Raw genomic sequence first — 57,671 nt, 5'->3', positions numbered from 1 at the left:
TTTGAAGAACGCAAGGTGCGTACCATTTGGGACGACACTCACGAGAAATGGTATTTCTCAATTGTAGATGCAGTGGCTATATTAACTGATAGCACTAACCCTCAGACCTATTGGCGTGTATTAAAAAAACGACTAAAAGAAGAGGGAAATGAAACCGTTACAAACTGTAACGCTTTGAAATTAGAAGCAGCTGATGGCAAAATGCGGCTTACTGATGTCGCTGATACTGAACAACTTTTCCGTTTGATACAGTCTATACCTTCTCCTAAGGCAGAGCCTTTTAAACTATGGATGGCAGAAGTTGCTAGTACTCGTATTGACCAACTGCAAGACCCCGAACGCTCTATAGAACAAGCCGTAGCCGATTATCGTCGCTTGGGATATTCAGAAGCGTGGATAAACCAACGTATCAAATCTATTGAAGTACCAAAAGAACTAACTGATGAGTGGAAACGCACAGGAGTAAAAGAAGGGGTAGAGTATGCTACTCTCACTGATATTATCACCCAACAATGGAGTGGATTTACTACCAAAGAATACAAGCAGTATAAAGGACTCAAAAAAGAGAACTTACGTGATAATATGACTAACTTGGAAATGGCTTTTAACATATTAGCCGAAGCCTCAGCTACCGAGCTTTCCAAACAACGAGACCCACAAGGAGTAGAATAACAGAAAAAGGTAGCTAAAGAAGGTGGTAGTGTAGCCAAAGTAGCGCGCAAGCAATTAGAAGCACAATTGGGGCGCAGTGTCATATCACCTACAAAAGCTGAAGACCTCCTTAAAATTGAGCAGCTATAGCACAACACACAATAAATAAAACTCCCCGTAGTCCAAGCAACCTATGCAGCTCGCATCACCACGAGTTTTATTCTCTAGCAGATTCGTTAACTTATACCTAACTTTATTATGGAAACTCGTCATTAATAAAAGTTTTGAAGGGGGAATTTCAAAAACTACCAACTCCTCTATAACAATTATTTTACAAAAATTGCTTATCTTTACAAGGTCAAAAAACTAAAAATAAGAATTACAAATGCAAAACATCCAATTAAACAACGGGGTACAAATGCCCCTCTTGGGTTACGGTGTATACCAAGTAGACCCTAAAGAATGTGAGCGTTGCGTAAGCGATGCTATTTCGGTAGGCTACCGAATGATTGATACTGCCCAAATCTATCGCAATGAGGAGGGCGTAGGTAATGCTATTAAGAAAAGTGGTATCGACCGCAAAGAGTTCTTTATCGTAACCAAAGTGTGGATAAGCAATGCAGGTTATGAAAAGGCAAAAGCCTCTATCGAGACCTCTTTGCGCAAACTACAAACCGATTATATCGATTTGCTACTCGTTCACCAGCCTTTTGGCGACTATTACGGCTCTTATCGCGCTATGGAAGAAGCCTACAAAGAGGGCAAAGTACGCGCTATTGGCGTTAGCAACTTCTATGCCGATAGATACCTTGATTTGGCATACCACGCTGAGATAAAACCTGCTGTAAACCAAATGGAAACACACGTATTCTACCAACAGCAAGACCTCCAAGAACTAATGAAGAAATACGATACCAAGCTAATGTCGTGGGGTCCTTTTGCCGAAGGCAGAAACGATTTCTTTGCCAATCCTACGCTCAATGCTATTGGCGAAAAGTATCACAAAAGTGCTGCCCAAGTAGCTTTGCGCTATCTCTTGCAACGCGATATTATCTGCATTCCTAAGTCGGTGCGCAAAGAGCGTATGCAGCAAAACCTTAATGTATTTGACTTCCAACTCTCAGCAGAGGATATGAGCCTAATAGTCGCTCTAGATACCCAGCAAACGCTATTCTATTCTCACCGAGACCCTGCTTTTGTAGAGATGATACTACAATATGGTAATTAGCAAATTAGCAAATGTGCTAATTAGTAAAATTCCCGTGTGGTACTTGTACCACACGGGAATTTTTAATAAAACATCTAACTTGTATCTATTTGCTAAATTCTACTTCAGCATTTAGTTCAGTTATCTTTTCTTGCAATTTAGTGATGTCTTTTTGCAATTTCTCAATACGGCGATTACTTTTTGCTAATTGCTTATTAGCTTTACTAGCTTTGCGCAAAGCCTTTTCAGCTTTGTTCGCTTTTTTAGCACTTGCTGAAGCCGAACTCGCATCACTAAAAGCATCCGTGCGATCAGTAGCTTCTTCATTAGCCTGTGCAGCCTCAGTTTGCAACGACTGATTATTGGTTTGCTCTTGTGTGAGTTTCATTTGCAATTCGTTGAGCTCGGTATTGAGTTTCAAGGCTTGTTGTTGTTTTTCCAAGCGTTTCATCTCTGGTGATTTAGCTGTACCACAACCCGCTAACATAAAGGAAGCTAACACTCCCATTAAAAATACTTTTTTCATAATTATATTATTAATATTTTAATGCCACAAAAGTAATACATAATTGCCTAATATGCAAATTCGCTAATTTACTAATTTGCTAATTATCAAATTATCACTACCTTTGCATTTAGAATAACTTAAAAACAATACAATATTATGAGAAAAACTTTTATTATTTTATGCATTTGGAGCATCATTGTAGGTTGCTCTCAAGAACAAAAAGAAGATGACACCTCTTCCAAAGAAAAAGAGGAATGGAAATTAATTTGGCACGACGATTTCAACCACGATGATATTTTCGCTACTGGTATATGGTCTAAAATATGGGGATGCCCTACTTCCAAAGCCGACTGGCGCAAACTACAAACTGATTATATCGATTTGCTACTCATTCGCCAACCTTTTGGTGATTATTACGGCTCTTATCGCGCTATGGAAGAAGCCTACAAAGAGGGCAAAGTACGCGCTATTGGCGTGAGCAACTTCTATGCCGATAGATACCTCGATTTGGCATACCACGCTGAGATAAAACCTACTGTAAACCAAATGGAAACACACGTATTCTACCAACAGCAAGACCTCCAAGAACTAATGAAGAAATACGATACCAAGTTAATGTCGTGGGGTCCTTTTGCCGAAGGCAGAAACGATTTCTTTGCCAATCCTACGCTCAATGCTATTGGCGAAAAGTATCACAAAAGAGCTGCCCAAGTAGCTTTGCGTTATCTTCTGCAACGAGATATTATCTGCATTCCTAAGTCGGTGCGCAAAGAGCGTATGCAGCAGAACCTTAATATATTTGACTTCCAACTCTCAGCAGAGGATATGAGCCTAATAGTAGCTCTTGATACCCAGCAAACGCTCTTCTATTCTCACCGAGACCCTGCTTTTGTAGAGATGATATTACAATATGGTAATTAACTCATAGCACAATATGCAATAAAAAACTCTCCGTGCTGCAAGCATCCTATGCACCTCGCATCACGGCGAGTTTTATTGGAAAATCACCAAATTCAGTAATTTTTATAATGGTAAGCTACAGATCAAATAACATTATGTTTGATTCTCTAAAAAAACATTTTCAGCAAGCTCTTCCTTTTACCGAGGAAGAACTCAATGCAGTCGATCAGTATTTCACCGAACGTGTTTTTGGCAAAAAAGAAATGCTTTTACAGGCACCTCAGCCTTGTAAGCATCTCTTTTTTATTGTCAAAGGTTGCGTTCGCCATTTTCACACCAAAGATGACGGCAATGAAAAAACCTGTGATATTTCTCTAGAAAACCAATGGACTACCGCTTTTATGAGTTTTAATAATGGTTCTCCTTCCAATCTCTCGTTGCAAGCCTTAGAGGAAACTACCGTATATAGCATCACTAAAGAAAACCTTTTTGCTCTTTATACCAAGCATCATAACTTCGAAACTTTCGGACGCCTAATGGCAGAACAAATCCTCCAACGTGCGACCGATACCGCTATGTACCTCGCCGCCGATAAACCCGAAGAACGTTTTCAGCACTTGTTGCGCTCACGCCCAGAACTCTTTCAGCGGGTGCCTCAAAAGTACATTGCCAATCTTCTAGGTATCAGTCCCGAAAGCTTAAGCCGATTACAAAAACGTATGCACACCAAAAAATCTTAACTTAAGTCAACAACACGAAAGCTCATTACGCTGTACTTTTGCCCCGAATTTTAAAAAGAACACGTAATGACTACACTTAATGAGTATCAAATCGCCTTAGACGATGTAATGGAATTCATCGACAACAACCTCCTGCAATCCAAACTTCCCGAAGTTGAAACTGAGTATAAGGAAACTCCTTCCTTGCTTAACAAAGTACGCTTAGGAATTATCTATCACGAAGTAGCCCTTAATTTAGGTTTTTTCAATAAGCACTACAAAGGCTATGCACAAAAAAGCCTCACCGTTTTATCAGACTGCGAAGCTCATCCCCAAGCCTCAGAGGCTTTACAGCCTTTTATCCTCTCCTATAAGGCTTCAGCAATGGCTTTAGTAGCTGCCGAAACTTTTAAGCTTTCCCTCATTGGCAAAAGTTTCCAACTCTTTGAAATAACAATACAGAAGTATGGGGCAATACACTATCTCCCCGAGTTTATGCGCGGTAGCGTAGCCGAAAATCTACCTTGGTTTTACTTCCGCAAGCGTGCTTTAGCCAAAATCGATTTTGAAAATATCATACGCAAGCAAGCACAACACCCCGAGTACGCCTCTTGGAAAATAATGAGTTTTGTATATTGGGCGTGGGCAAAACAGCACCCTCAGCGCAAATACCGCTCCCAAGCCCTTGCCTATCTACAAAAAGCCATAGAGCTTGATCCTAACTATTTAGCAGGGCGCAAACGCTCAGAAGAGCTAATCGCAAAATTTGCTAATTAGCAAATTGAGACGAACAAGCAATTACATTTTATCAAAGTTTTTTATTTCCAGCTAAATCCAATTACAATATTTTTACTACATTTGCGCGTTAATTTATATAACAACTCAAAATCAGGAAGGACTAAAATTACTTATTCCCTCCTTTGAAATAATTAAAACTGAGATTGTTTTTTTGTTAATTATCAATTGTCAATAGTAGGATGTTAATAATAAAAAAAGATGACCCTTTGGCTATTACTCTTAGTGTAATAGCCTTAGTAATGGGAGTCGTTAGTTTTATGTTTGCTGTAGTCCCTTGTGTTGGTGTTTTATCACTTTTTATGGGGGCTGCAGCTTTAGTGTTTTCGGCTATAGCACTCTACCTTACCTATAAGCGCCAAACTAACAAAGCTATTGCAATAGCAGCCTTAATACTTTCAGCAGTAGCAACAGCCATAGGGGGCTCACAAGCTATCATCTACGTAACAGCACGCAAAATAATGCTTTATAAAGAACAACGGTTGCCGCCCTCACCACCCCAGCCTCACCCTAATGAATAATAAGCAATACCTCTTAGCCAATGTCCTATTGGTAATATTTCTCACAGCTATAGCAGCCTATTTCCGCTATAGTTCTCTGCCTTTGCACTGCAACTACCAAGTCTCTTATAATCTGCCCTGCCACACCTGTGGTATTTCTCGTGATTTATCACAGTTTCTCCACCTAAATTTCAGCACACCTATCAATCCTCATTCATATTGGCTTTTTGCTTTTGGAGTGCTGTTTTTCATAAGCCGAATCTTGCATAGTGCCATAGCCTATTATCATCCTCAACACCTCAAAAAACTTTTAATAACCGATGCCGTTCTTATCATAATTTACCCACTCGTTGTTATTTAAAAAAAAGTTTGTACCTTTGCCAAAGTTTTTAATGGCTCTTCGTACTACGACCTTTGGCAAAAATGATCAAAGGAACTATATACTAAAAGCTACCTCCTTATTGTTAACTATTAATTGTAAATTATTAATTGAAAAGATGGTTCTCTTCTTTAAAAACCCAAAAAACACTATCTATGTGGTAGCTACCGAAGCTACCCTCTCTGAGGCCAACCTCAACAAACTGAAATGGCTGTTTGGCAATGCCCAACAACTTAACCAGCCTACCCTTAGTGGCACTTTCATTGGGCCTCGTGCCGCAATGATTACCCCTTGGAGTACCAATGCTGTGGAAATTACCCAGAATATGGATATTCATGGAATTACCCGCATCGAAGAGTTCCACGAACTAACCAACCCCGATACCCCTTTCGACCCTATGCTCTTTGAGCAATACAACGGTCTTACTCAAGATAGCTTTACCATAGCTATCACCCCACAAACAACACTTGAAATTGATGATATCGAGGCGTATAACCAGCAAGAGGGGCTTGCACTAAGCGCTGAAGAAGTTGCCTACTTAGAAAATTTATCTAAACAACTGGGGCGCAAACTCACCGACTCAGAAGTGTTTGGTTTCTCACAAATCAACTCCGAACACTGCCGCCATAAAATCTTCAACGGTACTTTTGTTATCGATGGTGAGGAAAAGCCTTCTACCCTTTTCAAACTCATTAAAAAGACTTCACAAGAACATCCTAATAGCATTGTTTCCGCTTATAAGGACAATGTGGCTTTCATCCAAGGGGCTACCGTCGACCAATTCGCACCCAAAAGTGCCGATAAACCCGATTTCTACGAAGTAAAACCTTTTGAGGCAGTGCTCTCTCTCAAAGCCGAAACTCACAACTTCCCTACTACTGTAGAGCCTTTCAATGGCGCTGCTACAGGTTCGGGAGGTGAAATACGCGACCGTCTCGCTGGCGGACAAGGTTCTTTGCCTTTGGCAGGTACGGCGGTATATATGACGGCTTACCCCCGATTAGAAGAAGACCGCCCTTGGGAAAAAGGAATGGCTGAACGCCAATGGTTGTACCAAACGCCAATGGATATCCTCATCAAAGCCTCTAATGGGGCAAGCGATTTTGGTAATAAATTCGGGCAACCACTCATTACGGGCTCTCTCTTTACCTTTGAACACGAAGAAGGCGGACGCAAATTAGGCTTTGACAAAGTGATTATGCAAGCAGGAGGCGTGGGGTATGCTAAAGCCTCACAAGCCATAAAGCACACCCCTCAAGAAGGCGACAAGATAGTTATCTTAGGTGGTGAAAACTACCGCATCGGTATGGGAGGGGCAGCTGTATCATCTGCCAATACGGGGGCTTTTGGCGCAGGTATCGAGCTCAATGCCGTACAGCGTTCTAACCCCGAAATGCAAAAACGCGCTGCCAATGCGATTCGCGCAATGGTAGAATCGGACGAAAGTCCTATCGTTTCTATACACGATCACGGAGCTGGCGGACACCTCAACTGTCTATCGGAACTCATAGAAGAAACCGGCGGTAAAATCGACTTAGACAAACTACCCGTAGGCGACCCTACCCTATCGGACAAGGAAATTATAGGTAATGAATCTCAAGAGCGTATGGGATTGGTATTGCCCGAAAAGGCTATTGCTAAACTAAAAACTATTGCCGACCGTGAGCGTGCGCCTATGTACGAAGTGGGCGTGGTTACCAGCGACAAGCATTTTAGCATTGCTTCTGCAAAGAAAGGTACCCACCCAATGGATTTAGACCTCAGCGCGCTCTTTGGCAGTTCGCCAAAAACTGTAATGACCGATGAAACAGTAGTTACTAATTACGAAGAGTTACACTACTATGCAAGTCAGTTACAGAACTATTTGGTACAAGTACTGCAATTAGAAAGTGTGGCTTGTAAAGACTGGCTTACCAATAAGGTAGACCGTTGTGTAGGGGGCAAAGTTGCCAAACAGCAATGTGCAGGCGCACTACAATTGCCTTTGAACAACGTTGGAGTTATGGCTTTGGACTACAATGGCAAAGAAGGAATCGCTACTAGTATTGGTCATTCGCCTCTTACGGCACTCATCAGTCCTACCGCAGGCAGTCGCAATGCCATTGCCGAAGCACTGACTAACATTGTTTGGGCACCACTGAAAGACGGCTTGCAAAGTGTATCGCTTTCAGCCAACTGGATGTGGCCGTGCCGTAATAAAGGAGAAGACGCACGTTTGTACGAAGCTGTAGAAGCCGCTTCTAATTTCGCAATTGAATTGGGTATCAATATCCCTACCGGTAAAGATTCCCTATCAATGAAACAAAAATACCCCGACGGTGGTGATGTAATAGCCCCAGGTACAGTGATTATTTCGGCGGCTGCCCATTGTAATGAGGTACAAAAAGTGGTAGAACCCGTATTGAAACGCAATGGAGGCAACATTTATTATATCAACTTCTCGGGCGCTCATTTTGAATTAGGAGGTTCGGCTTTTGCCCAAGTGTTAAACAAAATAGGCGATAAAGCCCCTACCGTAACAGATGCCGAAGGCTTTAAAACAGCTTTCAACGTAGTACAATCACTCATAAAAGAAGGAAAAATACAAGCAGGACACGACATTGGTAGCGGCGGACTTATCACAACGCTTTTAGAGATGTGTTTTGCCGAAAACGACTTAGGAGCTACCATTGATTTGAGCGGACTCTCTGCCGATGAAGACCTTGTCAAAACCCTTTTTGCTGAAAATGCAGGGGTGGTAATACAAGCCGATAGCAGCATTGAAGCTACTTTGGAAGCACACTTCTTAGAATGGGCTAATATAGGTGAAGTAACTACTTCACAAGAACTTACCATTCACCATTTCGGAAAATCGTACCATTTCAATATCCCCGAATTGCGCGATGTGTGGTATCTCACTTCTTATCTGTTAGACAAACAACAAACTCAAAACAACAAGGCTACCGAGCGTTATCAAAACTACTCTGAGCAGCCTTTACAATACATTTTCCCAGCGCATTTCACGGGCGAAAAACCCGCACGCCCCGCAGGCAAACGCCCTATAGCGGCAGTGATACGCGAAAAGGGTAGCAACTCCGAGCGCGAAATGGCAAATGCCCTTTACTTAGCAGGCTTTGATGTGAAAGACGTACATACCACCGACCTTATCAGCGGACGTGAAACCTTAGAAGACGTACAATTTATAGGGGCTGTAGGTGGTTTCTCTAACTCGGATGTGTTAGGCAGTGCCAAAGGTTGGGCAGGTGCTTTGCTCTACAACGAGCAGGCTAAAAAAGCATTGGATAATTTCTTTGCCCGCCCCGATACCCTTTCAGTAGGTATCTGCAATGGCTGCCAGTTGTTTATGGAATTAGAAGTCATCAATCCTGAGCACGCAGAGCACGGCAAGATGTGGCATAATGATAGTGGCAAGCACGAAAGTGGCTTTGTATCGGTAAGCATTCCTGAGAACAACTCAGTGATGCTCTCCACCCTTGCAGGTAGTACTTTAGGGGTATGGATATCACACGGCGAAGGGAAATTCCACTTGCCATTGGCAGAAGCCGAATATAATATCGTAGGTAAATACGCTTATCAGGAGTACCCTGCCAATCCTAATGGTTCTGATTACAAAACTGCTATGTTATGTGACAAAACAGGGCGCCATTTGGTAACGATGCCCCATATAGAGCGTTCGGTTTTCCCTTGGCAATGGGCGTACTATCCGAGTGAAAAAACAGCGGTTAGTCCTTGGTTAGAGGCATTTATCAATGCCCGCAAGTGGATTGAAGCACGTAATGCTGAATAAAAATGGCAAACAAAATCTTAAAAAGAATTGTATTATAAAATTTAAAATTACGCTAAAAGGGGCTTATTTAGCCCCTTTTATATTAAACTTTTGTTAAACTTGAATTTTTGCTTGACAACTAACGAATTATTCGTACATTTGCATCGCAATGAGGGTGGTAGCTCATTGTAAACTTCAAATAATAGTTTTCATAATTTAAAGTTTTGGTTGGTTAATGAAGAAGTCCGATAATTCTTTTATCGGACTTTCTTTTTTTTATAGGTAATAGCTATAAGTAATTAGTGAGAGTGATGAATGATTTTGTACCCAATATTAAAGTACCTGAAAGTTTTAAAGCGTTTTTAAACACTATTGAAACTGAAATAGCTACTATTCCTGAAAAAGGGTCCCTTTCTTGGGGGTGCTGGATGTGTGAAGAACTATGGCAACAAAGCCAATTACAAATACACCAATTCTTTAAAGAAAATGAAATAAAACTCTTCAAAAATATACTTTCTTACCTTTGGCAGATAGTAGATGGAAAAGCTACTAAAACACTTCATTCCCTTTTAGATTATTACCAAACCCTACAAACGGTTGATACTTTACATTTAGATTTACCTGACCCTGATGAGAGGGTAGTTTATGAACTTGTAGCGTCTTTAAAAAGTATGCTGCAATATGCTATTGACCCAGAAAATAATTGTGCCTTACAACTCTCGAAAGCAGTTATTAGTGTTATTGATACGCGCTTACAGATAGAAGATAAAGATATTTATACCCCTGAGGGATTTGCTGATGCTGCTTTGCAAAACGAACTTAAAGCACAGCTTTATATGGTTTGGATGCTTCAAAAATATAAGCACATAAAAAGCTTTGATAAACATCTTTTTCGTAATGGTAATTTCCCTAAGTTAAATCGTGAAAAGGTAATTGCTATTGTGGAAGCTTATAGGCAAAATTATCCTTCTCTACAAAAAGATGCACTTACACACTTGCAGTTCACACCTTCTTGGGATATAGAAGGCTTGGTATGGATACTAACCAGTGAGTATGAACTATTTGGAGAACTTCGTGAATATTGGTATGTAGTAAGTGATAAAACTGCCCAAGTAGCCTACCTTTTCAATGAATATGGAGATAAAAATCTTCATATTATACCTCCTAAGCCAAAGAAGAAAAAAAGAATACACGGTGTGAGAACAATAGATTATTAGGCATCTTACCTAATTGTTGCTTTTTAGGTGTTGTAATACTTCTTCATAAGCTAATCTACTTATAGGAAAATATTGTTCCTTATTTATAAAAGCTATTTGCAAAAGCTCTGCCCAAGACGCACGAGGGTTGAGGTTGATTTCTTCAGAAGTAAAAAATATTATAGGTAGTTTTCTTCTTTTTCAAAATTACTACCTATCCAAAGATGTATTTGATTGTATCTGTCCATAAATTAATTTACTCTTCTTTTTTTAAAGGATAAGGATATGCCAGTACTGCTAAATAGGTTTCTTTCTCCTTATCTGTTAGGTTATTATAATATTCATCATCGGTAAGTCGTGCCTCTATCATTTCCATTATATAGCTATTGAGAGTGGTATAACGATACTCACGATAGGGAGCTATGGCTAATACTTTTCTAAAAACTTCGTTAATTAGTGGGCTGCCTCTGAATATATCGGCTTCAAAGTCATCGCACTCAAACTTAACAAAGTGTAGCAGTTTTAAGAGTGCATTAATTTCAGCCCAATTAAGGGTTATGGTTTCTGTAGGGGTGTTGTTGTTTTGGGGTGTTGTTGTCATATCTTACATATTTTATAAATTCCACCGATAATCGTCTAAAAATCCTTCGGCACAGCGGTATTTGGTATAGAATATTACTTCATTACCCTCAATTTTAAGATCAAATATTTTAGTGGCGTTTTCTTTAAGACATAATTGAAAGGCGGCAATTTTTTCTTCAGCTATATCGGCAAGAATAGGGCTAAAGGTTTCTATACATTGGTGGTATTCCTCACAAAGGCGGATAAGTTCTTGGCTTAACTTATTTTCGAGCATAATAGCGCGATAACAATAGGGGGCATTGGGTACTTTGCTAATATTTGTTATCAGGGCATAATCGGGGTGAGAGGGTGAGAAAATAGAATCGGGAGTGAGCATAGGGCTTTTTGTTGTTCTATATTGGATAAAAAATCAAGTGATTGGCAAATTTGATAAAACTGATTATAGTCCATTAGCCCTCATTATCTATTTCGTTATTAAATATTTCTTTGGGATCGATGAGGTCGAGTTCGTATAGCTGGGGAGAGGCTTGGTGTAACTCTATGTGAATATAGGCATTGAGGGCTTCGTAGGTTTCATTGCCTTCCATACGTCCTGATACGTAAAATTTCACTGAAAAGCCTTTATATTCTGCATTGTTAAAGGAGTTGCAAAGGGTAGGTTCTTCATAGATACACTCTAAAGATTCACCTGTTATGATAGCTTGTGTTTCATAGGGTTCGGAGAAAATTCCGTAGCCTATAGGTCCTACTTGCTTACCTATGGGGAAGGGGGAGAGGGAGGCTTGGGTAACAATGAGTCGGTAATAGGCAGGAATGAAGCCCCAGACGATATACATTAGTCCTTTATGGGCTAAAATTTCGGAGATATTGGTGGTTTCTATAGAGGGTGACAAATCACTGGGGAGAGATTGTAGTGAGAGGTATTGTGGTAGTTTTTCTTTGTTGATGATGACAAAGCCCATTTCGGTAAGGAAATTTAAGCTATGGGCTAATACTTTGAAATCTTGTTGCAAAATTTCACCTTGGGTTTCGATATATATAAATGTGGTGCGGATGGTATCTGAGAAGGAGCGTATATGGATTTTTTCTACTTGTATTGTGGAGGAGAAAAGAGTGTTATTGATTTTAGCTATGGGGTGTTTGACCTTAAAATGGGTGACTTTTTTGTGGATAGTGAGTGTTTTTTGATAGGTTTCCTCTCCAAAAGCACTTAGAAACTCATCATTAAAGGTAGTATTATGACATATTACTACTTGATTTTTTATGTTTTTGCTTTCTATATCGACTGTAAAGGGGGTATTGTCAAGTTCGAAGACTATTTTTTCACTGTCTTTGCCAAAATAGCTATAAGAAAAAGGGAAATTCATACTGTATAGTGTTATTTTCAAATATAGGGCAAAGGTAGTAAAAATTAGGAAATTAGCAAATTTGGGAATTAGCAAATTTGGGAATTAGAGTGTGGAAGGGGATGTTTTTGAGAAATATGCAATGTTTTGGGAGTTTTGTTGCGGATAATGCAAAGAGAGGGATTGGATGTGAAGTAACTGGAAATCAAGGAAGTAATGTTTGTTGTTGGTTTATAGTTCGTTTATCCTTCGTTTATAGTTCGTTATAGGTTCGTTCATCCTAAGGGATAGTTGGAAGGAGGTTGGTAGTAAAGCTATCTGATTATCAGGGGAAAGAGATTAGGTAATAGGAGGGAAGTATTAGGAATTAGGGGGGTGAGTGATTTTGAAAGATTGGCAATAAAAGTGAGAAATAGATGAGAATTGTTTAATATTAGGTTTGAAGGAGGTAGTTTTTGGGGGAAAGGTAGGGTAGGGGTGGGGGATGGTGGGATACTGGGGGGATGGATAGTTATACAAAAGAGGCTGCTTGTGGGCAGCCTCTTCGAGATTGAAAACTAACTTACTTAACTGTAAATGAGCAAATAACAACTATTAAAAACACTAAAAAAACAACTCATCTACAGTAAATATTAAAAACGAAATATAAAAACACTATTGTTATATTCCTTCAAACAACGGTGCAAAGGTATGCATTATTTTGAATGTATCCAAATAATATGAATAAAAAATTTTATTTCTTTGGTTATTGAAATTAATTTAGTACCTTTGCAACAGATAACACAATAACTAATGATTGCTAATAAGTGGATAAAAAAAGAGCTTAATTAGCAAATAAAAAAAGTAAAAATAATGGATATTATCATTGCAATTGATGGATACTCATCGACAGGGAAGAGTACCACTGCGAAAGCTGTAGCTAAGGCACTTGGCTATGTTTATATTGATACGGGGGCTATGTATAGAGCGGTGACCTATTTGGCACTTGAGAAAGGATATGCATCGACCTCGGGGATAGAGGTGAAGCCTTTGATGAAGGCGCTTCGGCAATCGGAGATTAAATTTGTATATAATGCGGATTTAGGTTTTTCGGAGATTTACCTCAATGGGAAGAATATTGAGAATGAGATACGCGGTATTGAAATAGCGAACTGGGTGAGTGAGGTGGCTAAACAACCTGAAGTGAGGACTTACCTTGTAAACTTGCAACGCAAATTGGGCGAGCAGAAGGGTATTGTTATGGATGGACGTGATATAGGTACGACTGTATTTCCGGAGGCGGAACTTAAGATATTTATGACGGCCTCGGAACAAGTACGTGCTGAGCGGCGTTATAAAGAGTTGCAGAATAAGGGGGATAACTCATCATTTGAGGAGGTGTTGGCTAATATTCAGCACCGAGATCATATAGATACGACGAGGAAGGAATCACCTCTTAAGAAGGCTGAAGATGCTATAGTAATTGATAATACGCATCTGACAATTGAGGAGCAGGTAGAGAAGATATTGGCATTGGTTAAGAGGTAAAAAGTTTTAATTTTGCTGTATTAGACTTGCTAATTAGTGAAATAATTGTACCTTTGCGGTAAATAAGAGATTATTATCTGTTTTTAAAATGAAAATACTTTACCTTCACGGGTTGGATAGCACGCTTCAAGAAGATAGGCGTACAGTGCTTTCGACTTATGGACAAATATGCGCTCCTGAGTTGGACTATAGGAATAGTCCGAACTTACTGAGTGTTTTGAGTGAGGAATATGCAGATGTAACAGTAATTATAGGTTCCAGTGCTGGGGGATTGGTGGGTTATTACTTGGCACAAGCGCTTTTGAAGCCTTGCTTGTTATTTAACCCAGCTATGACTTATCAAGATCAAGTGCCTACGAAAGTAGAACCTAATCCTCATTATGCTGCCTATATGCAGGTGGTGATAGGCTTGCAAGATAGTGTGATAAACCCTTGGGAATCACTTGAAGCGCTTAAGAATAACTTACAGTTGCGCCAGCCAGCAGAAATACACCTGATAAACACGATGGCGCATAGTTACCCCATAGGTATATTTGAACAAGAAGTAAGAAAATTCTTTGAAAAAATAAAAAGATAAGAAGAAATAACAACTAATTATTTGCGAAACGAATTAATATGTATCCATTACGACGTAACCGCCGCTTGCGTGTGAATAGTACCATACGCAGCCTTGTACAAGAGACTATTTTAAGCCCTAATGATTTTATTGTACCCTTGTTTGTAGTAGAGGGGAAAGGTATAAAAGATGAAATTCCATCGATGCCTAATTACTATCGTTATAGTCTTGATTTGCTAACTAATGAAGTAAAAGAGCTTTGGCAATTAGGACTTAAGTCAGTTCTTTTATTTGTTAAAGTACCTGATAACCTAAAAGATAACAAAGGGGCAGAAGCTATAAACCCTAATGGCTTAATGCAAAGAGCTATAAAAACAATTAAGGATGCAGCTCCTGATATGCTTGTAATGACAGATGTGGCTCTTGATCCTTATTCGGTCTATGGGCACGATGGTATTATTGAAAAAGGTATTGTGCTGAATGATCCTACAGTTGATGCTTTATGCCAGATGGCATTATCACACGCTCAAGCAGGAGCAGACTTTGTGGCTCCGAGTGATATGATGGATGGACGTATACAGTCTATTAGAGAGACTCTTGAAGATAACGCTTTTGAGAATGTAGGGATTATGGCTTATAGTGCTAAATATGCTTCGGCTTTTTATGGTCCTTTCCGCGATGCTCTTGATAGTGCGCCTGTTGATGAGAAAGATATTCCTAAGGATAAAAAGACTTATCAAATGGATCCGCATAATCGAATCGAAGCTTTGCGTGAGACTCGTATGGATATTGAAGAAGGTGCCGATATAGTAATGGTTAAACCAGGATTGCCTTACCTTGACATTGTACGTGAAGTGAAGAATATGAGCGAAGTACCTGTAGCAGTGTATCAAGTATCAGGAGAATATGCTATGCTAAAGGCTGCAGCTGCAAATGGTTGGCTTGATCACGATGCCGTAATGATGGAACAGCTTGTTAGCATTAAGCGTGCTGGAGCTGATCTTATAGCAAGTTACTTTGCTAAAGATGCTGTAAGATTACTTTAGAAAATAATTGAACTAATTATTCCTTTGTTAGAAGAGGAGTATATAAAAACTAAGGCTACTTTTATTTTTTTTGTAAATTAATTTTAATAGATTATATATTCTTTTAATGAAAAAACACTTTTTAACACTCACCACTATAGCTCTTTTAACCGCTTGCGGAGGAGGTGCGAACAACAATAATAATACTGAGAGTAATAATGGTACACAAGCAAGCACTTCAGCTCCTGCGACTTCTGCCCCTGTAGCTCCTGCTGCTGATTTTCCTGACTGGCAGAACAACAAAGGAGTAAATCCTATTACGCTAAATCCACCTCTTTCTGACACTCCTGATGCTGCTCTTGCAGCTAAAGGTGAAGAGATATTTAACTCTTATTGTATTTCTTGTCATCGTCCTAAAAAACGACTTACAGGTCCCGCTATGATAGGTTTGTTTGATAGACGTACCCCTGAATGGGTAATGAATATGATCCTCGTACCTAATAAAATGGAACAGCAAGACCCTATTGCTAAAAAACTAGTTGAAGAGTACAAAAGCTTGATGCTAGATCAGCATCTTACTGAGCAACAAGCTCGCGAAGTATTAGAATACCTACGAACAATAAAGTAAATAAATGATAATCAATAAAAAATCCTGCTGAGTATAATTAGCAGGACTTTTTTTATATAAAAAAGGCTCTCCCTTTTGGAAGAGCCCTTTTTCACAATGCATATAAATACTACTACTAACTCCAAAATTGAATATTTTGAAAACTTTCAAAATATGAATATTGTTACAATAGTTTAATAAATGATTTAGTAATTCAATTTTTTTCAGTTTGTTTTTTTTGTTGATGAGTGAGAATGTCTTATTAGTAATAACAATGTTTATTTAGCAATCTCTGTATTTCTCAAACTTCTGTTTTAATGAATAATAGTAATTTTTAATCTAATTTTTATCTAACAATGTTTCTTATAGCAATTCAGTAATTTTCTTTAATTCAGTCTTTTAAAGCAATTCAAAAACAATATCATTTATTATCATTTTATGCACTAATTGTAAGTTTTTAACTAACTCCCGTCTGCTAAACCTTACATTATAAGTATAGAAAATAATGTGCCAAACTATGTTTTTAAATGAATTTTTAATATAGATTGCTGATTACCAGTCGTTAACAAGAATCTTTATTACTTATAAAAAGTTCAAAAATCTTATATTTGTATATACACTATACGGTTCTTTTGTGTAATATCTTAATAAAGTACTCATTATTCTTCTTTTATGCAGAGCTTTACCTTTTCTATCTTAGTTTGTGAACATGATTCAATAGTTATTATAAAAGGTGGTATTTGTATTACTTCTCCTTGTATAGGTATTTCTTCAGTGTGCACTAAAATAAAGCCTCCTAGCGTTTCATACTCTTCACTTTCAGGTATTTCTAACCGATAAGTCTCATTTAAGTATTCTACCTTTAAACGTGCCGAAAATAAGTACTCGTTCATTGATATTCTCTCCTCAATGAATTTCTCTTTGTCATGTTCGTCTTCAATCTCTCCAAAAAGCTCCTCTACTATATCTTCTAAAGTTACAATTCCCGAGGTACCTCCATATTCATCCAATACTACTGCCATACTTTTGCGCTTACGAGTCAGTAGGTTTAGTACTTCATTAATTTGGATTGTTTCGGGTATATTTACTATTGGTATGAGCACATCCTTAATATTCTTAGGTTTTTTGAACATATCAAATGAGTGTACATAACCTAAAATATCATCAATATTTTCTTTATATATCAGTATTTTTGAAAATCCAGATGATACAAAAGTAGCTATCAGCTTCTCTATAGTTTCATTTAGCTCTACTGCCACCAGCTCTGTGCGGGGTATCATAATCTCACGTGCTTTTACTCCCGAAAATTCCAAAGCATTCTGAAACATCTGTACCTCACTATCTACCTCATTCTTCTCAGGGGCATTTTCCATTTGCTCCGAAATATAATCTACCAACTCTATTTTACTAAATGACAAAGGCACATAATCTCCTTTTGTTTTGAAGAAAACTTTCAGCACAAAGTCTGAAATCCACATTACAAAGCTTGAAAAAGGATAAAAAAGCAAATAAAAAAAGTATGCAGGCAAGGCAAATACTTTCAGCAATTGGTTTGCGTAAATCTGAAAGAATACCTTTGGCATAAACTCAGCTGTAATAAGTATAATAAGGGTTGAAATAACCGTATGCCATACTACATTTTGAAAAAAAGGCGGTAACATTGCAGTCATAACTTTCCCCATTTCAAAGCCATACACTACCAAAGCTACATTATTTCCTACTAGCATAGTAGCCAGCAGTTTTGATGGCTTACATGTTAGCTTGGTTAGTACATTTGCAATAATACCTTCTTGCTTTTTTAAAATTTCAACGTGTACTTTGTTAGATGACACGTATGCTATCTCAAAGCCCGAAAAAAAAGCTGAAAGTACAAGTGTTATAAGAATAATAACAACAGAAACAGGGTCAATCATAATGATATATAGTTATAAACTTAAAAAACTTTGTCAAAGTTCCTAACCTTGACAAAGTTAAAATTCTTTATACTGAATCCGTCTCCAGATTCCTTATTTAGTAAGTTTTGCTTTTACTACCAATTCAATATCATCATTAATAAATTTGTCCTTCAAATTATCAAATACTGATTTTGAACCATAGTTCACGCCAAAATCTACACGATTAATCTTAAATGGCTCCGAGTCAATAGCCAATTTAGTATCGGTAATAGTAACAGTTGCTGGAAACGAAACCTCTTTAGTCTTACCTTTTACAGTAAGGTCTCCAGTAAGCGTTTTACCATCAAAACTCTTAAATACAAAAGTAGCGGTAGGATATTCTTTTACGTTAAAAAAGTGATCTACTTTTTCTGGGTCAGTACCTTTAAGATGTGCCTCAAGGTCTTCTTTCCCTTTCCCAGCTTCTAAGTCAAGTACAGTAATGGTATTCATATCCATTACAAACTCACCTTTAGTAATAACTCCATTTTCTACATCCACACCTCCAGCAGTAACGTTAATAGTACCATTGTGTTTCCCAGCAGGTTTTGTGCCTACCCACTCCACTACCGAGATAGGACTTACTTTATAAGCAAACCCTCCCTCTACAGCCTCAGGCGTTGTAGTTTGTTCAGTAGTTACAGTCTGTGTATTAGTGTTTTGGTTGTTAGTGGTGTTGTTGCAGCTTGTTAAGGCTACAGCGGCAATAGTTGCCAAACAAAGTGTCATTTTTTTCATTGGTAAAAATTATTTTAAGTTATTCTAAGTGCAAAAGTATAAAAAAATATTTAACTAGCAAGCTCCCAAAAAAACTTAACTATTTCTTCCCTGTTACTTGAGTTATCAAACTTACTTTCTTCTTCTTATTCTGCTGCTTTTGATACTCGTCAAACTGCATAAGCAGGTTGTTGTTAGCACGAATAAGCGCATTAGTTTCAAGCAAAATACTAAAATAAAGCTTAGTAGTTTTATGGCTTGTTTCAGTAGTGCGTATCCGGTCTATTTGTTTCTGCACCATTTTAGAAAGTTGGTCTTTAAGTTCCTTACATTCCTCAAAAATCGGAGTAAGTTTATTGTAATCATCACCTTTAAAAATCTCTGCTTCAGCTTTGAATACACTCTCCATCTTGTCCGAAATATATTTCAAATCTCTTAGCTGATTAAATTTCAGATTCTTATGGTTATTATTCACATGCTCATAACTATTTAGTGTGATAGCCGTTAGGCACTGCGCCATATCTTGCAAGTAATCCAAAATAAGAATATAAAACTTGCTTGAAGCTACCGAGCTTTCGTTCAATGATTTTATAAAGTAATACACATTCCCTTTCAGCTCATCCAATTCTTTTTCTAATTTCTTAGCGTTCTTCTTGTTTTTAGTAAGTTTGCCTAAGTCTTGTGTGCCAAGGTTCTTCACTACTTTACTATACAGCTGGTCAATCCGGAAAATCGTTTCCGATACGTATGTCGAACTCTCTTTAATCACCCCACCAATGGTAGCAAGGTCAGCTCTCTCAAAGCGTTTCCCTTGCGCCTTAGCTTTCTGTTTATTTCTATAAGCAATAGCATTCCTAATAAGTAAAAACCCTACTACCATAATCATCAAGATGAGTCCTATTACACTACCGTAATACAATACCCCTGCCACCAAGAAAGCTCCTATAAAGGCTACGATAGCTGTCAAAAACCACCCGCCTATCACATTTAGCACTCCTGCTACACGGTACACAGCACTATCACGTCCCCAAGCTCTATCCGCCAATGACGACCCCATAGCCACCATAAAAGTAACGTATGTGGTTGATAGCGGCAACTTGAATGATGTTCCTATCGCTATCAAACTACTTGATACCACAAGGTTAATAGCTGCCCGTACCAAGTCAAAAGCAGGCAAATCCTCCTCTTTCACATTAGGGTCTTCCTCTGGTTTCTCAAAGCGTCTATCAATAGCATCACTCAGCTTCTTAGGCATTATATAGTTCACCCCATTAGCACAAATCACAGTAATACGCACTAAAAAACGCGACAAAAAGTTCGATGAAAATTTCTCATCACCTCCCTCGCTTTGTCTTGAAAGGTTCACACCAGTATCTATCACGTGGCGCGCTTTCTTTGAGAACCATAGCGTAAGTATCATTACAAAACCAGTAAGTAACAATATAGCCGTAGGCGTGCTAATATCATTGTCCGATAAAGCATTCATCAGCAGCCCATTATGCGCCTCGCCCGATGTATGCCATATATCGTATGATTGGTATGCCGCTACAGGTACCCCAATAAAGTTCACCAAGTCATTCCCCGCAAACGCCATCGCCAAAGCAAAAGTACCACTAAGTATAATTACCCTGAAAATATTAATCTTCATACGGATAAGTACCTGCGATAGCACCGAAAAGAAAATAAAACAGCCGATAAGTAGCAAGATAATATTATTATCCATCCACATAACGGCTTCTTTAGGAATAAAAGCAACATCCTTTAGTCCCTTAAAAACAATAAAGTAGGTCAGTCCCGTTAGTGATAATCCACCAAACACCCCACCTACATACTTTACTTGCTCCTGATATTTAAACGAAAAAATAAGCCTAGCCAAATATTGCACTGCAGTACCCACCGTAAAGGCAATAGCTACCGAAGTGAATATCCCCATAATAATCTTGCCAGCCTCTCCAGTATTAATGTAGTCAAAAGCTCCCAGTAATGATTCCCCACTGTTAAAAGTCTTAATAGTCGCCACACACATAGCAGCTCCCAAAAGCTCAAACACTATCGATACAGTCGTCGAAGTCGGTAACCCTATACTATTAAAAAGATCAAACAGCAATATATCTGCCAAAATAACCGACATAAATATCACCATAACCTCGTTAAAGTAAAATAGCTCCGGATTAAAAATACCCTTCCTTGCTATTTCCATCATCCCACTGGAGAACATAGCCCCTATGGCAACCCCTACACTCGCTACAATCATAATAGTACGAATAGTAGCCACCTTCGAGCCTACTGCCGAGTTCAAAAAGTTAGCCGCATCGTTGCTCACACCCACCACCAAATCAATCACGGCAAGTACCAAGAACACGAACAGCATAAAAATGTATACTTGTTCCATAACACTATACTAGTTTCGTGCTGCAAAAGTACAAAGTTTTTTTTATATCACAAAAAAAAGAATTAGGTTTTAGTTCAAAAAAATGATTGCCCATACTGTTTCAGGAGTTATTTTTATTGCTCCCCCGTTTTTATGTTCATCAAGGGCTTTTACAATTTTATTTCCTGTTTCTTCCAAATAAGTTTTCCTTTGTGAGGCGATTTGCCAATCGCCCCTACAACGTCACTATAAGTTCCTTTACACTACAACTTGTATAGTACAATGCCTTGGTCTATTGTTTTGTCTTTTATAATAGCTCTTAGTTGTTCATCAACAGTCATTCCTTCGGGAATTTCGAAGCTTCTTAGGGTTTCTAAACTCTCAGGGCTAAGCTCTCCTACAAAATAGTCACCATAAACGTTGCCAGCGGGTAATAAAATTACAGGTGGTATAAAATTAATATTGCGTCTGGGGTTATATTCTGGTTCAAACGATACTCTTATCACTTCTTGGGTAGCTTTCAGGTAGAAAAAGAAATCATACATCAACTTTCTATCCCCATTTTTTGCACGGCTTACTAACTGAAACGATATGGCGTCTGCAGTTTCACATACAGGTTCGCGAAGAAGTTCTAAATAGTTGTCTACTACAAATTTTTCAGCCTGAGTAGCTTTATCCAAGAATGAGGCTTTCCAAACGGTTTTGGGATGTTGTATTACAATATGAGGAGTATAAGTACTATCCGAAAGTATGGTGTAGGTTGTATCTGAAAGTTTAGGGATAAAGAAAAGATTATCGTTATTTACCCTTAATTGATATTGCCCCCCAGCAGCATCTTTTTGTAAAGGATAGGCTTTAAAACCCTTATACTGCACTGTATCACCATAACTTACTATTAAGGCGTATTCCTCTTCTAACCTTTTTCCAAGCAAACCAATACACGATGCATTAAATCCAACTCCTTTGTGTTTGATTGAAAAAGTTCCTATAAAGCGCACCTCTTTTTTTACAAACTTGCCATCTAAGGTGTAGTAATGCATATACCGAACGCTATCAGTTACCACCAGCAAAGGAGTTTCGTTATTTTCATCTATTGAGATGGCGAAAGGCTCGGTATATTCACCAGGACCTTGTCCTACTCTTCCTGCTTGCCCTATGTAGTTACCTTGCATATCAAAAATATAAACACTTTTAGTTTGAAAAGTATCCAGCACAAAAATTCTGTTTTTGTACACCAAGATATAGCTAATTTCGCCTATAGGTGTGCCTGTTTTCTTCAAAGGAATATATTGTACGTCCTTAACGTATTGCATAGTAAAATCGAGGATACCCATAGTTTTATAGTCAAACAAATTTAGATTGCGAATAAATAAAAGATTTATTATCTTTGCATTGTCTATGGAACTAACAGTGTCACCAACAGAAATAGAGGAACTTAGAAAGCTCCAACGCAACTTGCAAGGTCGCTCGGATTATGCCCGAGTTACCTGCATTTTGATGCTTTCTATGGGCAATACTCCTATTTTTGTTGCTGATTGCTTGGGTATAGACATTTCTACTGTTTATCGTTATCGTTCCTTATATCTTGAAGGAGGACTAGATAAACTCCTTGAGAATCGTTATAGAGGTTATCAAGGTCTGCTTAATATTTTTCAAATAGAATCCTTAAAACAAGAGTTACGCACACATCTTTATACAGATGCAAAACAAGTATCTCAATGGGTTAAAGACACTTTTGAAGTTACCTATACTCCACAAGGAATGGCTGATTTACTTAACAGAATTGGTTTTTCCTACAAGAAAACAACCGAAGTGCCTTGTGAAGCGGATCCTTTAAAACAAAAACTATTTGCTGAAGCACTCTCTAAAATTCTTCAAGAAAAGGAAGAAGGGGATGTGGTGTATTTTGCCGATGGTGTTCATCCTACGCACAACAGCCGTTCCACTTATGCTTGGATAGAGAAAGGTAAAGAGTTTCAACAACCAACAGTTAGTGGGCGTGATAGAGTGAATATTAATGGTTTACTTAATGCTTATGATGTTACAGATGTAATAGCTCTTGATTGTGAATGCGTTAATGCAGAATCAACAAAAGAACTTTACGAATTAGCTCTTAAAAAGCATCCAAACGCTAAAAATATTTATATTATATCCGATAATGCTCGCTACTATCACAATAAAGAACTTCAAAACTGGGTAGAAGATAATAGAATCAAGCAAATTTTCTTGCCTCCATACTCTCCGAACCTCAATTTAATAGAGCGCTTGTGGAAATTCTTACGAAAAAAAGTAATCAATACGGGTTTCTATCGGAACAAGACAGAATTCCGAGATGCTATAAGGAATTTCTTTGATAATATACATACTTATAAAAAGGAGTTAGAGTCACTTCTAACTCTCAATTTCCGTTTGATAAATTCGCAAACCATTTCTTTTTGACTATAACATTATCCGTTTTTATAATTGTCATAGCAGGGTTAGCAATGTGTTTCATCTCTTTGCTTTCCATTACGGCTTGTGCCATAGCTCCCCAATCTCTTCTACTTTTAAAACTCTCTTTCTTGTTTTGGCAAGCTGCTATAAGTAATAACAGCATAATGTAAAAAATACTTTTCATAGGTTTTTTTTATTTTTTTAAGAAGAAATGTTATCTGAAAAAAGAATACCAACATTCAAGTTATAAACACAACTTTTTTACTTTGTTTCTTCTTATTCAATAAGTTAACATAGCCTTCATCGTTAATTGCTTGCAAATATATTTCTTTTAGACCATATAATCAAATTTTTTTTAACAAATCTCATTTCCTTATATCGAAATAACGAAAAAAAAAGAAAACTAAAGTCACCCCTCCAGCCTACATTATAATGTCCTTCAGCACCAAGCGCCCAGCCCCCAATAAGTAAAGAACCCCTAATGCGGAGTAGGCATATCACCACCCAAATCAGGAACATACACCTCCCAAGTAGTAATAAGCAATGAAAACGTTACAATACTCATTCCAAAAGTAAGTAACCCACCCCCATCCCTCCAATTAAAAAAATCGCATCTATTTCTCATTTTTATTGCCAATCTTTCAAAATTTCTTCCCCCTTCTCTTCCACCTCTTCTCTCTTACCTCTTCCCTAATAATCAGCCCTTTCCGCCCCAGTCTTTTACCTCTTACCTCTTATCTATTACCTACTTTAAACGAACCTATAACGAACTATAAACGAACTGTAAACGAAGGAAAAACCTCACCCGCCTGATTTCCAATCACTTCACCCCTAACTCCTCCCTTTGCATAATTCGCAACAAAAAGAACAAAAACTCACATAATTTTCATTATCCTCTAATTTCCTTCCCACACCCCCTCCAGCCTTATTCTCTCTTCTCTCTTAGCTCTTACCAACTAAAAAAAGCAGCCAAGAATACTCCTCAGCTGCTTTTTTGTCGTTTATTCTTTAATAAACTAAGTAAAGTTCATATCAAACTTCTTATCTCTTATCTAAAAAATCATTCTTGAAATCTAAAATAATCGTGGAAATGGTTAATAAGGTTTTTAATATACTCATTTTCATTATTATAGAAGAAATAAGCAAATGCTCTACCTTTTTTGTAGTTTATAAACTCCACCTTATAACACTGATCATACTTTTTTAAGGGAGCATCTAAATACTCCTTAAACACCCTTACAGGATATGCCGAGCCTATATCCGCCCTATACTCTTTAGTATTAACAGAGCGCAAGGTACCCTTTGTGATATCGTATTCTAAAGGCATAATACATTTAGGCACCTCATTTTCTTTCACAAATTTCTCCCCATTTAATGTAAAAGGCACAATAGCAAGAGCCACCAATACATCTTGCTTTGTATTAGCTATTTGCTTCAAGATAGTCCCTGCTATATAATTTGGGTGTATAACGATATGACTTTTTTCAAGAGCAACCTCCTGAAAGTTTTCAGGCATTTTGAATACCATATCAGCATTCTTTAAAAAATTACCAAATGAAATTTCATATTCTTGAGCCTGTCCTTCTTGCATAACACCCAAAGTAACTATAATACTAAGGATAATAGTCAAATATTTCACAACTACACCTCCCATCCCTATAGCCTTACAAGGCTTCTTCTGCTGCATGCTTAGTACATCCATTTTCTCTTCTAGCCCAGCCAGCGCCCAGCACACCTGTTTTTCGTTATTCTTTGTCATACTGAAACAATTTTTAATTATAATGCGCCACAAAAGTATACATAAAAAATATAATAACCAAATGTTTTCGTAACTTTTTTAAAAGGAGACTGTAACTTTTAGTTACAAAACGAACTTTCTTTATACCATACCAACCCTATTATATTTAGCTTAAAGAAGAATTTTTAGGACTTCACACTAACTCCCATTCCCTAACTCCTAATTTTCATTATCCTCTAATTTCCTTTCCATACCCCCTCCAGCCTCATTCTCTCATCTCTCTTAGCTCTTACCAACTAAAAAAAGCAGCCAAGGATACTCCTCAGCTGCTTTTTTGTCGTTTATTCTTTAATAAACTAAGTAAAGTTCATATCAAACTTCTTATCTCTTATCTAAAAAATCATTCTTGAAATCTAAAATAATCGTGGAAATGGCTAATAAGGTTTTTAATATACTCATTTTCATTATTATAGAAGAAATAAGCAAATGCTCTACCTTTTTTGTAGTTTATAAACTCCACCTTATAACACTGATCATACTTTTTTAAGGGAGCATCTAAATACTCCTTAAACACCCTTACAGGATATGCCGAGCCTATATCCGCCCTATACTTTTTAGTATTAACAGAGCGCAAGGTACCCTTTGTGATATCGTATTCCAAAGGCATAATACATTTATGCACCTCATTTTCTTTTAAAACTACCTCCCCTTTAAATCTAAAAGGCACAATAGCAAGGGCTACCAATACATCTTGCTCTGTATTCACTATACGCTCCAAGATAATCGTAGTTACATAATGAGGGTGCAAAACCATAGCTTTTTCTTTAAAAGCAACCTTCTGAAAGTTTTCAGGCATTTTGAATACCATATCAGCCTCCTTTAAAATATTACCAAATGAAATTTCATATTCTTGAGCCTGTCCTTCTTGCATAACACCCAAAGTAACTATAATACTAAGGATAATAGTCAAATATTTCATAACTACACCTCCCATCCCTATAGCCTTACAAGGCTTCTTCTGCTGCACGCTTAGTACATCCATTTTCTCATCTAGCCCAGCCAGCGCCCAGCACACCTGTTTTTCGTTATTCTTTGTCATACTGAAACAATTTTTAATTATAATGTGCCACAAAAGTATACATAAAAAACATAATAACCAAATGTTTTCGTAACTTTTTTAAAAGGAGACTGTAACTTTTGGTTACAAAACGAACCTACTTTATGCCATACCAACCCTATTATATTTAGCTTAAAGAAGAATTTTTAGGACTTCACACTAACTCCCATACCCCAACACCTATCCCCTAAAAAAAAGACAGCCAAGAATATCTCTCAGCTGCCTTTTTAATTGAAATAATTTAGTTTTCTTTTTTATTATAAATCGTTATTATTTTGATTTCTTGCAATTAGCCAAAATACGTCTTGCTGCTTCCGAAGCTGCTATAAGCCCTCCAGCCGACATTATAATGTCTTTCAACACCAAGCGTCCAGCCCCCGATAAGTAAGGGAAACCGTAATGCGGAGTAGGCATATCACCACCCAAATTAGGAACATATACCTCCGGAGTAGTAATAAGGAATGAAAGCGTTACAATACTCATACCAAAAGTAAGTAAGCCACCAACTAACCCAATCTTAGCCGACCAAATACCAAGCAAAGTAAGCAAGCCTATGAAGCAAATAAAAGCTCCCAAGCCATAAGAGAATATATAGGTATTATTCTCCTTATGCCACTCAATGTTAGCCTTTACCATTTTCCCCTCAGGGTTTTTGTGTAGCTTGTATTGTGCTACCTCTTTACCTTTGTTAGCCTCGCCTGTAACACCATTCTCATCAATAGCAGTCTTCCCCGAATTAGCGTAGAAGAAATTCATAAACGGACTGTTAGTCACAAACGGAACAATACCATCAGCCTCGTATTGGCACACCTTTAAGCCACCAATCCAAGCCATTACAATAAAGATAGCTACCCTAATAAAATTTACAAAATAGCGTTCGCTATCTACCAAAAAAGATAATAATTTTTGCATACTGTTTATTTTTAAAATTACTTAAAACCGACTGAAAATAACAATGCGTATTTTCAGGGTGCAAAATTACTACCTATGCGCCAAATAAAAATGGATAAATAAGGTCATTACATAGACTTTTCAGCAACTACCGAAATGCCTACGCTCTCGCGGAAGTGTTTAGGCGATAAACCCACATTTTTTTTGAAGAATCTACTAAAATAAAACTCATCGTCAAAGTTCAAATCAAAAGCAACTTCTTTAATGCTTTTGTAAGTAAGGTGCAGCTGTTTTTTAGCCTCCAGCACCAATCGTTCTTGTAGTAGTTTTGTAGGCGTTTTGCCTAATAATTTCTTTAGTTTTTTGCTAAAAGCATCAGGAGTAAGATGCAGTGCATTAGCATAAAAAGCAAGGTCGCGTTGCTCTATAAAGTGCTCCTCTATAAGCTCCTGAAAGTCCGTAACCAAGCTGTGTTCTGCTACCACAGGGGCTTCTGTAATAACAGTACTCTTCTCCTTGCTTGATAAGGCCAATACAAGTTGCAAGTATGAGCGCAATACAGCCTCCGAGAATCTATTCTTCTCATTCAGTTCCCCCAAAATACTCTTGAACAACGATTTTATTTCCCTCCAAGTAGCATCAGTTACATTAAAAAAAGGCTGCAAAAAAAGGGCATTGAACAGAAATCCGTTACAAGCCACTTCCTTTTTGTGATATTCTATACAATAAAAATCACCGTGAAACTGCAAAAGCTCTCCAGCAGCCTCACTACCTTCCTGCCACCAAAAATGCTGGTAAGGCGACAGAAAAAGCAACACATTACCACTGTAGGTGTAAGGAGTAGCCTCTACCGAAAAGCTCCCCTCTCCACTTATCATAAATATACAATAATTCTCCACACGTAAGGGTGTGGAGAATTGTTGTAAGGTAATATGTTCTACCGAAATATTATTCATAAATAGCCGCAATACCAGGCAGTACCAAGCCTTCAAGGCTTTCAAGCATAGCACCACCACCAGTTGATACATAACTTACTTTGTTTTCAAAACCAAATTGTTTTACAGCAGCTACCGAGTCTCCTCCACCTACAAGTGAGAAAGCTCCTTTTTTAGTAGCCTCAGCCACAAAATCACCTACTGCAATAGTACCTTTAGCAAAGTTAGGCATCTCAAATACACCTACAGGGCCATTCCACAAAATAGTCTTTGAAGCAAGTAATACCGATTTGATATTTTCAAGCGTTTTAGGGCCAGCATCCAATCCTTCCCAACCATCAGGTACATCAGTTACAGGCACTACTTGTGTGTTAGCATCATTGTTAAAATCATCAGCAGCCACCACATCAATAGGCAAATGCACTTCCACACCTTTAGCCTTAGCTTTAGCAAGAATATCAAGGGCAAGGTCAAGTTTATCATCTTCACATATTGAGTTACCTATCTTGCCACCTTGTGCTTTAGCAAAAGTATAAGCCATACCACCGCCTATAATAAGATGGTTTACTTTGTCCAATATATTCTCAATAATAGTAATTTTTGATGATACCTTTGAACCTCCCAAAATAGCAGTTACAGGTTTCTCACCAGTTTTCATCACCTTCTCTATACTCTCAATCTCTTTAGCAAGCAAGTAACCAAAGCATTTATTTGCTCCGAAGAATTTAGCAACAATAGTAGTCGAAGCGTGAGCACGGTGAGCCGTACCAAAAGCATCATTCACATAAATATCACCCAGTTTAGCCAATTCTTTTGAGAAACCTTCATCACCCTTTTCTTCTTGGCTATAGAAACGTAAGTTCTCAAGTAGTACAATACTACCAGCAGGAGCAGCAGCCACAGCTTTTTCAGCTACTTCGCCCACACAATCATCTACGAAAATAACCTTCTTGCCCAATACTTTTTCTACCTCAGGTACAATATGGCGTAATGAATACTTATCATTGCGCTCACCTTTTGGTCTTCCCAAGTGGCTCATAAGCACAGCAATACCACCATCGTTAAGAATTTTAGAAATAGTAGGCTTAGCAGCCTCAATACGAGTGTTGTCAGTTACGTTAAAATTTTCATCTAGTGGCACATTAAAATCCACACGAATAAGGGCTTTCTTGCCCGCAAAGTTAAAATTGTCTATGGTCTTCATATAGTAAAATGAATTATTATATTTTTTCAAGGCACAAAGGTATAAAAAAAATATCAATAAACAATTAATAACGAACATTTTTTTATTCCCCACCCATCCTCTTCCTCCCTACACTCCCAAAGTCTTTTTACCTCCTTCCTATTATACTATGCCAAACAGAAAAATTTTCTGTTAGAGCTATCTTGGAGCTACCATAGAGCTACCATAGAGGAATGATGGAGCTTAACCTAACAATATACAAACCCTCAGTTTCTGCCAAACAACCTAAAAACAGAAAAATTTCCTATTTTTGACATCAAAAACAGAAAACAACATTTTCCCATTACCGTCTCTTTTCTTTACCACTACACCTCTCCCTGCCTACCTCTCATCTCTTCCATAAATCAGGTATTAAAATTAACAATAATTTAACATTCATATAAGTTCTTGAAAATAAAATAGTTACAAAAATACACTCCTAAACTAACACCTCTCAATCTCAAAAACTTTTGTTACCTCAAAAAAAATATACTAATTTTGTGGCATTAATTGTATGTGTAAGTTATTATACGCATTTTACACATTATTTTTTACTACATACAACTTAAGGATAAACACAATGAAAAAGTTTCTTACAGCAATTACATTTTTAATCTTCTCTGGGCTCGGTTTCGCCCAATGTATCAATGTGCAATTAACCCCCATTAAAGGTAATTGCTACACCGATAACCAAATAAAGGTAACAGCTAGAGATATGACTCCTTATCCCTCTATCTGCTTGCCTTCCAGTGGTAAGTTTACAGTCGAAATTATAGGCGATGGGGTGAACGATATGTTCAGAATGTCCCCCAATCCTGTAACCCCAGGCGGCACTGCCGAGTATACTTTCTACAACTTAAAAATAGGAAAGTACAAAATAACAGTACGTGATGAAGTTACAGGAGCCTTTGAAACAAACGAAGTAGAAACCGAATCAAACTATAAGTTGATGAATATCAACTCTATAGAAACATTAGCTCCTACTTGTGATAAGCTCTACAGTGGTGGTGTGCGTTTTCGCTTGCCAAGCGGTGGTATAGGCCCCTTCGAGGTTACCATATTAAATATGGATAACAGCGTCAAAGTCCCTATGCAAGTGTTTAATCGCCCTACAGGCAATGGATATATCGAGGTACGCGGTACCGCTACACATCCTCTTCCAGCCAATTCTGTGTTTATTCTACAAGTAAAAGACCAAACCAATATCGGTAATCTCTGCGGGCATACCTTGCGTTACCCTACCCTGCAAATCCCTTCATATAATTTATATGTAGTGAATTGTATCAATATTAAAACATATCAAAGATTTTTAACCAAAAGTTATAATAACTGTAAATATAAATTCAGAATAACCCTTATCCGTCCCGAAGATGGACAATATATTGATAGAAATATTGATGATAGAGCATCTTTTAATGACTTTTTCTCAAAGCCAGGTACTGCAGTAATTCGCTTCCTGAACTCCTCAAAGCCAGCTATCGATATATCTTCTACCTTCTCCTCATATCAATATTCTTCACCAGATTATGAGTTTGAAAGTGGCGACGAAATAGAACTAACCATCAAAGGACCTAAAAATACAATCAAAGAACGATTTAAGTTAGATGATAGAATTAATGCTTCTTATTACGGAGGCGTTTTATATGATGGTCGTGATTGTTCCCATAATTACACCTCTTATAGCGAATCAACTTGCGGCGCTATAGTATCTAGTACAACTAAGCGCTTGTCAGGTTGTGTTAGTAGCCGTTGGGGGCAGTATAATATTGATTATACCGATATTAACACATCCGAACTTCGTCGTATATATCAAGTAAGTGATTGGAGAAGTGGCTATGGTAACCTAATATTAGAACGCAAATCCGGAACTACTTGGATTACCGAATCATCTCCTACCGTTGATGGAGGTACCTATCGCTATAGGTATTCCACAGTACCTCCTGGCTGTCCACCAGCAATTTCTAATGAATTTATAATTAAATACCCTCCTCATACACAAGGGTCTATGCCTACAATTACAGCTCGCCCTGTAGAAAATGCCTTTAAAACATTAAAAGTAGGATACGGTATGTATGAAGGTACAGGGTCTTTCTATGTAAATTACTTTAGTGACAAATTTTTCTATCCTCTAAAATGGAAAATAGAAAGAGCCGATGGTACTAGAACTATTACATATCAGGGAGTTGTGCCTTTTGGTAATACAGCTACCCGTACCATTGTATTTCCATTGGAAAATCAAAATAATTACTATTGGGGCTATACCAATTTACCTGCCGGTCGATACCGAATAACCGTAACCGATGCTTGTAACAAAACAGCTACTCGTGAGTATGATTTGCCAGGTACTACCTATAACCCTGTACTTAAATATGAAAAAGATTGCGATGTAGGAAGAATAACCTATAATTTAGGCAGAAATGTATACAATAACTCATCTCTTGAAACTGTATATTTAGAAAAATATACAGATGATGGTTATGGTAATTTCTCTTGGCAACCTTCTAAGTCTGTAAATGGTAATAACTATATATCAGCTCATACAGGCACCTTCCCTAACTTATTACCAGGGAAATACAGAGTCAGAGCCGATATGTATTTTTATCGAGGCTTTGTCGATTTAGGTAGTGGGTATACTTATCAAAATTTTACCGATCCTACAACACCTTATAGGTCTAACAATTATACATATAAAGAAATTGAAATCCCTTCAACTGTAAGGCTAAATCCAGCTGTGAATCCTGTAATTTGTGATACAGGTAGCAGTAGTGGTATCATTGCTGTCGATGTTACAGCTCAGGAAGTCTACTTCCCTCTTACTTTTGAACTCTATGAAAAAGCCACAGCTACCGCTACAGCAGCTACTCTAAAGGAAACAAAAACCTATCAGGCTTCCGATAATACCTATTTCCATTTATTCAGAAACCTTACTTCAGGGCATTATAAAATATTGGTGAGACACCGTTGTGAAGATGTTCCTAAAGATATTAGTATCAATGTAAGTAATAGTTTTGATCCTTTCTTGGTGATAGACCGTCCTGTACCTTTCTGTAAAGGCAATACAGCACGTGTGCAACTATCACTTTCCGAACATATATTTAACATCAACTGGTTCAAGCTCGATGCCAATGGTAACAAAACTACAGCAGCTCCTTATAAAACAGGACGAAGCTTCTGGGAGCCTATTCACGAAACTACTACCTATATGGCAGAGTATAGTTTGAAACCAGGTATAGGTTGTAGTAATAGTACCGTTTATACCAAATCTGTTACAGTGGTAATGCCTCCTATTGATGAGCCTCCATACTTCAAAACCCCTTGTCCTAACGATATTGAGGTGACTGTAGATGCTGGTTATTGCCAGAAAATGGTGCAATGGCGCGAACCGATAGCTTACCCTACTTGTAAGGGAGCTGTAACTCGTACCCGCACACACGCTCCTGGCGATATTTTCCCTATAGGTACTACAAAGGTTATTTACACCTTTACCGATGTGGCAGGTAATACGGCTTCGTGTTCATTCAATATAACTGTCAAATCAAATGCCTTAAAACTCAAGACCCAGCAGCGTTACACCGATGCCTCTGGCAATACCATTACACAGTTACAGCCCAATCAGCAGTTTTATTACGAGTTGAGGTATCAGAACGATGGATCGGAGAACATCAATCGTGCTACCTTAGATGTTAAGATGCCCGACGCCACTACTATAGTATCCAATGGAGCTCCTGATTTGAGTGGAGCGGGAGATGGATCATGGCAGCATCCGCAGCCTACCTCTTCGTATAATTCAGTAACGAAGTCTTGGCGATTTGAGATAGGAGCCAATAATAATAATTCCACATTAAGGTTAGGTGATCCCGAGCGAGTGATCCGCATACCATTAAAAGTACAAGGAGACTGTGAAGCGTTATTTGCTCCATGTCAGAACTTTGTATATACCGAGCTTACAGCCACCTACAAGGGAGGTCCAGCAGGCTGTCCACTGGCCGAGATGAGCCATACAGCCTCATTAACAACCACCATTAACACCTCCGATTGTAATCGTCAGGAGATGTTCTGTGGTACCGGTCAAGTAACCTTTAAGGCTATAGGCGGTTTCACCACCTATCAGTGGTATGATCCTAATGGTAATGTAGTGGGCAATACACAGCAATACGCCCCTACATCAGCAGGCATATATAAAGTAGTAAAAACTATTTCTTGTCATGGGGTACAGTTTACAGTAACAGAGACCATCAACTACCAAACGGTAAGCAGCACTACCGATCCCATTCGAGCACAAGCACAAAACATAGGGGTTGTATGTCCATCCGATGGAAGTTGGACAAGCCAGTTCTATTTGTGTCAAGGCGGCGCTAAGCAGCTTACAGTAAACTATCAGAACACACCATTTGAGTGGCAAATGTTCAACAGCAGCTGTCAGAACCAAGTAACAGATCCGGATTGTCGAGTAACCAGTGATGATTGCTGGACTACATTTAGTACCGATCGCAATTACTCGTTTAACACAGCAGGGTTATACCGTTTAAAGCTCACCAACTCAGGTTGTGATACAAGTTTCTATTTCCAAATCATCACCGGTTCACTGCAAGGCACCCGAGGAGCGGTAAAAGACGAGACAAACTTTGAGCAAGGAGCAGTAGCATATAATATGAGTTCCAGCGGTGTTACCTATAAGGTTGAGATTTATAAAGGCGGCACCTATTTGCGTACCGATTTGAAGACGAGCAATCGTTTTGAGGTAGATAATTTAACGGCGGGTAGCTATCGTATCAAGATCACCTCCGATCAAATAGCAGGATGTGAGTATATTGATAATCCAACCATTAAGAAGATCACCGATATGAGTGTTACAGCCACCTTCCAAGGCTTTAAGGAAGGTTACTGTAATATGGCCAAGATTCGTTTACAGGCACAAGGCGGACAATCACCATATCGATTCTTTATCTGGACCATTGATGGGCAGCGTCAGTTCAGCAGTCCTACACAGGCGCTTGCCTCCTCACCTATAGCCGTACAAACCGGCGGTCAAACCTATGTAGATTTAGAACACAGTGTAAGCCGTATAGGAGAATATGAGTTTTTGGTAGGCGACACACGTAACGGAGCTTTTGCTATTTCCAATAAGATAACCATTACTCCACCTAGTCCACATAGTTTTACTATATCCTCTACCCAAGAGATAACCTGTGAGACCCATCCTAATAGTGGTCATATCAATGTAATGTTCCCACCTGGGCAACAGAATTTTAGTCGTACTCTAAACTTGTACAAGCTCAAGGCCGATGGTACTCGAGAGATGCCAGTGTTCAAGAGCAGTGCAGGAGGTTTGTTCACAGGTTTACCATCAGGCACCTATGAGGTAGAGATGATATCACAGGTAGCCGGTACAACCTGTATTTATACCAAGAAGCCAATAGTTATCTTACCACCTCAAGCCCCACTTAGGGCTTATGCAGGAGTAGTTTCCGATCGTTCTTGCGATACCCAAAACAACCAGTATAAGGTATCGGTGAACAACGTCTCAGGCGGCACTCCACCTTATAGATACAGTTTTGATGGAGAGAACACCTATGTAAGCACCAATATAGGCTACATAGGCGGTAGCAGTAATATCTATGTAAAAGATAGTAAAGACTGTCGTGTAACCATTCCCGTAACGGTAGAGGTAACCACAGCACCTACTATAAGCCAGACACCGGTGGTTTACCGCTGTGATAATGGCTATGGTCAGGTAACGGTAACAGTAAGCGCATCAGCTTCACAAACCTATCAATACATACTCAATGGCAGTGCTACCCAAACCCTTAGTGGTAATACGCTATTGCTTAATAATTTAGCACCAGGGGTACACACCCTAACGGTGTACTATCGTCCATCCAATTCATCTACGACTCCTAATATACTCTTTAGTGAGGATTTTGGCAGCTCAGAAGAGAATGGTTGTTTGAGTTCCGATAATACAGGATTGGTATGTAATAATGATGCTACCAATTTCCTAGATGGTCAGCAGATGCTCACCAAGCAAGCCCCTTCTAAAGCCAGCTGGACAATACCGACCGATCCATCAGGAGGTAGGTATTTGGCCATAGCAGGCAATGGTAATGGTGAGGTAGCCTACAAAAAGGCCTTAACGGGAGTAACATTAGGTACCGCACTTACAGTAAGTTTTGATGGAGTAAGTTTGCTTACCTCATCAGGGGTAGCACCACGTTTTGATGTAGCCCTATGCCGTGCCGATGGAACCGTATTGCGCAGCAAGACAGTAGGTACAGCCCCCAACGGATCAGGCTGGAAGAAGTTTACAATCAACTTTACCGATGCCGAGGTAGCAGGCTTTACTAATAATACAGCGCAAATACGTATTATAAGTTCAGGATCCTCATCTTATGGTAACTTAGGTAATGATTACGCTATTGATAATGTAAAAGTATGGCAAGCCACAACCTACTGCGATCTAAAAGTAACCGAGCTTATTACCGTTCAGGCCAACAAACAAATGCGAGTAGAGAAGTATGGAGCCGAGAAGAATGTGAGCTGTATAGGAGCATCGGATGGACAGGTACGCATCCGAGTGATCAATCCACCATCAAACAATGTAAAATATGCGATAAGCTTTACTCATACCACCACTACTACTTGGACAGCTACCACTATAGATGCGCAAGGTGTGTTTACAGTTACCGGTTTGGAGGCAATCCAAAATGGAAGGATACAAGTACAAGATGCGACTCAGCCTAATTGTATTTCAACTGTAGAATATAGCATAGGAGCGCCAACACCAATAGTACCAACTGTAAATTTAGTGGAAAGAGTAAGGTGTGATAATACAGGGGCTAAGATAAAAGTTTTAGCAACAGGCGGTACACCAGGTTATCAATACCATGTAGTATCAGTTACTACTACCTTTGAGCCGACATCACCTACCCCTAATCCACATCAGATAGGTAACATACCAGCAGGCACTTATACTTTGGTAGTAAAAGATGCCAATGGATGTACTACGGAAACGACAATAGATATAGAAGGAGTACGTACCCTTACAGTATCTGCCGAGCCAGAATCTTATTGTTACGATGTAACTTCAGAGAAGAAGGTTGTACTTACCGTCCTTGATGGCAATGGTAAATACAGTGTACGCCGTCAAGGAGGTAATACCTATACGTTCAATACGCCAATCTTTGTATACCCCGATGCGTTAGATGCGGGTGTTCATACCTTTACGGTAACCGATAGTTTTGGATGTCAAACACAAGTAACGGCTGAGATCTATGCACCATTATCATTACAAGTATCACCAACTACCCAGTTGTATGCAGGTTGCGTATCGAATAATCATACCTTCCATCTTACAGTAACGGGTGGTGTATCTACTATGTCAAAGATATTTGAGTATAGTATTGATGGAGGAGCCACTTTCCATGTTATAGCATCAGATCCTAGTCAGGCTACTGTAACCATAGCAGCCCCTACGGCTACCAGCACGCTGGTACAGTTTGTAGTTACCTATAGTCCTAATGGTACAGAGTGTCGTCGAGATCGTTTTGTTAATATCAGTTATGATCCACCACGCTTTACCACCGATACATTCACTACTACCAAAGCAATATGTGGCAATGATAACGGTAGTGTGATTATCACCCCTAACGATTATTATGTAGGCACGGTATCACATACCTTGCAGATACGTAATGCAGTTACTAGTGCAGTGGTACAAACACCAACTGCTATGGCAGCAGGTAATTATGTTGCAGTACTCACCGATGCACGAGGCTGTACTGTTAGCAAGTCATTTACTATTGATAAGATAGAAGAGGTAAGAGCTACGGCATCAGTCACCAAGCAAATGGGATGTACAGCAGCCGATTTAGCAGAGATTACCGTACAGTTACAAAGTGGAGGAACAGCACCATTTGTGGTGAAGGTACTCAATACTGATACCAATGTTGAGGCTACACAAACAAAAACAAGTTATGTATCATCGATATTTACAGGACTTAATTACGGTAATTACCAAATCACCATTACCGATGCCAATGGATGTGAAAAACGTTTATCAGCACTTATCAATCCAAATTCAAGTGTGATGAACATTACCTTCCCACCATTAACAACTTGTGCGGAACACACCAAGGCCATTATTAGTGCAACAAGTTCAGGAACCTTTACAGCAACTACTAAGGCATACTTTGCGGTGTACCGTCCAGGCATTCAAAACCCATCCGATGGGTCAGTAGCCAATACCGTAGCTACAACCAACCCTAATGGAGGTAATGATATATGGTATAAAGCAACAGTATCAGGAGCAGGCGTAGTAGCCGAGATACCCAACTTAACCCCAGGAGTAAAATACACTTTTGTAGCATACAATATTACCACAGGTTGTCGATATGTACAAGAGGCTACAGTGCCAGTACCGGCAGCCAATACATTAGCAGCGACTTTGTCTGTACAGAATGTGAGTTGTTCAAGTGGCAATAATGGTACACTTACATATACATTGTCAGGAGTAGATCCATTAGCGACTAATATAACTTGGCAAATATACAAATCTAGTGATCCAAATGCCACTGCTCCTGAAGCCTCAGGAACGGTAGTTTCTATTGCACCTTTAGGATATGCAACGCCACAGAACACAAATACTAACTTATCAGCAGGTAAGTATTTAATCAAGTTTATTCAAACAATAGGAGGTAATAAGTGTGTAAGATCTTTTGATTTTGAGATCAAGCGTTCAGCTATAGAGTTACAAGTAAGCACTAAAGAAACCAAGAAGTCTACTTGTAAAGATCCAGGACAAATATGGTTAAACATCACTGGAGGTACAGCTACCTACACTTATAGTTATGTAACAGCAGGAGGAGCCGCTCCTACAACCTATACCCTCACCACACAAGAGTCCTTGTATGTGAATATGCCTACAGGAGCTTGGGATGTATATGTACGTGATGCTTACGGTTGTGAAAAGCGCAGTACAGTAACCATCACTCAGTTTGATGTACCTAATGTAGCTACCGTAACCACTTTAGCTTGTCAGGCATATAATAATACCAATGGCAAGATACCAGTGCGAATAACCTTAGATAAGATAGGACAAGGAGCACACTATTACAGTTTAGATGGCTCAGCAGGGCTACCTATCCAATGGACGTTGTCTAACCAAGCCTTTGAGGTAGAGGTCACCCCATTGGTGTCACATACAGTAACAGTAACCGATGTAAACGGTTGTGCTAGTAGCATAACCTTCAGCACTACCGATGTTATTAAGGCAGTAGCGGCTATTACCAAGCCAAAAACTTGTGCTACCCCTACGGCCGAGATGACGGTGACAGTAACAGGAGGTACAGGTACCTATAGTTATACTTTAGAGCGTTTAGACAATGGTTCTATAGCTAGTGAAACCCTTGTTGTAGGAGCTGCTGTTACCACGCCAGCTACGGGTATGACCATTACTTTGGGTACAGCATCTTTCACCCAAGCAGCTACTTATCGTATTAGTATTTACGATTCCCAAACCCAAGACTGTCCTATAGTAAAAGAAGTAACAGTACAAGACCCAGAACCTATAAGTTTAGCAGGGGTAACAGTACAGCCTTACCATGAGAAATGTAATTTAGGATTAACAGTTACAGGTACCGGAAGTATAGATGTCATAATGCCTTCAGATAGCAAGACCTATACTTTTGAAATTACCAGTGCTATAGATATTACCACCGGTAATACTGTAGCAGTAACCACCACTCCTACAACAGCAGGAACCCACAATGCTATTTTCAGCGGATTACGAGGTACCCCTCAAGGAGTGAAGTATGATATTCTTATTACCAATAATGAAGGATGTACTGCACAAGTATATGCAGTGGTTACCTCTCCAGAGCCAATTACTTTTGATACTGGAGTCATTACAGCTACTCAGTACAAGTGTCAAGGCAATGCAGGGCTATCCACTCCACAAGTAATTCTTGATACCACTAAGATAAAAGGCGGTATACCACCTTATACAACCGAGTTCTTTGATGCTACAACACATACAAGTTTAGGAAACGGAACAGTATATAACCTTACCAACCTTAGCGGAGGCAGTTATTATGTAAGAGTGAAAGATGCCTCAGGCGGTTGTGCTACTAGTACAGCAAGTGTGACTATAGCACCAGCCTTTGATCTTACAACCCTTAGTATTACCACTACCACATCAGCCACTTGTGTGGTTGATGAAGCAATACGTATAGATGTAGGTACTACTGGTTATATAGCAGGAACCCCACTTAAGTATATAGTTCAAGGAGTAGGTAATAGTATCGCTACGGTAACAACAGTAGCAAGCACCACTCTATCTCTAACCCTCAATGGTTCTAGTGCCTTATCAGGTAGCAACTATACCGTACAAGTAATCAATGAGCGTACAGGCTGTAGTATAGTAGGAGGTCACCGCATTAAAGATGTCAATACCTTTGCTATAGAGTCTACCAACCCAGTGAGAGCAGTTTGTCATACCGATTTTGGAGGAATAACCCTTACTCTTAAGGATACCGATCTTTCTAATGGCGATCAGTCTACAGCAGGATTTACCTATACCATTACATCTGTAGGTAGTAGTTCACCTGTAAGTTTATCAGGTAGTGCCATAGGTAATATAGTAACCATTACTACCCTTAAAGGAGGATCGTATGATATAGAAGCAATTTCTAATAGTACGGGTTGCCGAGTAGCTAAGCACCGCTTTATTATCCCATCCAACCCAGATGAGATAAGTGTAAGTAATGTGAAACAGAAAGTATCTGTTAACTGTCAAAACCAAGATGCCGTAGGAGAACTTACGGTTACTGGAGGTGAGCAAGAATATACAGTAACCCTTACCCCAATAAGTCCTACACCAGGAGGTGCAGTAACCCTTAGCAATATACCATCAGGAGCACCAGGGGTTGAGTTCCGAGGCTTAAATGCAGGTCAATATGCTATTACTTTAATAGATGCTTTAGGTTGTACAACATATAGTGGTACTCGCACTATTACTATTGATCCTTACAATAGCATACAAGTGGCAAGCATCACCACCCAAGTAACCTCTATTACTTGTGTAGACGCTAACAATGGTAAGTTAAAAGTAAGTAATGTATCAGGAGGAACCCGTCCTTATAGCTATGTACTGGTAAGGCTGTCAGCTACAGGTAGTAATATACCTAGGTATATCACCCCCGATACCGAATATACATTTGAAGGTATTGAGCCAGGAACCTATCGTGTAGATATAGTAGATAGTAAGAACTGCTCAGTAACAGTAGCAGGAACCTTTACCTTTGCCAATCCACAGCCTATCACTGCCGATATAGATGAGAACGCCTCACAGTTCTACACCTGCAACGCTCAGAATGATGGTAGTGTTACAATTCAAAACATAGCAGGCGGTACAGGAACTTATGATGTAGATATAGTACGAGCCGATAATGGACAGAAGATAAACGGTCACCGAGGAATAACGGCCACCTCCGATAGCTTTGTGAATTTACCACCAGCACCAAAAGACACTTATTACAAGGTAGTGATTACCGATACCAACGGTTGTGTGATGACCAAAACCGTTAGCTTTACAGTGGTAGAATTCCCAGATATAGCGGTGAATTATGTAGAGCGTGAAGGTACTTGTGATGCGGGTACTAATAATTACAAGGATTATTTAGTAGTGAGGTTCCGTAACCCAGAGGTAGATTTCAGTAAGATAACCTACGCTCTTGATGGCACCGCTACCACTACAAGTTTTGTACGCACCTTAGGTAATATAGGATATATTGATGAGTTTGATCGCACCACAAGAACCCATACTATCGAGGTACACTACAACACCCTTACCCCAGTAACCGGACATTGTACAGCCTCTAAAACCTTTGATTTTGATCTTTACGATCCGCTTACCCTTACCAATACCACCAGCTCAGCTACCGCTATCAATACCATTGAAGTAAAAGCGGCAGGCGGTACTACTACCAATCTTAAGGGTTACACATTCTATTACAATGGCGTGGATAGAGGTAGCAATACAAGCTATAAGATAAACCACGACGATCCAGAGCGCATAGAATCCAACGGGGTACGCATTAAGATAATCCAAGTGAGGGTAGAGGATGCCAACGGATGTACAGCAACGCTCACAGCCGAAGTCCCTTACCACGATATAGAAGTCCCCAACTTCTTCACCCCAGATGGCGACGGAGTGAATGATGTATGGCAACCTAAGTATTTGGATAATAATGTGAATGCACGCATTTATATATTTGATCGATATGGAAGGCGAATAGCCAACTTAGCACCAGGCGAAGGCTGGGACGGACAGTATGACGGTCGTCTAATGCCATCAGGCGATTACTGGTATGTGATAGAAATCAATGATCAGTTATATGATAAGCGACAGTTCTATGGAAACTTCACATTATATAGGTAATAGTTTAAAAGTTCATACTTAAAACCTTTTAAAAACTGCTCACGATAAAACACGTGAGCAGTTTTTTTATATATGAAAGGCATACCCTTTAATAAAGGAAAGCCTCCTCTCACCCTCTATCACCTCCCACCCCAAGCCAACCCCCCCTCACTTCCCACCTTTTATTTTTTATTTTTCATCCAAAATTGAAACTACTTTTATAATCTATTTTAAATAAAGAAGATACAGGAATTACAAGAAGATTAGGTAATGGTTTAGTAATAGTTCTTATTTCATTTGATTATACCTATTTTCTCAATAACTTCTAGGTGCAAAGGTACAACATCTTGACAATATAACCAAAAAAAAAATACCTTTGCAACGCACGTTTGTGTGGGGCTGGTAATATGTCAATGTACTACCTATCTATGTAGTAGAATTACTACAAGAAATAAAAAACTTGCCTAAGCCTTTGTGAGAGTAAAAAAACTTTTGTAATTTTGCCCTATATTTAAATAAATAATATAAACATGGAAAAAAACAGAAAAAAACAAATCGTAGTTTTGAGTATAGCTTTAGTTTGCATTTTCATCTTGGTATTTTCATTGTTCCATAAATCAGCGACAAAAGATAGCGCAAATCCTCCTTTAACAAATGTTTTGACTGATAGCATTTCTCAAATTGTCTCAGCTTGTCCTGGCGAAATTGGTGTGGCGGTTATTGTTAATAACAGAGATACGGTTAAGGTCAATAATAAGAGTGTTTATCCTATGATGAGTGTGTTTAAGGTTCATCAGGCATTAGCTCTTTGTAATGACTTTGACAATAAAGGAATTTCACTTGATACCTTAGTAAATATAAATAGGGATAAACTTGACCCAAAGACTTGGAGTCCTATGCTGAAAGATTATTCAGGGCCAGTCATATCATTGACAGTGAGAGATTTGCTGCGTTATACTCTTACTCAGAGTGACAACAATGCAAGCAACCTTATGTTTAAGGATATGGTTAATGTCGCTCAAACAGATAGTTTTATAGCCACACTCATTCCTCGTTCAAGTTTTCAGATAGCTTATACGGAAGAGGAAATGTCGGCTGACCATAACAAGGCTTACTCTAACTATACATCTCCTCTTGGTGCTGCAATGTTGATGAATCGTTTGTTTACTGAAGGTCTTATCGATGATGAGAAACAAAGTTTCATTAAGAATACGTTAAAAGAATGCAAAACAGGTGTAGATAGGATAGCAGCTCCACTTCTTGATAAAGAAGGGGTTGTTATAGCGCATAAGACAGGTTCAGGTTATGTTAATGAAAATGGTGTTCTTGCAGCTCACAATGATGTTGCCTATATATGTCTGCCTAATAATATCAGTTATACCTTAGCGGTATTTGTTAAGGATTTCAAGGGAAATGAATCACAAGCGTCACAATATGTTGCGCATATATCAGCTGTAGTATATTCTTTATTAATGCAAACTTCAGTAAAATCTTAAACTGCACTTGCTTTGATAATTAATGATAAACAATCTAAAAGCACTCTAATCGTTATCGGAGTGCTTTTAGATTACTAATCAAATTGCTTCTATTATAATTTGAATCCTCTACTTTTTCTTTCTTCCTGTTGCGGCACTCTTGCTCCATATCTAAGCCTGTGCCATTGCTCCCTGAACCAGTCGGCAATCGGCTTCCTGTTTATTGTCAGGTTCAGCCTGCTTTCATCGTCAGGGTCATTTTCCACCCTTAAAATATCATCCTTTATATCAAAGTTCCGCCTGTGTTGCTCGGAATAGATTTTACCGCTACATTTCAGGGCTTCTTTTTTGACTATAAGACTTTCAGTCATTTCTTTAGGCATTTAAGATATATTTTTATTTCGGTATTATTTTCCAAAGAAATCAAAAGTGTAAAAATCGGTAAATTGGTAAAGGATTTTTATATCAAACTCACCGAACTCTATGGGTAATTTCGGGTAGTGGGAGTGAATTACAATCTGATTGTAAAGATTTTGTATCGCAATTTTTCCGAAAAGAAAGCCTCCACCTATCTGTTTAAACTTGAAAAACAAACCGCTCAAATAGTGGCTATCTGTAAAGAAATTATGACTCTTTCGCAAAGATTAGAATAGCATCTCACCGAAAAAAACAAAAAATAAATAACGTGTAAAACATCAAACTTTATTTTATATATTTGATTTACAAATTATTAAAAAACTATATTGAAAAGATAAATAAAAAAATCATCAATTTATTTTTTTAGATAAATCTAAATTATTATTTTTGCAAATCTAAAAATATTAAAAATAATAATATTAAACAATTGAAAATCAATTAAGCTAACTATTTAAACCTGAAAAATAATGAATATTAATCACACACTCCCAGAGCTTCCGTATGACAAAAATGCTCTAAATCCGATTATTACAGAGGAAACTTTTGATTATCACTACGAAAAGCATCACGCTGCCTATGTAAACAACCTTGCGGGATTGGTAAAAGATACCGAATGGGCGGAAAAAGACATCGTGGACATCATCCGAAAAAGCTACAACGAAAACCAAGTAGCCATTTTCAACAATGCAGCTCAACATTGGAATCATTCCTTTTTTTGGAATTGTCTCTCGCCCGATGGCGGAAAAAATCCTACTGGAAAAATCGCTGAACTCATCAACCGCGATTTCGGAAGTTTTAAAAATTTTAAAGAACAATTCTCTGCCACTGCCGTAAAATTATTCGGTGCTGGTTGGGCGTGGCTGGCTCAAAATCAGGAAGGAAAATTAGAAATTCTCCCAATGAAAGATGCTTTCACTCCACTGACTGAAAATAAAACTCCTATCCTTACCCTCGATGTGTGGGAGCACGCCTACTATATCGATTATCGAAATGCAAGACCCAAATTCGTGGAAGGTTTTTGGGAACTTGTAAACTGGAATTTTGCTAACCAAAACTTGAAATATAATGAGTGATACTTGTGTAAACCATATCGAAAATTATTGGAAGATTTTAACCGAAGAAGCCAATGAATCTTTTAACGAAGGAAATTATGAAGTTGCTTTGAGTGGCTATCTAAATGCCTTGTACAGAGCTGAAGTGCTTAATGGTAATTTTCTCGATTGCGTCCGACTGAAAGTTCCTTTTGTACAATTGTACGTTGTTTCGTGTAACAACTTGGCAAATTGCTATCAGGAAATAAAAGATTTGAAAAATGCAGAGGAAATGTTGCAAAAAGTGATATATTTTCTTTTATATCTCTATGAAAAGAATTATAAAAAAGAAGAAATTCAGGGAGAATTGAAAAAATCTGTCATTAGTTACATAAACTTTATTCAAAAAAATAATTTAGATACAATAAGTAAAACTATTTTTTTAACTTACTTGAAAAAACGATTGATAACAAACAATTTAGAAAATATAAAAACATTTGATTATGTGCAATTCAATTAAAAAATTGGTTCAGAAAGAGCAATTACAACTCATCCAAAAAGGAATACTAAGCATTGGAGATAAATTACCAGAATTTGTTAAAAAAGCCGTTATTTCTACAAAGAAAGGCATAGAAATCTCTGAAATCACACACAACTACGCAGCCGAACAAGGAAAGTGGATGGTGCTTTTTTGGTGGCCTAAAGATTTTACTTTCGTCTGTCCAACAGAAATTATAGAATTTAATAAAAATAATAAAAAATTTCTGGAAAGAAACGCTATGTTGATTGGTGCTTCTACCGACACCGAATATGTACATTTAGGGTGGAGAGAAAATCATCCACAATTAGCAGAACTTTCTATTCCAATGCTTGCCGATACTTCCAAATCTTTAGCCGAAGAAATGGGAATTTTAAATTGCGAAGAAAAAGTTGCTTATCGAGCTACTTTTATCATTGACCCACAAGGAATTATACAATGGGTGAGCGTTTATCCTATGAATGTGGGAAGAAATGTAGATGAAGTACTTCGCGTATTAGATGCTCTCCAAACAGAAGAATTAACCGCTTGTGGGTGGAAGGCGGGAGAACAAACACTTTCTCAACAATTAAAAAAATAAATAAAATGATCGATACTTACCTTTATACAGAGCTAAAACGCTATACTGCCGACAAATTATCGTTTGAGAAAGGCACAATAATTCGTTTTATTCGTAGCCAAAAAGATTTGCAAAATATTGATATTCAGGAAAATTTGAAAGAAGAAATTCATCAGTCGTTTGAGGATAAGGAGAATAAACATTGGCATCTTTGGCAAGAAGAAAAAAGTTTGCTGGTAGCCGTTTCCAAATACGAATTAGAGGATTTAAGACAAGTAGGGGCAACCATTGTGCAACAACTACAACCATCTTCTGTTTCATCTTCGGTGGAGGCGGTTCTTGAAAATCTGGAACTTTTCTCCGAAAAAGAAAAATACGCCCTCTTGGAAGGTGTGTTGCTTAGCAGTTATCATTTTGATAAATATCTATCCAAAAAAAAGACGGGTAAAATCACGCTATTTGTTTCGGAAACCGCTCTTTCTGAAAAGCAATACAATGAACTTAACACAGTTCTTGAAGCCATTTCCCTCACCAAAAACGCAGTAAATGAACCTGTTAATTATATGGATGCTCTCAAGTTTTCAGAATGGGTGCAGGAAGCAGGTGAAAAATTCGGTTTTGGAACGGAAATTCTTCATAAAAAACAAATCGAAACCCTAAAAATGGGAGGTTTGCTCGGCGTGAATAAAGGCTCGGAAACACCACCCACTTTTAATATTATGCACTACAAACCGAAAAATGCGGTCAATTCTCAACCTTTGGTTTTGGTAGGCAAAGGTGTAATGTTCGATACGGGCGGTTACTCACTCAAAGTGGGCGGCGTAATGAGTACAATGAAATGCGATATGGCAGGTGGTGCCGCTGTATTGGGTATCATTTCGGTAATTGCGGGGAATCAATTGCCTTACTATGTGATTGGTATTGTACCCGCCACGGATAACAAAATCAATTCCAATGCCTTAGTGGTAGATGATGTGATTACCATAATGGACGGCACTACGGTAGAAGTGCAAAATACCGATGCCGAAGGACGACTTGTTTTGGCAGATGCACTTTGCTATGCGAAAAAATTCAACCCTGAATTAGTGATTGATATGGCTACGCTCACGGGAGCTTCGGCGGCGATTACAGGGAGTTTCGGAATTGCAGGACTTTCCAACCACCAAGAAAGTATCGATGCTCTAAAATCCATTGGCGAGGAAGTCTATGAACGCATTGTGCAGCTCCCTCTTTGGAAAGAATACGGCGAACTCATAAAATCTGATATTGCCGACCTTAAAAACATTGGCGGACCCATCGGCGGAGTGAGTACAGCAGCCAAATTTTTGGAGCATTTTACCGATTACCCTTGGGTACATCTCGATATCGCAGGGGCTGCTTTCCTCAAAGACAAAAAAGGCTATAAACAAAGCGGAGCAACAGCAGTGCCTGTAAGACTGATTTATGAATTTGTAAAAAGTAAATGCTAATGAAAATCAAAAAATTATTCATCGTACTATTAGGTATAGGAGGTACATTGTTGTATTCTTGTAAAAATGAAAAATCATCTTTTGAACCCGTTGAAAATTCAGCAAAAGTAGAATGGACGGCATATAAAACTACCGAGAAATTACCTGTAAAAGGAACTTTTCAATCGGTGGACTTAATCAACCTTTCAGAAGGAAAATCCATTGAAGATTTTTTAAACAATGCTGAGTTTTCTATTCGTGCTTTGGAGTTATCAACAGGAGATCCTTCCAGAGATGAAAAAATTAAAAATTCCTTTTTCGGATTGATGAACGAAGCAGGAAAAATATCAGGAAAATTCATTTTTGAAAACCATCAATGGACTATTAAGCTAAGAATGAATGGAGTTAGTGTGAATAATATTCCAGCAGAAATTCAATTCAAAGATAATTTATTGAGTGTCAAATCTTCTATCGATTTGAAAGATTTTAAAGCTTTGAAAGCCTTAGAAGTACTTAACTCAGTTTGTTTTGATTTGCATAAAGGTGTTGATGGTATAAGTAAAGTATGGGAAAATGTTGATATTCAGGCGTCTGTAAAATTAAAAGAAACTAAAAAATGATTACCGAACCCCTCTTACAAGACAACAAAGACCGCTTTGTCATTTTTCCTATACAGCACAATGATATTTGGCAATTCTACAAAAACGCCGAAGCCAGTTTTTGGACGGCAGAAGAAGTAGATTTGTCGCCCGATCTCCACGATTGGCAAAACAAACTCAACGACAACGAACGATTTTTCATCTCGCGAGTGTTGGCTTTTTTTGCTGCCAGTGATGGCATCGTGAATGAAAATCTTGCCATCAACTTCCTCCAAGAGGTGCAATATCCTGAGGCACGATGTTTCTACGGATTTCAAATTATGATTGAAAATATCCATTCCGAGATGTACTCGCTCCTCATCGATACTTATGTGAAAGACCCTGCCGAGAAGGATTATTTGCTTCGTGCCATCGAAACCATTCCGTGTGTTACCAAAAAAGCAAAATGGGCGTTGCGATGGATTACCAAAGGAAGTTTTGCCGAGCGACTCATCGCCTTTGCTGCGGTGGAGGGCATCTTCTTTTCAGGAAGTTTTTGCTCTATTTTTTGGCTCAAAAAACGCGGCTTGATGCCAGGGCTCACCTTTTCTAACGAACTCATCAGTCGGGACGAAGGCTTGCACTGCGATTTTGCTTGTTTGCTCTATGTCAATCATCTACAAAACAAACTTTCGGAAGAAACCATACGAGAAATCATCGTAGATGCCGTTGTTATCGAAAAGGAATTTGTTACCGATGCACTCCCTGTGAAACTCATCGGAATGAATGCCGAACTGATGTGCCAATACATCGAATTTGTAGCCGATAGATTGCTCGTTGCCTTGGGGTGCAATAAAGTGTGGAACGCTACCAATCCGTTTGATTTTATGGAACTTATTTCTCTGCAAGGAAAAACCAATTTCTTCGAACGGCGTGTAGGCGAATACCAAAAAACAGGCGTAGCACAAACCAACAGCGAACAAAACACCTTTTCACTCGATGAAGATTTTTAAAATAACTATTGGCTATCGGCCATTAGCTATTAGCCAAATAAAACCATTAAAAAAATGAAACTTCCCATATTTGCTTACGGAAATAATGTACTCAAAGTCAAGGCACAAGCCGTAGCCTCTGATTTTCCCAATTTGCACGAACTCATCGCCAATATGTGGGAAACGATGGAAAAGGCCAATGGCTGTGGGTTGGCAGCACCGCAGGTCGGAAAATCGTTGCGGTTGTTCGTTGCCGATTCTCAATTGCTTTACGAGGCGATGGACGAAAGGGATAAAATAGCCTATTTCGAAAAAGGCGACACGGGTATTCGGCGAGTGTTTATCAATCCGCAAATAAAAAATCTCTCCGAAGAACAATGGGAAGAAGTAGAGGGCTGTTTGAGTTTGCCTTTTTTATCAGGAAAAGTAGCCCGTTCGTGGTCGGTAGAATTGAGCTACCAAAACGAGCAATTTGAAACCATTACCGAGACTTTTAGCGGAATGACCGCACGCGTGATTCTCCACGAATACGACCATTTGGAAGGCATTCTCTATATTGACCGCGTGAAACCCTTGACGAAAAAATTGATGCAATCCAAACTTCAAAAATTATTGAAAGGGAAACTACAACCCAATTATTTTATGAAATTCAAATAAAGAAAGAAATGTTTGTAATAAAGAGAAACGGAAAAAAAGAAGCCGTTCATTTTGATAAAATCACGGCTCGTATTTATAAACTCATCTACGGATTATCGATTTCGGAAAAAGATGTCATCGAAATTGCTAAAAAGGTAATTCAAGGGATTTACGACAATGTTACCACTACCGAACTGGACAACCTCACTGCCGAAACCGCCGCTGCACAAACCACCATTCACCCCGATTTTTCGGTCTTGGCGGCACGCATCGCGGTGAGCAATTTGCATAAAAATACCCTCAAATCCTTTTCTAAAACCGCCAAATTGCTTTACGAATACACCGACCCTGTAACCCAAACCCACGCACCGCTCATCTCGGAAGAAATTTATAAAATCATTCGTAAAAACGCAGATGAACTCGACAGCAGTCTCATCTACGACCGTGATTATAATTTTGATTACTTCGGATTCAAAACCTTGGAGCGTTCGTACCTCATTCGCACCAACGGAAAGGTAACCGAACGACCGCAACATCTCTTTATGCGTGTCGCCTTGGGCATTCACAAAGAAGATATTCAGGCAGCGATTGAAACTTACAACCTGATGAGCGAAAAATGGTTTATCCACGCCACACCAACGCTCTTCAACGCAGGTACGCCCAAACCGCAAATGTCGTCTTGCTTCTTGCTGAGTATGACCGAAGACAGTATCGCAGGGATTTTCGATACCCTCAAACGCTGTGCTTTGATTTCGCAATCGGCAGGCGGAATTGGCGTGAGCATTCACAACATTCGTTCCACAGGCAGTTATATCAAAGGGACTGGCGGAATTTCCAACGGCATCATTCCGATGCTTCGCGTGTTCAACGATACGGCTCGTTATGTAGATCAAGGTGGAGGCAAACGCAAAGGTGCCATTGCCGTGTATATCGAACCGTGGCACTCGGATATTTTTGATTTTATTGATATTCGTAAAAATCACGGTAAGGAGGAGATGCGCGCAAGGGATTTATTTCCTGCCCTTTGGATTCCTGACCTCTTTATGCAACGCGTAGAAGCCGACCAAATGTGGTCGCTCTTTGACCCCAACGAAGCACAAGGGCTGTACGAGGTGTATGGCGAAAAATTCAACGAACTTTATACCACTTACGAAAACGAAGGAAAATTCCGCAAGCAAATCAAAGCACGCGAACTCTGGACAGCCATTCTCGAAGCTCAAATAGAAACCGGCACGCCTTATATGTGCTACAAAGATGCCGTGAATGAAAAATCAAACCAAAAGAACATTGGTACGATACGCAGTTCTAACCTCTGCACCGAAATTATGGAATATACCAACGCCGATGAGGTGTCGGTGTGCAATTTGGCTTCCTTGGCATTGCCTCGCTATGTTTCCAGTGGGGGATTTGATTTTCAAAAACTCTACGAAGTAACCAAAATCGTTACGCGAAATCTCAATAAAATCATCGATGGAAATTATTATCCCATTCCTGAGACCAAAACTTCCAACGACCGCCATCGTCCGATAGGCTTAGGCGTGCAGGGCTTGGCAGATGTGTTTTTACTCCTCCGTTTGCCCTTTGAAAGCCCAGAAGCTCGGAGGCTGAACAAGGATATTTTCGAGACGATTTATTTTGCCTCGATGGAAGCCTCGATGGACTTGGCAAAGGAGCAAGGGGCATACAGCTCGTTTGCAGGGTCGCCGCTTTCGGAAGGGAAATTTCAGTTTGATTTGTGGCAAGTTGTCCCTTCTGACCGTTGGGATTGGGAAAAACTTCGCCAAGAGGTGATGACCCACGGCGTACGCAATTCGCTTCTTTTAGCACCGATGCCTACCGCCTCTACTTCGCAGATTTTGGGCAACAATGAGTGCTTTGAACCCTACACCAGCAATATTTATAACCGCCGTGTGCTTTCGGGCGAATTTGTGGTGGTGAATAAATTCTTACTCAAAGACCTCATCGAGTTGGGACTTTGGAACCCTACGATGAAAAACAAACTCATCGCCGAAAATGGTTCGGTGCAAAACATTCCTGAAATCCCTACGGAGCTGAAAGAATTGTACAAAACCGTTTGGGAAATCAAGCAAAAAACCATCATTGATATGGCGGCAGAGCGAGGAGCGTTTATCTGTCAGTCGCAGTCGCTCAACCTCTTTATGGCAGAGCCGAATTTGGCAAAGCTCACCTCGATGCACTTCCACGCGTGGAAAAGCGGACTCAAAACGGGTATGTACTACCTCCGCACCAAAGCCGCCGTAGATGCCATCAAATTTACCGTAGATACGCAGCTGCTTTTAGGACAATCACAAGTAGCCTGCTCGCTAGACAACCCTGAGGAATGTTTGGCGTGTGGAAGTTAACTTTCTATTGAAACTATTCGTTTTTAAATAAAAAGATGGAAAATCAATCAAATAACGATTCTCTAATTTCTTTGGAAGAAAAGAAACTTGCTATTCGAGAAGTTTATTCTCAATTAAATAAAGAAGTAAGTATTGAAAAAAACATTTCTTTTGGAGAACAATTTGAGGTTTTAGTTGCGTATGTAGATTTTTTGATTCAGACGGATTTCAACAAGCTTATCAGCATACTTTATCGGGTAGATGTTTCGGAAGAAAAACTCAAAGTAGCCTTGCAAGAAAATAACAACACGCCCATCAGTAGGGTTATCGCTACGATGCTCCTGAAACGCGAACTTGAAAAACGGAAGTGGAGAACTTTGTATGAACAAAAACGTAAATGTTGATGACTCTGAAAAATTAATATAATAACGGAGATTAAGAACAAAGTAATTTCATTAAAATGGAGAGTAAACGGTGCATATATATTAAGAATTAGGATAAATGTTTTTCGTTTCAATACTCACATTTTGGTTCGATGACACTTGAGATTGTCTTACTATTAACCTTTTGAAAGAGGTAGAAGTTTTTTCGCCGATTTGTAAATAGTTCGTAACTCTGCGACATTGAGTTACGACACAAAACAAGTAAAATCAATGAAATTATTTCCGTTATTAAGTCGTTACCTTATATTATTCTAAATTAAACAAATTGTTTATAATCAATAATTTAAAGAACTGATTTTTTTCATTACATAGAAAATAAATCATATTCAACAAAATCAACTACTTATTACTTATATGATGTTTGGAAATGAGCCAAATTAGAATCGTTTTCGATGTGTTCAAGTTCGTTTTTGATAAGTTTGACAATATCTAACTTCACTTGCTTGTAATTGGTTTGTATTTGTTCTTGCATCTTATCTGTTCCCTCTTCATCTAAAAAGGATAGAATTTGCGGGATTTTCTGATAATTTTTCATCTCGGTATTTACCTTTTGGTTGTCCATACTTCCAAAAGATTACTTCCTCGATGTATTTTAGCGACCATTTTTCTTGTTTTTTTCAGTGATATGCTGTTCTAATTGTTGCGAAAGAGCCATAATTTCTTTACAGATAGCCACCATTTGAGCGGTTTGCTGTTCGAGTTTAAACAGATAGGCAGCGGCTTTCTTTTCGGAAAAATTGCGATACAAAATCTTTACTATCTGATTGTAATTCACGCCCACTGCCCGAAATTGTCCATAGAGTTCGGTGAGTTTGATATAAAAATCCATTACTGATTTATCGATTTTTACACTTTTGATTTCTTTGGAAAATAATACCGAAGTGATAAAATGAGCTTTGACTTTCATTCCTGATTGTTCGAAAAGAGATAAAAATCGAGTATGTTCTACCTGATTGAAACTGATAGTATACCGGTAAATAGCCTTATCTATTTTAGGAACTCTTCCTAATTTTCGTTTTTGAGGTTGTAATTTATTGTCCATATACAATTTCATTAGTAAGTAAAAACCACGACTTTGGAGAGGTTTTCGGCTCCCTGCAAGGGCAAGTGGTTTTGAGTGCCTAAACGCCTAATGCGTGCCTCAAAACACAACTTGCTCTGTTCGGGTGAACAGAAAATTCTCCCTAAAGGTCAAATTTTAATTAACCATAAGAAAAGAAGATAAACACTACAAGCTCATAAAGTGATTTAGGGCATATTAGCAATATATTTAATCAATCACTTACTTACAAAGTTATTTACAATTCTATGTAAAGCTATATGTATATTTGTACATTACTTTGCATTCACGTATCAAAGCAAGCAAGTATGTACGAAAGTAAAAACGTAATTAAGTAGCTACATAGTTTGAAATTTTTTATTCGACAATGGGAGGAAAAGCGGTATTCGTTTTAAAAAACAATCTGTAAGAAGCGGCATTTTTCTCATATTTGACATTTTTTTTATTCGCTTAAAGGTCGGAATGAGCTGGTTTCGTTTCGAGTGCCATAAAAGGTCTGTGTTTAGCTTCTGCAAGGTTTTTCAAAAAAATACTACCCGCAGGACAACGGACAAGGGCTGGAGATTTTTTTGAAAACCCATCGGGCTTGACCTTGCAAGAAGCGTTAATAACACAGAAATACCTTTGCACTCGAACAACGAACCGCCATTACGTGCCTTAAGTGTTTAAAACAGGGAAAATAGGTAAGTCTTAATGACGTATTTCTATTTGTGACAAACGAATATCCTTTTCCTTATTTGTTGAAGTCTTTTTCTCTTCTAATAGCTTTCTGTAAGGCAACAAAAAAATCCATTGACACATCTCTTTTTGAAATGTTATCAATGGATTTTAATTCTAAGAAGAAATTTGTTAGTTAGCCTATCTTTAAATTCTTTAATCGTTCGGCAGCAATTTCCATATCCTTGCTAATTTTCTCATTGGTGATTTTAGCATAAATCTGGGTGGTTTTGATATTCTTATGTCCCATCATCTTGCTAACGCTTTCCAAGGGAACCCCTTCTGTTAAGAACAGAGTACCAAAGGTATGGCGTGCCCAGTGAAAGGAGATAGGTTTTTCACGAATGATGTTACAATCTTTCATCATCTTTTTAATCAGGAGGTTGCAATTAGCATTGGAGGGTGTAGGAAATAGTGCCTCTGTACGAGTCGTACCCTCATATTTTTCAATAATTTTCTCGGCTATATCCAACAGACGAACATTACAAGGCACATCGGATTTCTGACGTCGTTTGATAAGCCATTTGTTGCCGTCAAAGAATGATTGTAAGTGACTTTTTTTGAGCTGCTTAATGTCAATATACGAAAAACCTGTAAAGCAACTAAAAACAAATAGGTCTCGTACTAATTCAGCAGAAGCACTCTTAGGGTGATATTGTAAAAGAGTTTCTACTTCCTCTCTAAGCAAATAGCCTCTGTCTTTCTCCTCCATAGAGCTTATGTAATTCTTAAAGGGATTACGATAGATGATACCCTTGTCTATAGCTATTTCTACCATTTTACAAAGGGGCATCATATAAACCCATATTGTGTTGTGAGTAAGACTTTTATTGACTCTAAGGTAAAAGTCAAAATCATTAATAAAGTCTTCTGTAAGCTCTTTGAAAGAAATATCACTTCTGCGGTATTTGTACTGGATAAACTCGCTCAAATGAGTGTATACATTCTCATATTTGTTAAGAGTGCTGTAACTTCTAACACCTTTTTCTACCATCAAGGCAAAGCCTTCTTTGAAATTCTCATAGACTTTTAGCAAGGAATCTTCCATTACTCCTATGCCTAGAAAAGTAGCTTTTAGCTTCTGAGCAGTAACCACTCCCTCGTACTTCATCAACACCTCATAATGAGTAATGATACGTGAGCGAATCTCTTCCAGCTTGCGATTAAGTTGGGTAGCTTCTTCTGTTTTACCTGTTACCCTTCCGTACTTCAAATCCCATTTCTGTGGAAGGATTTCAAGTTTGGTACTAAACTGAGCTACCTGATTGTCAATGGTAATACGCCCCATAATAGCAACTTTACCGTTCTTTTTTGGGGCGTTCTTTTTAAGGTAGAACAATACCTTAAAAGTTGAGCGTTTTACTTTTTTCATACTCTAATTTTTTAATTTGCGAAAGTACTTTTTATCAAGTTACTGTACAATATGAAAAAAGGTGTAAAACACTGAAATATAACCTATTAATAAAAAATATTTTTCAGTATAGTAGGTAACGATTTAGAAACCTATTTTTGAAAAAACCTATCTAAAATATCTAAGACTCTGTCTTCTCTTATCTTCCTGTCAAAAAATTAATCCTCTTTGTATGAGCTAATTACATTATTTTTTGTAGTTTTGCTTTTTATTCGTAATTTTCAATCAAACCTCATTTTCTTTGCGAATTTTTTAAAAGAATCCAACCCCAATACTTGCGCCTTCTTAAAAATACAATCCCTTAATAATCAATCCCCTTTCTCCCAATCATCCCTCATCCATCCCCTAAACACCCCCCCAACCTGAACGAACCAATAACGAAGGATAAACGAACTATAAACGAAGGATAATCCTTACTCTATTGAATATCAGCAGTATTAAAATCAAAACCTCTTTTTGCCAAATCCGCAACAAAATACCCAAAACATTAAATAAAATGCGATGTAAAAAACTCAAGAAAAGTTAGCAAGCAATAAGTTTAACTAAAGTATAAACTTACAAGGTTGCATATTTTTCTATATTTTACCGGAAAAAATCAGAAAAGCTATCTCCCGCCTTCCCCCCACATCCCTACATTTTCCCCCGCATATTTCCCTACAACTCCCCCATATCCCCCCTTTTCTCCCTTCCATCCTTTTTTCATCAAAAAAAACTTCACTTCTCACATCACTGACAATCAACCGTTTAACAAATAAACTCAAAAAAACTTCAAAAAAAGTCTTGAAAAAATTTGGAGAATTAAAAAAACGCCGTACCTTTGCACCCGCAAATGAGACGAAAATTAGTCTTGTAAGCGTAAGAAAACAACACGTACATTGACATAATGTTGTACAGCACAAAACAAAGATTTAAAGAATTGAGTGAAACCTGAAGTCAATAACTTGAAAGTCGGTTTAAAACATTAAAGATTTTAACGATGAAGAGTTTGATCCTGGCTCAGGATGAACGCTAGCGGCAGGCCTAACACATGCAAGTCGAGGGATAAGCCTTCGGGCTGAAACCGGCGCACGGGTGCGTAACGCGTATACAATCTGCCTTTCACTGGGGGATAGCCCGAAGAAATTTGGATTAATACCCCATAGTATAGATTCACGGCATCGTGGAACTATTAAAGCCTTGGTGGTGAAAGATGAGTATGCGTTCTATTAGCTAGTTGGAGAGGTAACGGCTCCCCAAGGCTACGATAGATAGGGGTTCTGAGAGGGATGTCCCCCACACTGGTACTGAGATACGGACCAGACTCCTACGGGAGGCAGCAGTGAGGAATATTGGACAATGGTCGGAAGACTGATCCAGCCATGCCGCGTGCAGGATGAAGGTCCTATGGATTGTAAACTGCTTTTGTAAGGGAAGAATAAGGAGTACGTGTACTTTGATGACGGTACCTTATGAATAAGCATCGGCTAACTCCGTGCCAGCAGCCGCGGTAATACGGAGGATGCAAGCGTTATCCGGAATCATTGGGTTTAAAGGGTCTGTAGGCGGGCAGATAAGTCAGAGGTGAAAGCGCTTAGCTCAACTAAGCAACTGCCTTTGAAACTGTTTGTCTTGAATGGTTGTGAAGTAGTTGGAATGTGTAGTGTAGCGGTGAAATGCTTAGATATTACACAGAACACCGATAGCGAAGGCATATTACTAACAATTAATTGACGCTGATGGACGAAAGCGTGGGGAGCGAACAGGATTAGATACCCTGGTAGTCCACGCTGTAAACGATGGATACTAGCTGTTTGGTTGTAAGGCTGAGTGGCTAAGCGAAAGTGATAAGTATCCCACCTGGGGAGTACGTTCGCAAGAATGAAACTCAAAGGAATTGACGGGGGCCCGCACAAGCGGTGGAGCATGTGGTTTAATTCGATGATACGCGAGGAACCTTACCAAGGTTTAAATGGAGACTGACAGGTGTAGAGATACGCCCTTCTTCGGA

General features: G+C 38.6%; 42 protein-coding genes, 1 rRNA gene and 4 pseudogenes (2 of these 47 only partly in view). 27 read left to right on the top strand and 20 right to left on the bottom strand.

Going from position 1 to position 57,671, the window contains the following annotated elements:
* Both C4H12_RS08755 and C4H12_RS08750 read left to right on the top strand, forming a co-directional pair.
* Positions 1–672, top strand: the 3' portion of a protein-coding gene (locus C4H12_RS08755; protein WP_254424740.1) for a Bro-N domain-containing protein. 24 nt of this gene lie to the left of the window's left edge; the window shows 672 of its 696 coding nt (coding positions 25–696); its start codon lies beyond the left edge, outside the window; it ends in the stop codon at positions 670–672.
* 364 nt (positions 673–1,036) lie between these two features.
* Complete coding sequence (locus C4H12_RS08750) at positions 1,037–1,879, top strand: aldo/keto reductase (protein WP_106098577.1); 843 nt, start codon at positions 1,037–1,039, stop codon at positions 1,877–1,879.
* Positions 1,880–1,964: 85 nt separating this feature from the next.
* Here C4H12_RS08750 and C4H12_RS08745 read toward each other — a convergent pair whose 3' ends face one another.
* Entirely contained in the window at positions 1,965–2,384 is a 420-nt protein-coding gene (locus C4H12_RS08745; protein ID WP_106098576.1) for a SlyB protein, read from the bottom strand.
* 138 nt (positions 2,385–2,522) lie between these two features.
* Here C4H12_RS08745 and C4H12_RS08740 point away from each other — a divergent pair, with 138 nt between their 5' ends.
* The 7 genes from C4H12_RS08740 to C4H12_RS08710 all read left to right on the top strand — a co-directional run bounded on the left by C4H12_RS08740 (position 2,523) and on the right by C4H12_RS08710 (position 10,642).
* Positions 2,523–3,287 carry an aldo/keto reductase gene (locus tag C4H12_RS08740; protein WP_254424739.1) on the top strand — a complete coding sequence of 255 codons (765 nt, stop codon included), beginning with the start codon at positions 2,523–2,525 and terminating at the stop codon, positions 3,285–3,287.
* Positions 3,288–3,421: 134 nt separating this feature from the next.
* Complete coding sequence (locus C4H12_RS08735) at positions 3,422–4,006, top strand: Crp/Fnr family transcriptional regulator (RefSeq protein WP_106099457.1); 585 nt, start codon at positions 3,422–3,424, stop codon at positions 4,004–4,006.
* A gap of 66 nt (positions 4,007–4,072) precedes the next feature.
* Positions 4,073–4,762: a hypothetical protein gene (locus tag C4H12_RS08730; RefSeq protein WP_106098575.1), complete on the top strand. Its 690-nt coding sequence runs from the start codon at positions 4,073–4,075 to the stop codon at positions 4,760–4,762.
* A gap of 200 nt (positions 4,763–4,962) precedes the next feature.
* Positions 4,963–5,301, top strand: coding sequence for a hypothetical protein (locus C4H12_RS08725; protein ID WP_106098574.1), 339 nt, complete (start codon positions 4,963–4,965; stop codon positions 5,299–5,301).
* The gene (locus C4H12_RS08720; RefSeq protein ID WP_106098573.1) at positions 5,294–5,641 is read left to right on the top strand and encodes a DUF2752 domain-containing protein; all 348 of its coding nucleotides are present in this window, start codon (positions 5,294–5,296) and stop codon (positions 5,639–5,641) included. The genes C4H12_RS08725 and C4H12_RS08720 overlap by 8 nt, the downstream gene beginning before the upstream one ends.
* A gap of 136 nt (positions 5,642–5,777) precedes the next feature.
* Complete coding sequence (gene purL, locus C4H12_RS08715) at positions 5,778–9,446, top strand: phosphoribosylformylglycinamidine synthase (protein ID WP_106099456.1); 3,669 nt, start codon at positions 5,778–5,780, stop codon at positions 9,444–9,446.
* 290 nt (positions 9,447–9,736) lie between these two features.
* Positions 9,737–10,642, top strand: coding sequence for a hypothetical protein (locus tag C4H12_RS08710; protein ID WP_106098572.1), 906 nt, complete (start codon positions 9,737–9,739; stop codon positions 10,640–10,642).
* 33 nt (positions 10,643–10,675) lie between these two features.
* Here C4H12_RS08710 and C4H12_RS13980 read toward each other — a convergent pair.
* The 4 genes and pseudogenes from C4H12_RS13980 to C4H12_RS08690 all read right to left on the bottom strand — a co-directional run.
* Positions 10,676–10,804: pseudogene (locus tag C4H12_RS13980) on the bottom strand (transcriptional regulator); the annotation flags it as partial.
* A 73-nt stretch (positions 10,805–10,877) separates the two neighbouring features.
* A complete protein-coding gene (locus tag C4H12_RS08700) occupies positions 10,878–11,222 on the bottom strand; it encodes a hypothetical protein (RefSeq protein ID WP_106098571.1) in 345 nt (114 codons plus the stop codon).
* Between the two features lie 12 nt (positions 11,223–11,234).
* Complete coding sequence (locus C4H12_RS08695; protein ID WP_106098570.1) at positions 11,235–11,579, bottom strand: hypothetical protein; 345 nt, start codon at positions 11,577–11,579, stop codon at positions 11,235–11,237.
* A 73-nt stretch (positions 11,580–11,652) separates the two neighbouring features.
* Complete coding sequence (locus C4H12_RS08690; RefSeq protein ID WP_106098569.1) at positions 11,653–12,570, bottom strand: hypothetical protein; 918 nt, start codon at positions 12,568–12,570, stop codon at positions 11,653–11,655.
* An 831-nt stretch (positions 12,571–13,401) separates the two neighbouring features.
* Here C4H12_RS08690 and cmk point away from each other — a divergent pair.
* From cmk to C4H12_RS08670, 4 genes are all read left to right on the top strand, one after another.
* Complete coding sequence (gene cmk, locus C4H12_RS08685) at positions 13,402–14,076, top strand: (d)CMP kinase (RefSeq protein ID WP_106098568.1); 675 nt, start codon at positions 13,402–13,404, stop codon at positions 14,074–14,076.
* Between the two features lie 88 nt (positions 14,077–14,164).
* On the top strand, positions 14,165–14,653 hold the full coding sequence (locus C4H12_RS08680) for a YqiA/YcfP family alpha/beta fold hydrolase (RefSeq protein WP_106098567.1): 489 nt from the start codon (positions 14,165–14,167) through the stop codon (positions 14,651–14,653).
* Between the two features lie 38 nt (positions 14,654–14,691).
* A complete protein-coding gene (gene hemB / locus C4H12_RS08675) occupies positions 14,692–15,678 on the top strand; it encodes a porphobilinogen synthase (RefSeq protein ID WP_106098566.1) in 987 nt (328 codons plus the stop codon).
* A gap of 106 nt (positions 15,679–15,784) precedes the next feature.
* Positions 15,785–16,285, top strand: coding sequence for a cytochrome c (locus C4H12_RS08670; protein WP_106098565.1), 501 nt, complete (start codon positions 15,785–15,787; stop codon positions 16,283–16,285).
* 638 nt (positions 16,286–16,923) lie between these two features.
* Here C4H12_RS08670 and C4H12_RS08665 read toward each other — a convergent pair.
* The 4 genes from C4H12_RS08665 to C4H12_RS08650 form a co-directional block, all read right to left on the bottom strand.
* Complete coding sequence (locus C4H12_RS08665) at positions 16,924–18,177, bottom strand: hemolysin family protein (RefSeq protein WP_106098564.1); 1,254 nt, start codon at positions 18,175–18,177, stop codon at positions 16,924–16,926.
* Positions 18,178–18,270: 93 nt separating this feature from the next.
* Positions 18,271–18,936, bottom strand: coding sequence for a YceI family protein (locus tag C4H12_RS08660; protein WP_106098563.1), 666 nt, complete (start codon positions 18,934–18,936; stop codon positions 18,271–18,273).
* Between the two features lie 79 nt (positions 18,937–19,015).
* Complete coding sequence (locus C4H12_RS08655) at positions 19,016–21,307, bottom strand: inorganic phosphate transporter (RefSeq protein ID WP_106098562.1); 2,292 nt, start codon at positions 21,305–21,307, stop codon at positions 19,016–19,018.
* Positions 21,308–21,549: 242 nt separating this feature from the next.
* Complete coding sequence (locus C4H12_RS08650; protein ID WP_129588225.1) at positions 21,550–22,638, bottom strand: 6-bladed beta-propeller; 1,089 nt, start codon at positions 22,636–22,638, stop codon at positions 21,550–21,552.
* 46 nt (positions 22,639–22,684) lie between these two features.
* Between C4H12_RS08650 and C4H12_RS08645 the strand changes: the two genes are divergently transcribed.
* Positions 22,685–23,725, top strand: coding sequence for an IS630 family transposase (locus C4H12_RS08645; protein ID WP_106097921.1), 1,041 nt, complete (start codon positions 22,685–22,687; stop codon positions 23,723–23,725).
* Here the strand turns inward: C4H12_RS08645 and C4H12_RS08640 are convergent.
* The 7 genes and pseudogenes from C4H12_RS08640 to pgk form a co-directional block, all read right to left on the bottom strand.
* Positions 23,685–23,903 (bottom strand): hypothetical protein, encoded by a 219-nt coding sequence (locus C4H12_RS08640; RefSeq protein ID WP_129588224.1) that lies wholly within the window; start codon positions 23,901–23,903, stop codon positions 23,685–23,687. The genes C4H12_RS08645 and C4H12_RS08640 overlap by 41 nt on opposite strands.
* 238 nt (positions 23,904–24,141) lie before the next feature.
* Positions 24,142–24,305 (bottom strand): annotated as a pseudogene (locus C4H12_RS08635) (DUF417 family protein); the annotation flags it as partial.
* Positions 24,306–24,779: 474 nt separating this feature from the next.
* Positions 24,780–25,478 (bottom strand): hypothetical protein, encoded by a 699-nt coding sequence (locus tag C4H12_RS08630; protein WP_106098559.1) that lies wholly within the window; start codon positions 25,476–25,478, stop codon positions 24,780–24,782.
* Positions 25,479–25,857: 379 nt separating this feature from the next.
* Positions 25,858–26,556: a hypothetical protein gene (locus tag C4H12_RS08625; RefSeq protein ID WP_106098558.1), complete on the bottom strand. Its 699-nt coding sequence runs from the start codon at positions 26,554–26,556 to the stop codon at positions 25,858–25,860.
* Between the two features lie 288 nt (positions 26,557–26,844).
* Complete coding sequence (locus tag C4H12_RS08620; RefSeq protein ID WP_106098557.1) at positions 26,845–27,486, bottom strand: DUF417 family protein; 642 nt, start codon at positions 27,484–27,486, stop codon at positions 26,845–26,847.
* Positions 27,487–27,593: 107 nt separating this feature from the next.
* Complete coding sequence (locus C4H12_RS08615; protein ID WP_254424847.1) at positions 27,594–28,421, bottom strand: helix-turn-helix domain-containing protein; 828 nt, start codon at positions 28,419–28,421, stop codon at positions 27,594–27,596.
* Positions 28,414–29,604 (bottom strand): phosphoglycerate kinase, encoded by a 1,191-nt coding sequence (gene pgk, locus C4H12_RS08610; protein WP_106098556.1) that lies wholly within the window; start codon positions 29,602–29,604, stop codon positions 28,414–28,416. The genes C4H12_RS08615 and pgk overlap by 8 nt, the downstream gene beginning before the upstream one ends.
* 598 nt (positions 29,605–30,202) lie before the next feature.
* On the opposite strand from pgk, the gene C4H12_RS08605 reads away from it, so the two are divergent.
* Both C4H12_RS08605 and C4H12_RS08600 read left to right on the top strand, forming a co-directional pair.
* Positions 30,203–42,058 (top strand): T9SS type B sorting domain-containing protein, encoded by an 11,856-nt coding sequence (locus C4H12_RS08605; protein WP_106098555.1) that lies wholly within the window; start codon positions 30,203–30,205, stop codon positions 42,056–42,058.
* Between the two features lie 509 nt (positions 42,059–42,567).
* Positions 42,568–43,533, top strand: a complete 966-nt coding sequence (locus C4H12_RS08600) for a CfxA family broad-spectrum class A beta-lactamase (protein WP_004339683.1) — start codon at positions 42,568–42,570, stop codon at positions 43,531–43,533.
* A 92-nt stretch (positions 43,534–43,625) separates the two neighbouring features.
* On the opposite strand, the pseudogene C4H12_RS08595 reads toward C4H12_RS08600, so the two are convergent.
* Positions 43,626–43,889: pseudogene (locus C4H12_RS08595) on the bottom strand (mobilization protein); the annotation flags it as partial.
* Between the two features lie 24 nt (positions 43,890–43,913).
* Between C4H12_RS08595 and C4H12_RS13900 the strand changes: the two are divergent.
* The 10 genes and pseudogenes from C4H12_RS13900 to C4H12_RS08545 all read left to right on the top strand — a co-directional run.
* Positions 43,914–44,165 (top strand): annotated as a pseudogene (locus C4H12_RS13900) (hypothetical protein); the annotation flags it as partial.
* A gap of 231 nt (positions 44,166–44,396) precedes the next feature.
* The gene (locus tag C4H12_RS08585) at positions 44,397–45,002 is read left to right on the top strand and encodes a superoxide dismutase (RefSeq protein ID WP_106098554.1); all 606 of its coding nucleotides are present in this window, start codon (positions 44,397–44,399) and stop codon (positions 45,000–45,002) included.
* Positions 44,995–45,480 carry a tetratricopeptide repeat protein gene (locus C4H12_RS08580; RefSeq protein WP_095900502.1) on the top strand — a complete coding sequence of 162 codons (486 nt, stop codon included), beginning with the start codon at positions 44,995–44,997 and terminating at the stop codon, positions 45,478–45,480. The genes C4H12_RS08585 and C4H12_RS08580 overlap by 8 nt, the downstream gene beginning before the upstream one ends.
* Positions 45,464–46,078, top strand: coding sequence for a peroxiredoxin (locus C4H12_RS08575; RefSeq protein ID WP_106098553.1), 615 nt, complete (start codon positions 45,464–45,466; stop codon positions 46,076–46,078). The genes C4H12_RS08580 and C4H12_RS08575 overlap by 17 nt, the downstream gene beginning before the upstream one ends.
* Positions 46,079–46,083: 5 nt before the next feature.
* Complete coding sequence (locus C4H12_RS08570) at positions 46,084–47,526, top strand: M17 family metallopeptidase (protein WP_095900504.1); 1,443 nt, start codon at positions 46,084–46,086, stop codon at positions 47,524–47,526.
* Positions 47,526–48,125: a YceI family protein gene (locus C4H12_RS08565; protein WP_254424738.1), complete on the top strand. Its 600-nt coding sequence runs from the start codon at positions 47,526–47,528 to the stop codon at positions 48,123–48,125. Before C4H12_RS08570 ends, C4H12_RS08565 begins: the two co-directional genes overlap by 1 nt.
* The gene (locus C4H12_RS08560; RefSeq protein ID WP_106098551.1) at positions 48,122–49,096 is read left to right on the top strand and encodes a ribonucleoside-diphosphate reductase small subunit; all 975 of its coding nucleotides are present in this window, start codon (positions 48,122–48,124) and stop codon (positions 49,094–49,096) included. The genes C4H12_RS08565 and C4H12_RS08560 overlap by 4 nt, the downstream gene beginning before the upstream one ends.
* Positions 49,097–49,150: 54 nt before the next feature.
* Positions 49,151–49,732: a peptide deformylase gene (gene def, locus C4H12_RS08555; protein ID WP_106098550.1), complete on the top strand. Its 582-nt coding sequence runs from the start codon at positions 49,151–49,153 to the stop codon at positions 49,730–49,732.
* An 8-nt stretch (positions 49,733–49,740) separates the two neighbouring features.
* Positions 49,741–52,074 (top strand): ribonucleoside-diphosphate reductase subunit alpha, encoded by a 2,334-nt coding sequence (locus C4H12_RS08550; protein ID WP_106098549.1) that lies wholly within the window; start codon positions 49,741–49,743, stop codon positions 52,072–52,074.
* Positions 52,075–52,109: 35 nt separating this feature from the next.
* Entirely contained in the window at positions 52,110–52,457 is a 348-nt protein-coding gene (locus C4H12_RS08545; RefSeq protein WP_232748778.1) for a hypothetical protein, read from the top strand.
* A 385-nt stretch (positions 52,458–52,842) separates the two neighbouring features.
* Here C4H12_RS08545 and C4H12_RS08540 read toward each other — a convergent pair whose 3' ends face one another.
* The 3 genes from C4H12_RS08540 to C4H12_RS08525 form a co-directional block, all read right to left on the bottom strand.
* Positions 52,843–53,058: a hypothetical protein gene (locus tag C4H12_RS08540; RefSeq protein WP_095900566.1), complete on the bottom strand. Its 216-nt coding sequence runs from the start codon at positions 53,056–53,058 to the stop codon at positions 52,843–52,845.
* A 30-nt stretch (positions 53,059–53,088) separates the two neighbouring features.
* Positions 53,089–53,538: a conjugal transfer protein MobA gene (gene mobA, locus C4H12_RS08535; RefSeq protein ID WP_095900567.1), complete on the bottom strand. Its 450-nt coding sequence runs from the start codon at positions 53,536–53,538 to the stop codon at positions 53,089–53,091.
* A gap of 871 nt (positions 53,539–54,409) precedes the next feature.
* Positions 54,410–55,645, bottom strand: coding sequence for a site-specific integrase (locus C4H12_RS08525; protein WP_106098548.1), 1,236 nt, complete (start codon positions 55,643–55,645; stop codon positions 54,410–54,412).
* Between the two features lie 1,012 nt (positions 55,646–56,657).
* Here C4H12_RS08525 and C4H12_RS08520 point away from each other — a divergent pair.
* A 16S ribosomal RNA gene (locus C4H12_RS08520) occupies positions 56,658–57,671 on the top strand; it runs 498 nt beyond the window's last position.

Source organism: Capnocytophaga sp. oral taxon 878 (assembly GCF_002999135.1).
Lineage (GTDB): Bacteria > Bacteroidota > Bacteroidia > Flavobacteriales > Flavobacteriaceae > Capnocytophaga.
Note: the sequence above shows the minus strand (reverse complement) of the source record. Positions and strands in the feature narration are given on the sequence as shown.

Excerpts from the sequence above, each read along its gene's own strand:
- C4H12_RS08750 (WP_106098577.1), top strand. The coding sequence starts at position 1,037 with ATGCAAAACATCCAATTAAACAACGGGGTACAAATGCCCCTCTTGGGT.
- C4H12_RS08745 (WP_106098576.1), bottom strand. The coding sequence starts at position 2,384 with ATGAAAAAAGTATTTTTAATGGGAGTGTTAGCTTCCTTTATGTTAGCG.
- C4H12_RS08740 (WP_254424739.1), top strand. The coding sequence starts at position 2,523 with ATGAGAAAAACTTTTATTATTTTATGCATTTGGAGCATCATTGTAGGT.
- C4H12_RS08735 (WP_106099457.1), top strand. The coding sequence starts at position 3,422 with ATGTTTGATTCTCTAAAAAAACATTTTCAGCAAGCTCTTCCTTTTACC.
- C4H12_RS08730 (WP_106098575.1), top strand. The coding sequence starts at position 4,073 with ATGACTACACTTAATGAGTATCAAATCGCCTTAGACGATGTAATGGAA.
- C4H12_RS08725 (WP_106098574.1), top strand. The coding sequence starts at position 4,963 with ATGTTAATAATAAAAAAAGATGACCCTTTGGCTATTACTCTTAGTGTA.
- C4H12_RS08720 (WP_106098573.1), top strand. The coding sequence starts at position 5,294 with ATGAATAATAAGCAATACCTCTTAGCCAATGTCCTATTGGTAATATTT.
- purL (WP_106099456.1), top strand. The coding sequence starts at position 5,778 with ATGGTTCTCTTCTTTAAAAACCCAAAAAACACTATCTATGTGGTAGCT.
- C4H12_RS08710 (WP_106098572.1), top strand. The coding sequence starts at position 9,737 with ATGAATGATTTTGTACCCAATATTAAAGTACCTGAAAGTTTTAAAGCG.
- C4H12_RS08700 (WP_106098571.1), bottom strand. The coding sequence starts at position 11,222 with ATGACAACAACACCCCAAAACAACAACACCCCTACAGAAACCATAACC.
- C4H12_RS08695 (WP_106098570.1), bottom strand. The coding sequence starts at position 11,579 with ATGCTCACTCCCGATTCTATTTTCTCACCCTCTCACCCCGATTATGCC.
- C4H12_RS08690 (WP_106098569.1), bottom strand. The coding sequence starts at position 12,570 with ATGAATTTCCCTTTTTCTTATAGCTATTTTGGCAAAGACAGTGAAAAA.
- cmk (WP_106098568.1), top strand. The coding sequence starts at position 13,402 with ATGGATATTATCATTGCAATTGATGGATACTCATCGACAGGGAAGAGT.
- C4H12_RS08680 (WP_106098567.1), top strand. The coding sequence starts at position 14,165 with ATGAAAATACTTTACCTTCACGGGTTGGATAGCACGCTTCAAGAAGAT.
- hemB (WP_106098566.1), top strand. The coding sequence starts at position 14,692 with ATGTATCCATTACGACGTAACCGCCGCTTGCGTGTGAATAGTACCATA.
- C4H12_RS08670 (WP_106098565.1), top strand. The coding sequence starts at position 15,785 with ATGAAAAAACACTTTTTAACACTCACCACTATAGCTCTTTTAACCGCT.
- C4H12_RS08665 (WP_106098564.1), bottom strand. The coding sequence starts at position 18,177 with ATGATTGACCCTGTTTCTGTTGTTATTATTCTTATAACACTTGTACTT.
- C4H12_RS08660 (WP_106098563.1), bottom strand. The coding sequence starts at position 18,936 with ATGAAAAAAATGACACTTTGTTTGGCAACTATTGCCGCTGTAGCCTTA.
- C4H12_RS08655 (WP_106098562.1), bottom strand. The coding sequence starts at position 21,307 with ATGGAACAAGTATACATTTTTATGCTGTTCGTGTTCTTGGTACTTGCC.
- C4H12_RS08645 (WP_106097921.1), top strand. The coding sequence starts at position 22,685 with ATGGAACTAACAGTGTCACCAACAGAAATAGAGGAACTTAGAAAGCTC.
- C4H12_RS08640 (WP_129588224.1), bottom strand. The coding sequence starts at position 23,903 with ATGAAAAGTATTTTTTACATTATGCTGTTATTACTTATAGCAGCTTGC.
- C4H12_RS08630 (WP_106098559.1), bottom strand. The coding sequence starts at position 25,478 with ATGACAAAGAATAACGAAAAACAGGTGTGCTGGGCGCTGGCTGGGCTA.
- C4H12_RS08625 (WP_106098558.1), bottom strand. The coding sequence starts at position 26,556 with ATGACAAAGAATAACGAAAAACAGGTGTGCTGGGCGCTGGCTGGGCTA.
- C4H12_RS08620 (WP_106098557.1), bottom strand. The coding sequence starts at position 27,486 with ATGCAAAAATTATTATCTTTTTTGGTAGATAGCGAACGCTATTTTGTA.
- C4H12_RS08615 (WP_254424847.1), bottom strand. The coding sequence starts at position 28,421 with ATGAATAATATTTCGGTAGAACATATTACCTTACAACAATTCTCCACA.
- pgk (WP_106098556.1), bottom strand. The coding sequence starts at position 29,604 with ATGAAGACCATAGACAATTTTAACTTTGCGGGCAAGAAAGCCCTTATT.
- C4H12_RS08605 (WP_106098555.1), top strand. The coding sequence starts at position 30,203 with ATGAAAAAGTTTCTTACAGCAATTACATTTTTAATCTTCTCTGGGCTC.
- C4H12_RS08600 (WP_004339683.1), top strand. The coding sequence starts at position 42,568 with ATGGAAAAAAACAGAAAAAAACAAATCGTAGTTTTGAGTATAGCTTTA.
- C4H12_RS08585 (WP_106098554.1), top strand. The coding sequence starts at position 44,397 with ATGAATATTAATCACACACTCCCAGAGCTTCCGTATGACAAAAATGCT.
- C4H12_RS08580 (WP_095900502.1), top strand. The coding sequence starts at position 44,995 with ATGAGTGATACTTGTGTAAACCATATCGAAAATTATTGGAAGATTTTA.
- C4H12_RS08575 (WP_106098553.1), top strand. The coding sequence starts at position 45,464 with ATGTGCAATTCAATTAAAAAATTGGTTCAGAAAGAGCAATTACAACTC.
- C4H12_RS08570 (WP_095900504.1), top strand. The coding sequence starts at position 46,084 with ATGATCGATACTTACCTTTATACAGAGCTAAAACGCTATACTGCCGAC.
- C4H12_RS08565 (WP_254424738.1), top strand. The coding sequence starts at position 47,526 with ATGAAAATCAAAAAATTATTCATCGTACTATTAGGTATAGGAGGTACA.
- C4H12_RS08560 (WP_106098551.1), top strand. The coding sequence starts at position 48,122 with ATGATTACCGAACCCCTCTTACAAGACAACAAAGACCGCTTTGTCATT.
- def (WP_106098550.1), top strand. The coding sequence starts at position 49,151 with ATGAAACTTCCCATATTTGCTTACGGAAATAATGTACTCAAAGTCAAG.
- C4H12_RS08550 (WP_106098549.1), top strand. The coding sequence starts at position 49,741 with ATGTTTGTAATAAAGAGAAACGGAAAAAAAGAAGCCGTTCATTTTGAT.
- C4H12_RS08545 (WP_232748778.1), top strand. The coding sequence starts at position 52,110 with ATGGAAAATCAATCAAATAACGATTCTCTAATTTCTTTGGAAGAAAAG.
- C4H12_RS08540 (WP_095900566.1), bottom strand. The coding sequence starts at position 53,058 with ATGGACAACCAAAAGGTAAATACCGAGATGAAAAATTATCAGAAAATC.
- mobA (WP_095900567.1), bottom strand. The coding sequence starts at position 53,538 with ATGGACAATAAATTACAACCTCAAAAACGAAAATTAGGAAGAGTTCCT.
- C4H12_RS08525 (WP_106098548.1), bottom strand. The coding sequence starts at position 55,645 with ATGAAAAAAGTAAAACGCTCAACTTTTAAGGTATTGTTCTACCTTAAA.